This window comes from Vibrio sp. 1F253, from assembly GCF_041439295.1.
In the GTDB taxonomy this organism is placed as follows: Bacteria; Pseudomonadota; Gammaproteobacteria; order Enterobacterales; family Vibrionaceae; genus Vibrio; species Vibrio tasmaniensis_A.
Window position 1 is genome coordinate 57,672 of the sequence record NZ_JBGONU010000003.1, and the last position, 57,671, is coordinate 115,342.

General features: G+C 45.0%; 51 protein-coding genes, 1 tRNA gene and 1 other RNA gene (1 of these 53 only partly in view). 21 read left to right on the forward strand and 32 right to left on the reverse strand.

The genetic code is table 11. From position 1 onward, the window contains the following. Positions 1-2 precede the first annotated feature (2 nt). From ACED28_RS02430 to rsmI, 5 genes are all read right to left on the reverse strand, one after another. The gene (locus ACED28_RS02430; RefSeq protein ID WP_009848951.1) at positions 3-1,760 is read right to left on the reverse strand and encodes a penicillin-binding transpeptidase domain-containing protein; all 1,758 of its coding nucleotides are present in this window, start codon (positions 1,758-1,760) and stop codon (positions 3-5) included. Then, positions 1,757-2,074 (reverse strand): cell division protein FtsL, encoded by a 318-nt coding sequence (gene ftsL / locus ACED28_RS02435; RefSeq protein ID WP_009848950.1) that lies wholly within the window; start codon positions 2,072-2,074, stop codon positions 1,757-1,759. The genes ACED28_RS02430 and ftsL overlap by 4 nt, the downstream gene beginning before the upstream one ends. A 3-nt stretch (positions 2,075-2,077) precedes the next feature. Continuing rightward, on the reverse strand, positions 2,078-3,028 hold the full coding sequence (gene rsmH / locus ACED28_RS02440) for a 16S rRNA (cytosine(1402)-N(4))-methyltransferase RsmH (RefSeq protein ID WP_371709204.1): 951 nt from the start codon (positions 3,026-3,028) through the stop codon (positions 2,078-2,080). A gap of 228 nt (positions 3,029-3,256) precedes the next feature. Beyond that, an RNA gene (gene rnpB, locus ACED28_RS02445) (RNase P RNA component class A) lies at positions 3,257-3,696 on the reverse strand. A 175-nt stretch (positions 3,697-3,871) separates the two neighbouring features. Then, positions 3,872-4,738 (reverse strand): 16S rRNA (cytidine(1402)-2'-O)-methyltransferase, encoded by an 867-nt coding sequence (gene rsmI / locus ACED28_RS02450; protein ID WP_009848948.1) that lies wholly within the window; start codon positions 4,736-4,738, stop codon positions 3,872-3,874. Between the two features lie 61 nt (positions 4,739-4,799). Here rsmI and ACED28_RS02455 point away from each other — a divergent pair, with 61 nt between their 5' ends. The 4 genes from ACED28_RS02455 to ACED28_RS02470 are packed head-to-tail and all read left to right on the forward strand — an operon-like array spanning position 4,800 to position 8,217. Then, positions 4,800-6,617 carry a penicillin-binding protein activator gene (locus ACED28_RS02455; protein WP_371709205.1) on the forward strand — a complete coding sequence of 606 codons (1,818 nt, stop codon included), beginning with the start codon at positions 4,800-4,802 and terminating at the stop codon, positions 6,615-6,617. Continuing rightward, a complete protein-coding gene (locus ACED28_RS02460; RefSeq protein WP_017098301.1) occupies positions 6,604-7,002 on the forward strand; it encodes a YraN family protein in 399 nt (132 codons plus the stop codon). The genes ACED28_RS02455 and ACED28_RS02460 overlap by 14 nt, the downstream gene beginning before the upstream one ends. Positions 7,003-7,004: 2 nt before the next feature. Further along, positions 7,005-7,595: a phosphoheptose isomerase gene (locus ACED28_RS02465; protein WP_004729817.1), complete on the forward strand. Its 591-nt coding sequence runs from the start codon at positions 7,005-7,007 to the stop codon at positions 7,593-7,595. Between the two features lie 16 nt (positions 7,596-7,611). After that, on the forward strand, positions 7,612-8,217 hold the full coding sequence (locus tag ACED28_RS02470; RefSeq protein WP_017098300.1) for a BON domain-containing protein: 606 nt from the start codon (positions 7,612-7,614) through the stop codon (positions 8,215-8,217). 164 nt (positions 8,218-8,381) lie between these two features. Here ACED28_RS02470 and sspB read toward each other — a convergent pair whose 3' ends face one another. The 8 genes from sspB to zapE all read right to left on the reverse strand — a co-directional run bounded on the left by sspB (position 8,382) and on the right by zapE (position 14,721). Further along, complete coding sequence (gene sspB, locus ACED28_RS02475) at positions 8,382-8,876, reverse strand: ClpXP protease specificity-enhancing factor (protein ID WP_012603204.1); 495 nt, start codon at positions 8,874-8,876, stop codon at positions 8,382-8,384. A gap of 6 nt (positions 8,877-8,882) precedes the next feature. Continuing rightward, positions 8,883-9,518, reverse strand: a complete 636-nt coding sequence (sspA, locus tag ACED28_RS02480) for a stringent starvation protein SspA (protein ID WP_009848943.1) — start codon at positions 9,516-9,518, stop codon at positions 8,883-8,885. A 97-nt stretch (positions 9,519-9,615) separates the two neighbouring features. Beyond that, positions 9,616-10,353 (reverse strand): cytochrome c1, encoded by a 738-nt coding sequence (locus ACED28_RS02485; RefSeq protein ID WP_009848942.1) that lies wholly within the window; start codon positions 10,351-10,353, stop codon positions 9,616-9,618. Continuing rightward, complete coding sequence (locus tag ACED28_RS02490) at positions 10,350-11,615, reverse strand: cytochrome bc complex cytochrome b subunit (RefSeq protein ID WP_009848941.1); 1,266 nt, start codon at positions 11,613-11,615, stop codon at positions 10,350-10,352. Before ACED28_RS02490 ends, ACED28_RS02485 begins: the two co-directional genes overlap by 4 nt. Beyond that, the gene (petA, locus tag ACED28_RS02495) at positions 11,615-12,205 is read right to left on the reverse strand and encodes a ubiquinol-cytochrome c reductase iron-sulfur subunit (protein ID WP_010434692.1); all 591 of its coding nucleotides are present in this window, start codon (positions 12,203-12,205) and stop codon (positions 11,615-11,617) included. Before petA ends, ACED28_RS02490 begins: the two co-directional genes overlap by 1 nt. 330 nt (positions 12,206-12,535) lie before the next feature. After that, the gene (gene rpsI / locus ACED28_RS02500) at positions 12,536-12,928 is read right to left on the reverse strand and encodes a 30S ribosomal protein S9 (protein WP_004740758.1); all 393 of its coding nucleotides are present in this window, start codon (positions 12,926-12,928) and stop codon (positions 12,536-12,538) included. 13 nt (positions 12,929-12,941) lie between these two features. Beyond that, complete coding sequence (rplM, locus tag ACED28_RS02505; RefSeq protein WP_010434689.1) at positions 12,942-13,370, reverse strand: 50S ribosomal protein L13; 429 nt, start codon at positions 13,368-13,370, stop codon at positions 12,942-12,944. Between the two features lie 247 nt (positions 13,371-13,617). Beyond that, the gene (gene zapE / locus ACED28_RS02510; protein ID WP_371709206.1) at positions 13,618-14,721 is read right to left on the reverse strand and encodes a cell division protein ZapE; all 1,104 of its coding nucleotides are present in this window, start codon (positions 14,719-14,721) and stop codon (positions 13,618-13,620) included. A 219-nt stretch (positions 14,722-14,940) separates the two neighbouring features. Between zapE and zapG the strand changes: the two genes are divergently transcribed. The 3 genes from zapG to degS all read left to right on the forward strand — a co-directional run bounded on the left by zapG (position 14,941) and on the right by degS (position 18,100). Next, the gene (gene zapG, locus ACED28_RS02515; RefSeq protein WP_371709207.1) at positions 14,941-15,396 is read left to right on the forward strand and encodes a Z-ring associated protein ZapG; all 456 of its coding nucleotides are present in this window, start codon (positions 14,941-14,943) and stop codon (positions 15,394-15,396) included. 126 nt (positions 15,397-15,522) lie between these two features. Continuing rightward, positions 15,523-16,878, forward strand: coding sequence for a DegQ family serine endoprotease (locus ACED28_RS02520; protein ID WP_029225534.1), 1,356 nt, complete (start codon positions 15,523-15,525; stop codon positions 16,876-16,878). 157 nt (positions 16,879-17,035) lie between these two features. Continuing rightward, positions 17,036-18,100: an outer membrane-stress sensor serine endopeptidase DegS gene (gene degS / locus ACED28_RS02525; protein ID WP_029225535.1), complete on the forward strand. Its 1,065-nt coding sequence runs from the start codon at positions 17,036-17,038 to the stop codon at positions 18,098-18,100. Between the two features lie 137 nt (positions 18,101-18,237). On the opposite strand, the gene parC is transcribed toward degS, so the two are convergent. From parC to nudF, 6 genes are all read right to left on the reverse strand, one after another. Continuing rightward, complete coding sequence (parC, locus tag ACED28_RS02530) at positions 18,238-20,496, reverse strand: DNA topoisomerase IV subunit A (RefSeq protein WP_012603199.1); 2,259 nt, start codon at positions 20,494-20,496, stop codon at positions 18,238-18,240. 3 nt (positions 20,497-20,499) lie between these two features. Then, entirely contained in the window at positions 20,500-22,380 is a 1,881-nt protein-coding gene (parE, locus tag ACED28_RS02535) for a DNA topoisomerase IV subunit B (RefSeq protein ID WP_012603198.1), read from the reverse strand. A 239-nt stretch (positions 22,381-22,619) separates the two neighbouring features. Beyond that, positions 22,620-23,225, reverse strand: coding sequence for an esterase YqiA (gene yqiA, locus ACED28_RS02540; protein ID WP_371709208.1), 606 nt, complete (start codon positions 23,223-23,225; stop codon positions 22,620-22,622). Continuing rightward, a complete protein-coding gene (gene cpdA, locus ACED28_RS02545) occupies positions 23,225-24,049 on the reverse strand; it encodes a 3',5'-cyclic-AMP phosphodiesterase (protein WP_009848963.1) in 825 nt (274 codons plus the stop codon). Before cpdA ends, yqiA begins: the two co-directional genes overlap by 1 nt. Positions 24,050-24,108: 59 nt before the next feature. Further along, positions 24,109-24,549, reverse strand: a complete 441-nt coding sequence (locus ACED28_RS02550) for a DUF1249 family protein (RefSeq protein WP_009848962.1) — start codon at positions 24,547-24,549, stop codon at positions 24,109-24,111. A gap of 4 nt (positions 24,550-24,553) precedes the next feature. After that, positions 24,554-25,183, reverse strand: a complete 630-nt coding sequence (gene nudF / locus ACED28_RS02555) for an ADP-ribose diphosphatase (RefSeq protein ID WP_135382924.1) — start codon at positions 25,181-25,183, stop codon at positions 24,554-24,556. A 226-nt stretch (positions 25,184-25,409) separates the two neighbouring features. On the opposite strand from nudF, the gene tolC reads away from it, so the two are divergent. Beyond that, positions 25,410-26,753: an outer membrane channel protein TolC gene (gene tolC / locus ACED28_RS02560; protein WP_371709209.1), complete on the forward strand. Its 1,344-nt coding sequence runs from the start codon at positions 25,410-25,412 to the stop codon at positions 26,751-26,753. 166 nt (positions 26,754-26,919) lie between these two features. Here tolC and hldE read toward each other — a convergent pair whose 3' ends face one another. The 3 genes from hldE to ACED28_RS02575 form a co-directional block, all read right to left on the reverse strand. Next, complete coding sequence (gene hldE, locus ACED28_RS02565) at positions 26,920-28,350, reverse strand: bifunctional D-glycero-beta-D-manno-heptose-7-phosphate kinase/D-glycero-beta-D-manno-heptose 1-phosphate adenylyltransferase HldE (protein ID WP_009848977.1); 1,431 nt, start codon at positions 28,348-28,350, stop codon at positions 26,920-26,922. Between the two features lie 176 nt (positions 28,351-28,526). After that, positions 28,527-31,376: a bifunctional [glutamate--ammonia ligase]-adenylyl-L-tyrosine phosphorylase/[glutamate--ammonia-ligase] adenylyltransferase gene (glnE, locus tag ACED28_RS02570; protein WP_017098292.1), complete on the reverse strand. Its 2,850-nt coding sequence runs from the start codon at positions 31,374-31,376 to the stop codon at positions 28,527-28,529. 253 nt (positions 31,377-31,629) lie between these two features. Beyond that, on the reverse strand, positions 31,630-32,886 hold the full coding sequence (locus tag ACED28_RS02575) for a methyl-accepting chemotaxis protein (RefSeq protein ID WP_017098291.1): 1,257 nt from the start codon (positions 32,884-32,886) through the stop codon (positions 31,630-31,632). A gap of 97 nt (positions 32,887-32,983) precedes the next feature. Here ACED28_RS02575 and ACED28_RS02580 point away from each other — a divergent pair, with 97 nt between their 5' ends. Beyond that, positions 32,984-33,733: a potassium channel family protein gene (locus ACED28_RS02580; protein ID WP_017098290.1), complete on the forward strand. Its 750-nt coding sequence runs from the start codon at positions 32,984-32,986 to the stop codon at positions 33,731-33,733. A gap of 39 nt (positions 33,734-33,772) precedes the next feature. On the opposite strand, the gene ACED28_RS02585 is transcribed toward ACED28_RS02580, so the two are convergent. After that, positions 33,773-35,290 carry an inorganic triphosphatase gene (locus ACED28_RS02585; RefSeq protein ID WP_017100420.1) on the reverse strand — a complete coding sequence of 506 codons (1,518 nt, stop codon included), beginning with the start codon at positions 35,288-35,290 and terminating at the stop codon, positions 33,773-33,775. A gap of 207 nt (positions 35,291-35,497) precedes the next feature. Between ACED28_RS02585 and ACED28_RS02590 the strand changes: the two genes are divergently transcribed. From ACED28_RS02590 to ACED28_RS02600, 3 genes are all read left to right on the forward strand, one after another. Continuing rightward, the gene (locus ACED28_RS02590) at positions 35,498-36,178 is read left to right on the forward strand and encodes a TIGR00153 family protein (protein ID WP_029223984.1); all 681 of its coding nucleotides are present in this window, start codon (positions 35,498-35,500) and stop codon (positions 36,176-36,178) included. A 128-nt stretch (positions 36,179-36,306) separates the two neighbouring features. Then, positions 36,307-37,569 carry an inorganic phosphate transporter gene (locus ACED28_RS02595; protein WP_012603189.1) on the forward strand — a complete coding sequence of 421 codons (1,263 nt, stop codon included), beginning with the start codon at positions 36,307-36,309 and terminating at the stop codon, positions 37,567-37,569. 205 nt (positions 37,570-37,774) lie between these two features. Beyond that, on the forward strand, positions 37,775-38,386 hold the full coding sequence (locus ACED28_RS02600) for a TIGR04211 family SH3 domain-containing protein (RefSeq protein WP_017098289.1): 612 nt from the start codon (positions 37,775-37,777) through the stop codon (positions 38,384-38,386). A 132-nt stretch (positions 38,387-38,518) separates the two neighbouring features. Here ACED28_RS02600 and ACED28_RS02605 read toward each other — a convergent pair whose 3' ends face one another. Both ACED28_RS02605 and ACED28_RS02610 read right to left on the reverse strand, forming a co-directional pair. After that, the gene (locus ACED28_RS02605) at positions 38,519-39,460 is read right to left on the reverse strand and encodes a general secretion pathway protein GspB (protein WP_371709210.1); all 942 of its coding nucleotides are present in this window, start codon (positions 39,458-39,460) and stop codon (positions 38,519-38,521) included. Then, the gene (locus tag ACED28_RS02610) at positions 39,460-41,148 is read right to left on the reverse strand and encodes an AAA family ATPase (protein ID WP_371709211.1); all 1,689 of its coding nucleotides are present in this window, start codon (positions 41,146-41,148) and stop codon (positions 39,460-39,462) included. The genes ACED28_RS02605 and ACED28_RS02610 overlap by 1 nt, the downstream gene beginning before the upstream one ends. A 36-nt stretch (positions 41,149-41,184) precedes the next feature. On the opposite strand from ACED28_RS02610, the gene ACED28_RS02615 reads away from it, so the two are divergent. After that, complete coding sequence (locus tag ACED28_RS02615) at positions 41,185-42,501, forward strand: multifunctional CCA addition/repair protein (protein WP_371709212.1); 1,317 nt, start codon at positions 41,185-41,187, stop codon at positions 42,499-42,501. Between the two features lie 100 nt (positions 42,502-42,601). Here ACED28_RS02615 and ACED28_RS02620 read toward each other — a convergent pair whose 3' ends face one another. Genes ACED28_RS02620 through folB form a run of 3 tightly spaced genes read right to left on the reverse strand, consistent with a single transcriptional unit; the run spans position 42,602 to position 44,260 of the window. After that, positions 42,602-43,405 (reverse strand): undecaprenyl-diphosphate phosphatase, encoded by an 804-nt coding sequence (locus ACED28_RS02620; protein WP_004735967.1) that lies wholly within the window; start codon positions 43,403-43,405, stop codon positions 42,602-42,604. 16 nt (positions 43,406-43,421) lie between these two features. Next, positions 43,422-43,904 carry a 2-amino-4-hydroxy-6-hydroxymethyldihydropteridine diphosphokinase gene (gene folK / locus ACED28_RS02625; protein ID WP_012603184.1) on the reverse strand — a complete coding sequence of 161 codons (483 nt, stop codon included), beginning with the start codon at positions 43,902-43,904 and terminating at the stop codon, positions 43,422-43,424. Then, on the reverse strand, positions 43,901-44,260 hold the full coding sequence (gene folB / locus ACED28_RS02630) for a dihydroneopterin aldolase (protein WP_102579566.1): 360 nt from the start codon (positions 44,258-44,260) through the stop codon (positions 43,901-43,903). Before folB ends, folK begins: the two co-directional genes overlap by 4 nt. A gap of 138 nt (positions 44,261-44,398) precedes the next feature. Here folB and plsY point away from each other — a divergent pair, with 138 nt between their 5' ends. Then, on the forward strand, positions 44,399-44,995 hold the full coding sequence (plsY, locus tag ACED28_RS02635; RefSeq protein ID WP_009847793.1) for a glycerol-3-phosphate 1-O-acyltransferase PlsY: 597 nt from the start codon (positions 44,399-44,401) through the stop codon (positions 44,993-44,995). Between the two features lie 93 nt (positions 44,996-45,088). On the opposite strand, the gene ACED28_RS02640 is transcribed toward plsY, so the two are convergent. Together ACED28_RS02640 and tsaD are read right to left on the reverse strand one after the other, a co-directional pair. Further along, positions 45,089-45,904 (reverse strand): alpha/beta fold hydrolase, encoded by an 816-nt coding sequence (locus ACED28_RS02640; protein ID WP_135384547.1) that lies wholly within the window; start codon positions 45,902-45,904, stop codon positions 45,089-45,091. Positions 45,905-46,028: 124 nt separating this feature from the next. Then, positions 46,029-47,045 carry a tRNA (adenosine(37)-N6)-threonylcarbamoyltransferase complex transferase subunit TsaD gene (tsaD, locus tag ACED28_RS02645; RefSeq protein WP_009847795.1) on the reverse strand — a complete coding sequence of 339 codons (1,017 nt, stop codon included), beginning with the start codon at positions 47,043-47,045 and terminating at the stop codon, positions 46,029-46,031. A gap of 258 nt (positions 47,046-47,303) precedes the next feature. Here tsaD and rpsU point away from each other — a divergent pair, with 258 nt between their 5' ends. The 6 genes from rpsU to ACED28_RS02675 all read left to right on the forward strand — a co-directional run bounded on the left by rpsU (position 47,304) and on the right by ACED28_RS02675 (position 53,510). Further along, the gene (gene rpsU / locus ACED28_RS02650) at positions 47,304-47,519 is read left to right on the forward strand and encodes a 30S ribosomal protein S21 (RefSeq protein WP_004396009.1); all 216 of its coding nucleotides are present in this window, start codon (positions 47,304-47,306) and stop codon (positions 47,517-47,519) included. A 25-nt stretch (positions 47,520-47,544) separates the two neighbouring features. Continuing rightward, positions 47,545-47,988 (forward strand): GatB/YqeY domain-containing protein, encoded by a 444-nt coding sequence (locus ACED28_RS02655; protein WP_009847797.1) that lies wholly within the window; start codon positions 47,545-47,547, stop codon positions 47,986-47,988. A gap of 119 nt (positions 47,989-48,107) precedes the next feature. Beyond that, on the forward strand, positions 48,108-49,859 hold the full coding sequence (gene dnaG, locus ACED28_RS02660) for a DNA primase (RefSeq protein WP_012603181.1): 1,752 nt from the start codon (positions 48,108-48,110) through the stop codon (positions 49,857-49,859). A 99-nt stretch (positions 49,860-49,958) separates the two neighbouring features. Next, positions 49,959-51,803, forward strand: coding sequence for an RNA polymerase sigma factor RpoD (gene rpoD, locus ACED28_RS02665; protein ID WP_371709213.1), 1,845 nt, complete (start codon positions 49,959-49,961; stop codon positions 51,801-51,803). Between the two features lie 163 nt (positions 51,804-51,966). Further along, positions 51,967-52,042: transfer RNA gene (locus tag ACED28_RS02670), tRNA-Ile, on the forward strand. 199 nt (positions 52,043-52,241) lie between these two features. Further along, the gene (locus tag ACED28_RS02675; protein WP_371709214.1) at positions 52,242-53,510 is read left to right on the forward strand and encodes an O-acetylhomoserine aminocarboxypropyltransferase/cysteine synthase family protein; all 1,269 of its coding nucleotides are present in this window, start codon (positions 52,242-52,244) and stop codon (positions 53,508-53,510) included. 105 nt (positions 53,511-53,615) lie between these two features. Here the strand turns inward: ACED28_RS02675 and glmS are convergent, their stop codons facing one another. Both glmS and ACED28_RS02685 read right to left on the reverse strand, forming a co-directional pair. Continuing rightward, a complete protein-coding gene (gene glmS, locus ACED28_RS02680) occupies positions 53,616-55,448 on the reverse strand; it encodes a glutamine--fructose-6-phosphate transaminase (isomerizing) (protein ID WP_371709215.1) in 1,833 nt (610 codons plus the stop codon). Positions 55,449-55,555: 107 nt separating this feature from the next. Next, positions 55,556-56,326 (reverse strand): DeoR/GlpR family DNA-binding transcription regulator, encoded by a 771-nt coding sequence (locus tag ACED28_RS02685; protein ID WP_004736011.1) that lies wholly within the window; start codon positions 56,324-56,326, stop codon positions 55,556-55,558. A gap of 429 nt (positions 56,327-56,755) precedes the next feature. Between ACED28_RS02685 and pykF the strand changes: the two genes are divergently transcribed. After that, positions 56,756-57,671, forward strand: the 5' portion of a protein-coding gene (gene pykF, locus ACED28_RS02690) for a pyruvate kinase PykF (RefSeq protein WP_012603178.1). It continues 497 nt past the right edge of the window; only the first 916 of its 1,413 coding nucleotides appear in the window; it begins with the start codon at positions 56,756-56,758; its stop codon lies beyond the right edge, outside the window.

Genomic DNA, 57,671 nt, shown 5'->3' on the forward strand with positions numbered 1-57,671 from the left:
CTCTATTCTTGAAACTTGTTTTCATCAGCAGGGACATTGAGTATTTGCAGTGCACCCTTCATGATTTCAGAAAAAACGGGGGCAGCAACTGAACCACCATAGTAAAGGTCACCTTGCGGCTCATTGACTACGACAACCAGAGCTACTCTTGGATCGCTGACTGGAGCAAAACCCGACGTTATAGCAATATACTCATCACTATAGCCACCCGCAGCGGCTTTACGAGATGTACCCGTTTTTGCCGCAACTCGATAACCCGGAACAGCGGCTCTGGTTGCAGTTCCGCCCTTTTGAGTCACGCCTTCTAACATTTGCAATACCATCTCTGCATTTTCACGTTTGATGATCTGCTTTGAGAAGTCTTGGTCGTTGCTTTTAATGATATGAATCGGTTCATACATGCCTTTGTTGGCTAACGTTGCGTAAGCATGAGCCAACTGAAGCGGGGTCACAGATAAGCCATAACCAAACGATAGCGTCGCGATTTCGAACTTGGACCAACGGCGACGGTTAGGGAAAATACCACTCGTTTCACCCACAAGATTTAGCCCAGACATTTCGCCTAAACCAACCGAACTGTACATACCAAGTAACGCTTCAAGTGGCATATCAAGCGCCAATTTCGCAACGCCGATGTTACTTGATTTTTTAAGGATCAAGGCTAAATCAGCCTTGCCCACTTTAGAGGTATCACGTACTCGGCTACCTCCAATTTGCATGATGCCATTACCCGTATCAATAATAGATTTCGCATCAGCTGTACCATTTTCTAATGCGGCGAGCACCACAAAAGGTTTCACTGTTGAGCCGGGCTCCATAGCATCGGTCAGCACGCGGTTTCGCATTTTAAAGCTTTGTAAATCAGAGCGGTTGTTCGGGTTGTAAGACGGTGCATTGACCATGGCTAACACAGCGCCCGTTTTCACATCGAGTAATACTGCAGAGCCTGAGGTCGCTTTATGATCGGCCACCGCTTGCTTAATCGCTCGATAGGCTATCGCCTGCAGTCGTTGATCGATGGTGAGTTCTAGTGGTTTGCCTTCTTCGCGTTCTTCTAACGCAATGTTTTCGACAACGCGTCCGTAGCGGTCTTTACGAATCGTTCGCTTGCCTGCTTCGCCCGTAAGCCATTTATCGTAACTGCGTTCAACCCCTTCCAGGCCGTGCCCATCAATTCCGGTCACACCGATAAGGTGTGCACTGACTTCACCAGCAGGGTAGTAACGTCGAGATTCCGCTTTTAGGCCCACACCCACCAGCTTAAGTTCACGGATATACTTAGCCATCGCAGGGCTAACTTGTCTTTGTAGATAAATAAATCGACGGGATTTATTGCTAGAGATCTTATCGATCATCGATTGTCGCTGTAGGCCAAGTACATCGGCTAACGCATACCAACGATCAATCTGGGCCATGCCATTTTTATCGAAAATCGTTTTTGGGTCGGCCCATACAGCTTCAACGGGAACACTCACAGCAAGCGGCTCGCCATTGCGGTCAGAGATAATACCGCGAGCAGAAGGAATAGCCTTAACACGCACTGAGCGAAGATCGCCCTGACGAATTAAGTTATCGGGTTCAATGATTTGGATGTAAGCCACACGGCCAACGAGTGCAGCAAAGGCTAGAAACACGAAAGCAATAACAACGTTGAAACGCCATTTAATAAGAATTGGATCCGAATCCTTTTCGCTCTTCACTCGCTCTTTCGTTGATTCATTAACGGTTTTTGCGGGTGTTTTTTCCTTTTTACCGGTCATTTCAGTGTGATCACAACTTCTTTGTCGGAGTCTGGACGTTTCATGTCTAGCTCTCTTTTTGCCGATGCTTGAACGCGGCTGTGTTCTGCTAGCGCCGTCTCTTCAAGCATTAAATTTCGCCACTCATCATCAAGTTGTTCCCGCTCCACCAATGCCATGTCTTTTTGCGTAATCGCCTGACGTGATACATGTGTCGTAAGAACGACCCCCATCGCACTCGCAAAGATGCAGATAAGAAGCCCCAATGGGACTTTACCCACGGAGATCAAATCAAAAAAGATTATCTTGGCTAAGTTGGGTTTGGAGGTCTTCATTGACTATAGCTTTTCTGCGATTCGTAGTACTGAACTACGCGAACGAGTATTCTCATCCACTTCATCTTTAGAAGGCTTGATTGCTTTACCAATTGGTTTCAGATCGGCACTGCCTAGCGCTTTGATCTGCTCTTCAGTTAGTGGCAGGCCATGTGGTACTTGCGGTCCTTGGCTCTCTTTACGGATAAAGCGCTTCACCATACGGTCTTCAAGCGAGTGGAAACTGATAACAGAGATACGACCTTGAGGAGCTAGAATGCTTGCCACGCCTTTCAGTGCTGTATCGATCTCTTCCAGTTCACTGTTAATGTAGATACGGAATGCTTGGAAAGCACGTGTTGCTGGGTGTTTTTTCTCTTTGAAGCTTTTTGGAGCGACATCAGAGATAAGCTTAGCCAGTTGACCAGTGCGCGTTAGCGGTTCGTTCTCTTCATTCTCTTGATAAGCAATGATGCCTTTCGCGATACGACGAGCGTGTTTGTCTTCACCGAACTCACGAATAACCCATGTGATGTCATCAAGATCAGCTTCAACCAACCACTGAGAAACAGGAATGCCGGTTGTTGGATCCATACGCATATCAAGCGGGCCATCTTTCATAAAGCTAAAGCCACGTTCAGCATCATCCAGCTGTGGTGAAGAGACACCTAAATCCAGCAATACGCCATCCACTTGACCGACTAAGTCATAACGCTCTGCATATTCAGCCATACCTGAGAACGGGCCGTGAATAATCGTAAAACGAGGGTCATCAATCTTTTGTGCTTCGGCAATCGCTTGTGGATCGCGGTCGATACTAAAGAGTCTTCCATTCTCGCCCAGTTTAGACAGGATTGTACGGCTGTGACCACCACGGCCAAAAGTACCATCGATATAGGTACCGTCAGGTTTGATCGCAAGTCCGTCAATAGATTCGTTAAGCAATACTGAAATATGTTTGAATGCTTCTGTCATAGTCTTCTCAGTGAATGGATTGAGCCATTAGTTCGGCAATAATATGTTCTATTAACGTTTTAGTTTACTGATTTCACGCCGTATCTCCACCATATTGTGTATAGGCTTTGGGAATTTTTGACCCAAGCTCATATCAAGATGATGGATTCTAAGGAAATCTAAATAATTAACGTCAATATAAAGCAAAAAACCCATCACTACCGTTAAGTAATGATGGGTTCTTTATATAGGTGGAGTTGACACATACGCCGGGTTCTGTTCCGCTTGCGCGGCGGTAACCATTCGTCTAGGCCTGCAATCGCTCACAGGCTCAAGCAATCTACCCGCCCCCATACGCGAGCAGCGCAATGCGAGGGCCTATTTGATCTTGCTCCGGGTGGAGTTTACCTTGCTACGAACTGTTGCCAGTCGCACGGTGCGCTCTTACCGCACCCTTTCAGCCTTACCTGTGCCTCTTCCGAAGAAATGAGGCCATCGGCGGTCTTCTCTCTGCTGCACTTGTCGTGGGCTCGCGCCCCCCAGACGTTATCTGGCACCCTGCTCTATGGAGCCCGGACGTTCCTCCCCTCTACCAGTCTCCCGAAGGACTTCAACGTCAGTTTCCCGAAGGACCTCAACGTCAGTCTCCCGAAGGACATCAGCAAAGCAGCGATTACCCGTTCAACTCCGAGGGCGGATTGTATAGAGATTTGTGTGCAGTGTCTAGCGAGATCACAAATATGCTGCAAACCATTAAGCAAGTGCACGAATTTCACACAATCCAAGCAAAAAAAAGGAGCGACGGTATTACCATCACTCCTCACAAGCTTTTCAATACAGGTTAGCTACTCTATTAAGAGGTATCTAGTTGTCTAGATGCTCTAGGCCCCATTTGTATAAAGCGTTCTTTTTCAGATTGTAGATTTCTGCCGTCATCGCCGCTGCTTTTTTAAGTGGCAGTTCTTTGGTTAGAATACCCAGCGTGCGAGTCGCTTCGTCTGGCAACTCTGTGCTCGCTTCTTCACGGTGACCGTGAATTAGCAATACCATCTCACCGCGTTTACGGTTTGCGTCTTCTTCAATCCACTCAATAAGTTCACCAAGTGGCAGACCTTGGATGGTTTCGAAGGTTTTGGTTAGCTCACGCGCCAACACAACCTCACGGTCAGGGCCTAAGATCTCTAGCATGTCTTGTAGAGAATCAGTAATACGGTGCGGAGATTCGTAGAAGATACACGTGCGTTCTGCTTTTGCGATCTCTAAGAACTTGTCTTTACGACCTTTGCTCTTTGGCGGTAAGAAACCTTCAAAGCTGAAACGATCAGACGGCAAACCAGACGCACTTAGTGCGGTAATCACAGCACAAGCACCAGGAAGTGGCACAACTCTCACACCCGCTTGACGACATTGTGAGACAAGATGGTAACCTGGATCACTGATTAAAGGAGTACCCGCATCAGAGACTAATGCGATAGACTGACCTTCTAATAACCTTTCGACTAGAACTTGTGCTTTAGTTTGTTCATTATGATCATGTAAAGCGAACGTTCTGGTTGATATATTGAAGTGAGCAAGCAGCTTACCCGTGTGGCGTGTGTCTTCGGCTGCAATAACATCGACACTTGATAAAATTTCAATTGCTCTTTGAGTGATATCTCCCAAATTTCCGATTGGGGTTGGCACAATATAGAGAGTTGGGCTCTCTGTGAGCAAGGTTTTGTTATCTGTCATTTGTTTACCATCACTTCAACGATTAATATAGATACAAATTTATACGGAATTTAAAGAACTCATGGCAACGATGAACCATAAGAGACTCAGTGTACCACGCTTACTCACTCCAATTGCATTAGCAATTACATTGGCGGCTTGTTCTTCAGGTCCTCAAGCACCAACGCGTGTTGATATTACACTAGATCCAGCGCAATCAACTGAAAGTTACATGATGCAGGCGGATAGTAGCAAAGGAAGTCTACAAAACGACTGGTTAATCATGGCGCTTAAGGCTTCTGTGCAAGCTGGAAAAACCGATCAAGCGACTCTGCTGATCAAACGCTTAGCCAAACAAGAGCTGAGTGAAGTTCAACAAGCAGAATGGCAACTAGCTCGCGCTCAACTGCTGGTGAATAACTCGCAACCACAGCAAGCGTACAGCCAACTGAACTTTCAACCTTGGTGGAAGCTTCCGAACGAGCAATGGAAAGATTATCACGAGCTACGCGCCAACATTTCTGAAATACAGAATGAGTATTTCGAAGCGAGCCGTGAGTTAGTCCTTTATTCTGAATACCTGGACTCTAACGACGAAAGCCAACAGCAAACGGCCGACCGTATTTGGCAGAACCTGAATAGCTACTCTCAATACGAGATTCTAGAACTGAAAACATCGCCGACAGAAGATGTGCTTTCAGGTTGGTTGCAACTGGCTATCTACATGAAGACGCTGAATTCGAACCTTCCAAACCTACAGGAAACCCTGTCTGATTGGTTAGCCGAGAATCCTCAGCACCCTGCGGCTACTTATACACCTCAAGCAATCACCGACATATTAGCGTTAGAAATCAGCAAGCCGACCAGCACCGCTTTGTTACTGCCTTTAACAGGTAAGTACGGCAAGCAAGCTCAGCTCGTTCGTGACGGTTTTATCTTTGCGATGATGAATGACAAAGAGCGTGAAGAAGATGCAACGCTGACCGTAATGGATACCAACGTACAAAGTGCCGCTGAAATTAAAGCAACACTGGAAGAAAACAACGTTGATTTCATTGTTGGTCCGCTGATTAAGAGCAACATCACCAAGCTTCAACAAGCGCAGAAAAATCACGAGAACTCGATTCCTGCGTTAGCTCTGAACATTCCAACTCAGCTAGAACCAGATACTAATATTTGTTATCTCGCTTTATCGCCAGAACAAGAAGTCGCTCAGGCTGCGAAACATCTTTTTGCACAAGGCTATAAGTACCCACTTATTCTTGCACCCAAAGGACGTTTAGGTGATCGAGTTGAGCAAGCCTTTAAGGCAGAGTGGAAAAAGTACAGCAGCAACGATGTTGCTATCAGCTTGTTCTCTGATAAACGCCAACTGCAACGTAATGTGAATCAGATTTTTGGTTTACAAGAGAGCCAACAACGTATCGCTCAAATGGATGGGCTACTTAACTTAGACCTAGAAACAGAACCACGCAGTCGTCGTGATATCGATTCTGTCTACATTGTCGCTAAGAACTCAGAGCTAACACTCATCAAGCCCTTCATTGAAGTTGCAATTAACCCTGATGCTAGCCAACCTGCACTGTTTTCAAACTCACGCAGCAACAGCGGTGACAAGCAATATGAAGACCTAACGGGTGTCTTCTACAGCGATATCCCGCTATTGGTCGAGAACAAAAACGAGCTTAACAAAGCGCTTAATGACCTATGGCCTTCACACTCGAACAGCCAAAAGCGTCTACAAGCTCTAGGAATGGATGCATACTATCTAATGGATGCGCTACCACAGATGAAAGCCGTACAAGATTACAGCATTACAGGTGAAACCGGCGTATTAACCATCGACAACAACTGTGTTGTTCAACGTGAAATCAGCTGGGCAGAGCATGGGGCTTTTTAGCCGTAAGTTCCTATCCAAGCCAACAATCACCCACAAACAAGTGGGTGATAAATACGAGACCGTGGCAAAGAATTATTTAGTTCGCCACGGTTTATCGTTAATTGAACAAAACTTCATAGCAAAGTGTGGCGAAATTGATCTTATAATGCGCCATAACAATACGGTTGTGTTTACTGAGGTAAAATACCGCAAGCAAACACGCTACGGACATGCCGCTGAAATGGTGACTGCCAAAAAGTCACAAAAGCTACTCAAAACAGCCAATGTTTGGCTTATGCAGCAAGGCTTGTCGGTACACTCTACAGATTACAGGTTTGATATCATTGCCATCGAAGGGCCGAATGACACTATCGACTGGATTCAAAACGCGATTACCCAAGGATAAACATGCTAGACAGCATCAAAGAAAGTTTTACAGAAAGTATTCAAATCCAAATTGCGGCGGCAGAAGCTCTGCCAGACGCAATCACGCATGCCGCTCAAGCAATGGTTGCAACCCTGCTTAACGGAAACAAGATTCTTTGTTGTGGTAACGGTGGTTCGGCATCGAATGCTCAGCAATTTGTCTCTTGCCTACTTAATCGCTTTGAAACCGAGCGCCCTAGTCTTCCAGCAATGGCTCTCACTGCTGATAACACCACACTAACGGCTGTGGCAAACGACTACCACTATGAAGAGATCTTCTCTAAGCAGGTACGTGCGTTTGGTCAAACTGGTGATATTTTACTGGCTATATCTACTAGTGGTAACAGTAAAAATATCATCAAAGCAATGGAAGCTGCGGTAACACGTGATATGACAATCATCGCCTTTACTGGTAAAGATGGTGGTGAAATGGCTGGCCTGCTTGGTGAGCACGATGTAGAAATTCGTATTCCCTCACACCGTACAGCACGTATCCACGAAGTACACATGGTGACACTACACTGCTTATGTGACCTAATCGATCAAGTACTCTTCCCAGCTCACGAAGAGTGATATACGGAGCATCACGATGAAATCATTAACTTCTATGAAGCTGCTTAAGCTGATTAGTGTTTCGCTACTTACACTGTCGTTATCTGGTTGTGCTGGTCTTTTCATTGCTGGTGCAGCAACTACTGCAAATCTAGTCACCGATACACGAACCACCAAAGAGATTTGGAGCGACAACAATATCGAATTTGAAGTTGCAGCTATGACTAATAAACCGCCATTTCGCGGCAATGTCAGTATCACAGCAAGCTCTTACCGTGGTTCAGTAGTTCTGATGGGGCAAGCAACGACAGATGCTGAACGTCGTGCTTTTGAAAGCCAAGCTAAAGCAGTAACGGGAGTTGAAAGTATACACAACCAGATCCGAGTGAAAGAGCCACTGTCTGTTAGTGCTATCAGCAAAGACAGTTGGATTACCACTAAAGTGAAGTCTGCCCTACTTGCCAAGTCTGAGCTTAACGGTATCAAAGTCAAAGTCATTACTGAAGATTCAGAAGTATTTCTGCTTGGATTAGTTTCTCGAGAACACGCTGATATCGCGACAGAAGTTGCGCGTAATATCTCTGGTGTGAAGCAGGTGATTCGAGCGTTTGAATATGGTGAAGATGACAATTCGGTAAACTAACACCCTCTGAATTTACTTAGCCAACTTAGCTGCTTATTAGCTGGTTGGTTGGCTGGTAAAGCCTAACGAAATGAATCAGATTAATAAAAGTCAGTTAGCACAAAAAGAAAAAGCAGCGATAAATCGCTGCTTTTTTTGTATTTGGAGTTATTTAAAAAATAACGCTATTTGATAACACGAAGGCTTGGGCGACCTTTCGCTGGACGAGATGGCTCAGGTTCTGAGTCAGACTCTTCAGCATCTACGTCTGCTGTTGCAACACTCAAAGATGGGCCTTTTTCTGGTTCTTCAAAAGGACTTTCTTCAATTCCTTCTTCAAACGCTTCCATGTAAGCCTCTTCAGGTTCAAACATGGTACCAGCACCATTCTCACGAGCATAAATTGCTTGTACTGCGTATAGCGGAACGATCACAGAGTGTGGACGACCACTAAAGCGAGCACTAAACGTCACAGCTTCGTTACCCAGTTCAAGTTGTCCAACCGCACGAGGCGCGATGTTCAGAATGATCTGACCATCTTGAACAAACTCGTCTGGAACTCTCACACCCGGCAATGTTGCTTCAACAACCAAGTGTGGAGTCAGTTCGTTATCAACCAGCCATTCATAAAATGCACGAAGCATGTATGGTCGGCGTGGAGTCATATTTGAAATATCCATAAACGCTTAGCGAACGAGTCGCATCTCGCGCTCAGCTTCCGTTAGAGAAGCTAGGAATGAATCACGTTCGAATACGCGGTTCATGTAAATCTTAAGTTCTTTAGAACCAGGACCAATCAGTTCGATACCAAGCTCAGGTAAACGCCATAGTAGCGGAGCTAGGTAACAATCAATTAGGCTAAACTCTTCGCTCATGAAGTATTCATACTCAGCGAAAATAGGAGCAAGAGTCAGTAGGTCGTTGCGCAGTTTCACGCGAGCTGCTTCAGATTCTTCAGCGTTGCCTTTAACGATCTTCTCTGCAACTGAATACCAGTTACGCTCAATTCGGTACATCATTAGACGACTGTTACCACGAGCAACCGGGTATACAGGCATCAATGGTGGATGAGGGAAACGCTCATCTAGGTATTCCATGATGATCTTAGAGTCATATAGAGCAAGCTCACGATCAACAAGAGTAGGTACTGATTTGTACGGGTTCAGTTCAACAAGCTCTGCTGGTAGATTTTTTTCATCAACCAACTCAACTTCAACACTTACGCCTTTTTCAGCAAGAACAATGCGCACCTGATGGCTATACATATCAGAAGCACTTGAGAAAAGAGTCATTACAGAACGTTTATTGGCAGCTACAGCCATGGAGCCCTCCAGTACACTTTAAATAAAAACAATGGAGGCCTAAAGCCTCCATTGAACATTAACATAATTTGGGAATTAGCACGGTATTATAGCACAATTAGTGCACATCACGCCAATACTCTTTCTTCAGCAAAATCACGATGATAGTGAAGATTACTAAGAAGGCCATTACCCACCAACCCATAGCATGACGCTCAAGTTGAACAGGGTCGCCCGAGTAAACCAAAAAGTTAACAAGGTCACGAACTGCTTCGTCATATTCACCAGCACTTAATTCGCCAGAGCCATCCGTTTCAGTACCAACAACAACCTTAACTTCCTCACCATCGACCATGTGAGTATCGTAGATTGGCGTTGGGATACCTTGTAGCTCTTCAAGAACATGCGGCATACCAACACTTGGGAAAACCAGGTTGTTCACACCAAATGGACGAGACGGATCTTCATAGAAAGTACGAAGGTACGTGTATAGCCAATCTGCGCCACGAACACGAGCAACCAATGTTAGATCTGGTGGTGGAGCACCAAACCAACTAGCAGCTTGCTCAGAAGGCATAGCGTTAACCATCAAGCTACCAATTTTCACTTCAGGATCGAAGATCAGGTTTTCCTTCATTAGGTCTAAAGGAATCTCCAAATCATTCGCAACACGTTCATAACGTTGGTACTGCGTTGAGTGACAAGCGAAACAGTAGTTCATGAACATCTTAGCGCCATTTTGTAATGAAGCTTTGTCTGTTAAATCATTGTTTGCTTTGTCTAATGGTACGCCTGCACCCGCTGCCATCGCTAGTGACGGCAACATAGCAAATAAAATTACAATCCACTTTTTCATTTGAATGTCACCCTTTCTGGTAATGGTTTCGTCGCTTCATTTTTACTGTAGAACCACAGCAGAACGAAGAACATGAAGTAACCTAAGCTAAAGATTTGAGCTAATAGCGTGTATGTAGGCGTTGCTGGAAGCGCACCAAGTACACCAAGCGCAATAAAGCTTATTGTGAATTGGATGATGTTAATCAAATGCAATTTGCTACGGTAACGGTAAGAACGCACTTTACAACGGTCGAACCATGGCAGTAGGAATAGCACAACAATTGAAGCGCCCATTGCAACTACACCTAACAGCTTATCTGGAACAGCACGAAGTACAGCGTAGAACGGCGTGAAGTACCAAACTGGAGCAATATGCTCAGGTGTTTTCAGCGGGTTTGCAGCTTCAAAGTTAGGCGGTTCAAGGAAGTACCCCCCCATTTCTGGGTTAAAGAACAGCACGTAACAGAACAAGAATAGGAAACCAGCAACACCAACCATATCTTTTACCGTCCCGTATGGGTGGAAAGGAATAGAGTCAATGATGTCGTATTTCTTAGTGTAATCCTTGTGGAATGGGAACTGAGTTTTGTAGTCGTCGCCCATTGTGCCTTTAGGAAGCTTGGTTTCGATACCGTCTGGGTTGTTCGAACCCACTTCGTGCAGCGCTAGTACGTGAAGTACGATAAGCAGCAGAAGTACAATTGGCAGAGCAATAACGTGCAGTGCGAAGAAACGGTTCAGCGTTGCACCAGAGATGATGTAGTCACCACGGATCCAAAGCGTTAGGTCATCACCTATAACAGGGATCGCACCAAACAGAGAAATGATTACCTGAGCACCCCAGTAAGACATTTGACCCCATGGTAGTAGGTAGCCCATGAAAGCCTCAGCCATAAGCACTAAGAAGATCAACATACCGAAGATCCAAAGCAACTCACGAGGCTTTTGGTAAGAACCGTAGATTAGACCACGGAACATATGCAGGTAGATCACAACGAAGAATGCCGATGCACCTGTTGAGTGCATGTAACGCAGTAGCCAACCGTATTCCACATCACGCATGATGTATTCAACAGAAGCAAATGCGCCCTCACCAGACGGTACATAGTTCATTGTCAGCCAAATACCCGTAAGGATTTGGTTAACCAGTACTAACATTGCTAAAGAACCAAAAAGGTACCAAAAGTTAAAGTTCTTAGGCATTGGGTATTCAGATAAATGCTTCTTGTAAGCATTCATCGCGGGTAGACGTTTCTCTACCCAATCAAGCAATCCTTGCATTACGCGTCTCCCTCGTCCACACCGATCATGATCTTAGTGTCACTCAAATACATATGCTTTGGTACAACAAGGTTCAATGGAGCTGGTACGCCTTGGAATACTCGACCTGCCATATCAAACTTTGAACCATGGCAAGGACAGAAGAAACCAGACTTAACACCCTGAACTTGTTCTGCAAAAGAATCTGGCAGGTAAGTTGGAGAACAACCTAAGTGCGTACAGAAACCAACAGCAACGAAGAATTCCGGCTTAATTGAACGAAACTCGTTCTGCGCGTATTCTGGTTGTTGTTCAGCTTCAGATTGAGGGTCACGAAGTTGACCACCGATCGCTTTTAGATTCTCTAGCACCGATTCAGCACGGCGTACAACCCATACAGGCTTACCTTGCCACTCGACACGAACCATTTGTCCCGGCTCTAACTTACTGACTTCCACTTCCACCGGTGCGCCTGCAGCTTTCGCCTTGGCACTCGGGTTCCATGATTTAATAAAAGGCACGGCTACAGCAGCTGCTCCTAAACCACCAACAACGGCTGTTGTTGCGGTTAAGAAACGCCTGCGACCGTTATTTAAAGGCGCGTTGCTCATCCAAACATTCTCCCATTTGCTCCTTATGGATTGAAATAATTCCGAATAAAGAGCATGGCTAACAAAATATGTATTTAGTTCTATTTATTGACGGCAAATGATAAATAAAACCCTACTTTTTGACAAGATAAAGCTACCTTTTTGTAACAATCATGAGGCAAAGCGCACATTGGGTTACAAAAGCTTTCAAAATATAAGAATTTGGAAATAAAACGAGGGAGGGAAAGCGTTTAGAGGGGGAATAAAAACAAAAAGCCCGGCATATAGCCGAGCTTTGAACCACAATTCCAGTCGAAAAACTGGGAGCGTGTACTTTTTCGTAAAGAAAAATTAACGCTTAGAGAATTGAGGTTTACGACGTGCTTTACGTAGACCAACTTTCTTACGTTCAACGCAACGAGCGTCACGCGTAACATAGCCAGCTGCACGTAGAGCAGGACGTAGAGTTTCATCGTATTCCATAAGAGCACGAGTGATACCGTGGCGGATTGCGCCAGCTTGACCTGAAATACCACCACCAGAAACAGTGATGTAAAGGTCAAGTTTCTCAGTTAGTTCAACTAGCTCAAGAGGTTGTTTAACAACCATACGAGAAGTTGGACGACCGAAGTAAACATCAAGGCTGCGCTTGTTGATTACGATCTCACCAGAGCCTGGTTTGATGAAAACACGAGCTGCTGAGCTTTTGCGACGACCAGTGCCGTAGTATTGATTCTCTGCCATTGTCTTAATCCCCTTAGATGTCTAGTACTTGTGGCTGTTGAGCAACATGGTTGTGCTCAGTACCAGCGTACACTTTAAGCTTACGGTACATCGCGCGGCCTAGTGGACCACGTGGAAGCATACCTTTAACTGCTAGTTCAAGAACCATTTCTGGTTTCTTAGCAATTAGCTTTTCAAAAGTGATAGTTTTAAGACCACCTGGGAACTCAGAGTGACGGTAGTAAACCTTACCCTTAGCTTTGTTACCAGTTACAGCAACTTTCTCAGCGTTAACAACGATGATGTAATCACCAGTGTCTACGTGAGGAGTGTATTCTGCTTTGTGCTTGCCGCGTAGGCGAGAAGCGATTTCACTTGCTAGACGGCCAAGAGTTTTGCCTTCAGCGTCTACAACATACCAGTCGCGTTTTACAGTTTCTGGTTTAGCAACGAAAGTTTTCATGCTAATAATTACCTATTTAAAAAATTTACACTTAAGGAATACTCGCGTATTCCCACTGTCTAAGAGTTACCATTCATCACCCCTTCGAGTGTTGGAAAACTCTTGGCATAACGTGATTTTACTCATCGCTAGAGGCCCGCAGTAACGGTAGGTCGCAGGATTATAGATAAGAGCGAAGAAAAAATCACCTCTTTTTGAACAAAATCACGATTTTTTTAATTCTCTTTCTTATTCGAGATAATCAAAGCTAACTTAAGTGTTCTTTTGCCAAATACTCATGGCTCTGCATTTCAATTAAACGCGACTGACAACGTTTAAACTCAAACTCTAGTTGACCATGGGTGTATAGTTTTTCTAGCTCCACTTCCGCTGAAATAATCAGTTTCACATTGCGCTCATAGAACTCATCAACTAACGCAATAAAGCGTCTAGCAGCGTCATCGGAAGTCACGCCCATTTGCAACACATCAGCCAATAGAACCGTGTGATAAACCCGAGACAACTCAATATAATCGTTCTGGCTACGAGCCGACTGACAAAGCTGAGCAAAAGTACCATGCAGCACACCATCACTCGCTTCGACCACATCTAATTGACGGTGATTAACCTCTATCTGCTTAAGCTTCTCTTTATCTTCACCAACAAGCTGCGCGTAATATGTTTCGAGGTTAATGTTCGCTTGGCTATCCAGTGGGTAATGGTAGATCTCAGCCTGCTCTAAGGTTCTCAGACGATAATCAATTCCGCTATCAACATTAAGAATATGACAGTTGTCTTGAATGAGCTTAATAGCGGGTAAGAAACGCGCTCGCTGTAACCCGTTGCGATACAGATCCGCAGGTGGAATATTAGAGGTCGCAACCAAGATAACGTTTCGAGCGAATAACTCTTGGAACAAGGTTCCTAAGATCATCGCATCCGTGATGTCTGAAACAAAGAATTCATCAAAACAGATAATATCCGCTTCTTCTTTCAACTTATCTGCGACTAGAGGCAACGGGTCGCTAACATTACCTAGTGCCCTTAGCTCATCATGGACTCGATACATAAAGCGGTGAAAGTGAACGCGCATTTTTTTTGTGGTCGGTAAGGCATCGTAGAACGTATCCATTAAATAGGTTTTACCGCGCCCGACGCCGCCCCAAAAATAGAGGCCTTTTGGTGGCAGTGGCAGTTCTGGCTTTTTGCCCATTAACTTCTGGAATCGAGTCAGTTGAGGAATAGGGGCATTCATGTAATCTTGGAATTGATGAAAGAGTTCATCTAAAGATTTAACGGCTTGCTCTTGTGCTAGATCTCTTTGAAATCCATGTTCTTTTATATCTTGTTCGTATTTTTTAATGGGATTCATGACGACATTTCCACAATGAAAGCGATATCAGACAGCAAATAAAAATGAGCCCAAACAGTATGAGACATGTCGCTATGCGGTGAATAATGCAGCATCAAACTGCTAACTAGCGCACACGCATTTCTCTTTATACTGCGGCTTTCTCATAGTACCATGGAGCTGTATCACGTGTAACTAAGCAGTAACAAACATGTTAAAAAACAATAATAAGGAGCTGTTATGCCTTGGATGTATGCCGTTGCCGGTTTACTAGTCGGAGTTATTTTAGGGGTCGCTATTTCTCGTCTCATGACACCTGAATACAAAAAACAAAAGAACGTACAGAAAGAATTAGATAGCGCAAAGTTTGCCCTGGAACAGCAGCGACAAGAGCTAGCTGACCACTTTGCGAAATCAGCAGAAATGTTAGACACCTTAGGTAAGGACTATACAAAGCTTTACCAACACATGGAAAAAACAAGCTCAGAGCTACTCCCTAACCTGCCAGAGCAAGACAACCCATTTGTGAAAACAGCCGCGGTTCATTCGGATAAGCCACAAGATAAGTCTTCAGTTAAAGAGTCGACGCTTGAAGAACAACCGAAAGATTACGCTAATGGCGCAACGGGTTTATTTACCGAGCAGAAGAAAGAAATCATGGATGCTCCCGATGTCGTTACAGCAAAAGCATCGTAAACATTTAACACTTCTGTGAACTTTACAAAGGTTTTTGAGTCATAACTTTCACTCAGGTCATTTGAAACTTCTCATACTTATTAAACGTATAAGAGGGTTAAGACCTTAACTAGAGAGGAGTTTATGATGAAAAAACCTTTGCTTGCTTTATCAGTACTGACTTTAAGCTTAAGTTCAATCATCACCCCCATTCAAGCTACAGCCGCACTTCCATTAAGTGTGGGTAATGAACAATTACCAAGCCTTGCTCCTATGCTTGAACAAGTAACCCCCGCTGTGGTTAGTATTGCCGTAGAAGGCAAACAGGTACAACGTCAGCAAATCCCTGAACAATTTCAATTCTTTTTTGGTCCAGAACAAACACGAGAGCGTCCATTCCGCGGGCTAGGCTCTGGTGTCATCATTGATGCCAAGAAAGGCCATATTGTCACCAATTACCATGTCATCAATGGTGCCGACGATATCAAAGTAAAACTGCATGATGGTCGAGAATACGATGCAGAGCTCATCGGCGGCGACCAGATGTCTGATATCGCGCTATTAAAACTCGAAACAGCCAAAAACCTTACCCAGATAAAAGTCGCAGATTCCGACAAATTGAGAGTCGGCGATTTCAGTGTGGCTATCGGCAACCCATTTGGGCTTGGTCAAACCGTAACATCCGGTATCGTTTCAGCGTTAGGACGTAGCGGTCTCAATCTAGAGAACTTCGAAAACTTCATTCAAACCGATGCCGCGATTAACAGTGGTAACTCTGGAGGTGCGTTAGTGAATCTTAACGGTGAACTGATTGGTATCAACACGGCCATCCTAGGACCTAACGGAGGCAATGTCGGTATCGGCTTTGCCATTCCATCCAATATGATGACAAACCTGACTGAACAGATTCTCGATTTCGGTGAAGTAAAACGTGGCATGCTTGGTGTCCAAGGTGGAGAGGTCACCTCGGAATTGGCTGAAGCGCTTGGTTATGAGTCCAGCAAAGGTGCTTTTGTTAGCCAAATTGTACCCGACAGTGCTGCAGACAAAGCCGGATTGAAAGCGGGCGATGTCATTGTCTCCATTAACGGTAAGCGTATTGACACTTTTAGTGAGTTAAGAGCCAAAGTAGCCACCTTAGGTGCAGGTAAACAGATCGAGTTAGGCGTGGTTCGTGACGGTAAGAATAAGACCTTTGACGTCACGCTTGGTGAATCCACAAATAGTAAGACACAAGCTGAAAAGCTCCATGAAGGACTTGCCGGTGCAGAGCTCACCAACACAACCGACAGCGATTCAGCGACAGGCGTCAAGGTATCAAGTGTCGCTCAAGGTTCGCCAGCAGAAGCTTATCAGCTTCTTAAAGATGACATCATCATCGGGGTAAACCGACAACCAGTTAAGAACCTTGCTGAATTTAGAAAGATTCTTGAAAAACAACCTGGCGTATTGGCACTTAATATCCAGCGAGACGATAGGACTATCTATCTAGTTATTCGATAGCCATACGTCAGCGTAATTACAGGGGGCTCAGTAAGTTTGCTTTAAACTTACTCAGTCTCCCTTTTCTTTAGATCAATCAAAATGCTATGCTTCACTGATAATCAAGTCAGTCATCCATTGACGGATGCTTCATACCTTACTTGTTGAAGAGGGAAACATGCTGTCCTTTCTATTTCGTTCTATTTCCCTTGGACTCGTTTCAGCGGCGCTTATTCTTCTCGCATTCCCGAGTTTAAGGCCGGCGATTGTTGCAGACGTCACGAACCCTCAAGTCGATAATATTGGCTCTCTTCAGATCTCATTTAACCAAGCGGTGCGACGAGCTGCACCCGCTGTGGTCAATATTTATAGTCGTAAATACGCAGAAAGCGATCGCAACAAGCTACTAACTCAAGGATTAGGTTCAGGGGTGATTGTTAGTGAGAAAGGCTACATCATTACCAACTTCCATGTTGTTGCTCAAGCTGACCAAATAGTCGTGGCACTTCAAGACGGACGAGTAGCGGCCGCACAACTTGTCGGCTCAGACAAACGCACCGATATTGCGATACTCCGAGTCAGCGGTGACAACTTACCTGTTATTCCACTGAACCCGAATTACAAAGCAAATGTCGGCGACGTGGTGCTGGCTATCGGTAACCCATACAACCTAGGGCAAACGACAACCTTTGGCATTATCTCTGCAACAGGTCGTTCTTCGATCAGTGCAGATGGTCACCAAGCCTTTATCCAGACTGATGCTGCAATCAATGAAGGTAACTCAGGTGGTGCACTGGTTAACTCACAAGGTGAGCTCGTCGGTATCAACACGGCTTCTTTCCAACAAGCTACCGACATGGAAACCTACGGGATCTCATTTGCAATCCCCTACTCACTTGCTAATAAAATCATGGAGAAGATCATCGCCGATGGTCGTGTCATTCGTGGTTATATTGGTATCGACGGACAAGACATCAATTCGGTGACATCACGCTTGCTCGGTACTAAGAACATCGGTGGTATTGTTGTCTTAGGCATTGACCCGAATGGTCCTGCAGCCGATGCCGGCTTTGAAGCACAAGATATCATTATCAGCATCAACAACACCCAAATTAGCGGACGACAGAGCGTAATGGACATTGTTACTGACCTTCGCCCGGGTACTATCATTGATGTTGGTGTATTGCGCAAAGGTGAAAACAAGACACTCAAGGTCACCATTACCGAAGACACACGCCTGTAGTCTTTATTTAGTTTGATTGCTAATAGCTAGTAACTCAAACCGCCAATTACAGAGACAAAAAGTATAGATACAAAAAACCCAGCTCTTAAGCTGGGTTTTCTTTTATCAATCAAAGCTAATGATAAACTCAATCAAAACTAGGCGTCACTAGGTTCATCGATATCGATGCGAGTCACACGCTGCAAACCTCTTGGGAGCAGACCACCACGACGACCACGCTCACCACGGAAGTTTTCAAGGTCCGCAGGTTTCAAGCCAAGTTTACGTTTGCCCGCGTAAATAGTCAGCGTTGCATTCTCTGGAATAGCCATCAGATGCGATACAAACTCTTCTCGCTCTTTTGCTTTCGCAGAAGGGATGTTGATGATCTTGTTGCCTTTACCTTTGCTCAGCTGAGGTAGGTCTTTAATAGGGAACAACAACATACGGCCTTGGTTAGTAATCGCCAGAATCTGGTTACTGTCCAGATCTGCAATAGGGCTTGGCAACATCACTTCAGAAGCTTGTGGCAAGTTAACTAACGCTTTACCGCTCTTGTTCTTTGACAGCAGATCGCTACCCTTACAAACAAAGCCATAACCTGCATCAGAACCGACTAACCATAATTGTTCATTCTCTCCCATCACCACTTGGCGAATCGAAGTACCAGGGCTGACGTTCAGGCGGCCTGTAATTGGCTCACCTTGGCTACGTGCCGACGGTAATGAATGAGATTCAAGGGAGTAGCTTCGGCCATCACTGCCAAGGAACACCGCTTGTTGGTTACTCTTACCCTTAGCACTCGCTAAGAACTTATCACCAGATTTGTAGTTCAAGCCTTCAGCATCAACTTCATGCCCTTTAGCATGACGAATCCAACCTTTCTCAGACAACACAACCGTGATTGGTTCGCTTGGTACTAAGTCGCGTTCTGTTAGCGCTTTCGCTTCAGCACGCTCAATCAGAGGTGAACGACGATCATCGCCGTATTTATCTGCATCGGCTTGGATTTCTTTCTTGATCAACGTATTCAAGCGACGCTCTGAACCGAGTAGCTTTTCAAGCTTTTCGCGTTCAGCTTCAAGCTCTTCTTGTTCCGCTCGGATTTTAAACTCTTCTAACTTAGCTAAGTTACGAAGTTTAATATCAAGAATCGCATTGGCTTGAATTTCAGAAATGTTGAAACGGCTCATTAATACAGGACATGGTTCGTCTTCTGTACGAATGATTTCAATCACTTCATCGATATTAAGATAAGCAGCAAGCAAACCTTCTAAGATGTGCAAACGTGCTAGTACTTTATCTAAACGGTACTGCAAACGACGGCGAACGGTCGTGCGACGGAACTCAATCCACTCTTTCAGAATTTGAACTAGGCCTTTAACTTGAGGACGATTGTCTAAACCAATCATGTTCAAGTTAACGCGGAAGTTTTTCTCTAGATCCGTCGAAGCGAATAGGTGACTCATCAATTGGTCACAGTCGATACGGTTTGAACGAGGAACGACAACGATGCGCGTTGGGTTCTCGTGATCCGATTCATCACGCAAGTCGTCAACCATTGGCAGCTTCTTAGCGCGCATCTGGTTAGCAATTTGCTCAAGTAACTTCGCACCTGACACTTGATGAGGTAAAGCCGTGATAACAATATCAGAGCCTTCCTTGTGCCAAACCGCGCGCATCTTGATGCTGCCACGTCCAGTACGGTAGATCTTTTCGATGTCCGACTTCGGCGAAATAATCTCAGCCTCTGTCGGGTAATCAGGGCCTTGAATGAAACCCATCACATCTGGAAGTTCAGCTTTCGGCGTATCAATCAAGTGAATCGCTGCGTTCGCCACTTCACGGACATTGTGAGGCGGGATGTCCGTCGCCATACCTACCGCGATACCAGTAATACCGTTAAGTAAGATGTGAGGCAGACGTGCAGGCAACATTTGAGGCTCTTTCATTGTGCCATCAAAGTTTGGTTGCCAATCAACGGTGCCCTGACCTAATTCACCTAGCAGAACCTCAGCAAACTTAGATAATTTCGCTTCGGTATAACGCATCGCCGCGAACGATTTCGGGTCGTCCGGAGCACCCCAGTTACCTTGACCATCTACCAATGGATAGCGGTAGGAGAACGGCTGCGCCATCAGTACCATCGCTTCGTAACAAGCAGAGTCACCGTGTGGGTGATACTTACCTAATACGTCACCAACGGTACGTGCTGATTTTTTGTATTTCGATGCAGCTGATAAGCCCAGCTCAGACATCGCGTAGATAATACGACGCTGTACTGGCTTCAAGCCATCACCGATATACGGCAATGCACGATCCATGATCACGTACATTGAGTAATTTAAGTAGGCATCTTCGGTGAACTTGCGCATTGGCAACTGTTCAACGCCATCATATGTAATTTCGTTAGACATCCATTATACCTCGGCCATATCACCGTTAGTCTGTAGCCATGTACGGCGATCATCTGCACGTTTTTTACCAAGCAGCATGTCCATCATCTCGTTGGTCGCTTCGTTGTCATCAATCGTTAATTGAACAAGACGACGAGTGTTTGGATCCATGGTGGTTTCACGTAACTGAAGTGGGTTCATTTCACCCAGACCTTTGAATCGTTGCACGTTGATCTTAGCTTTCTTCTGCGATAGTCGCTCAAGCACACCATCTTTCTCTGCGTCATCAAGTGCGTAGAACACTTCTTTACCGCAATCGATACGATACAGAGGAGGCATTGCCACATAGATATGACCCGCTTCAACCAATGCATGGAAATGGCGAGTAAATAGTGCACATAGCAGTGTCGCGATATGAAGACCATCCGAGTCCGCATCGGCAAGGATACAGATCTTACCGTAACGCAGGCCTGACAAGTCATCGTTATCAGGATCGATACCCAGAGCAACCGAAATATCATGTACTTCCTGTGAAGCCAATACTTGGTCCGCTGACACTTCCCATGTATTTAGGATCTTACCGCGAAGTGGCATAACCGCTTGGAACTCACGATCTCGTGCTTGTTTAGCTGAACCACCCGCCGAGTCCCCTTCCACGAAGAAGATTTCGGTACGACTTAAATCTTGAACCGAACAGTCGGTTAGCTTACCCGGCAATGCTGGGCCTGAAGCAATCTTCTTACGCACAACCTTTTTGCTTGCGCGCATACGGCGGTGAGCATTCGCAATACAAGCTTCTGCTAACTGTTCTGCCAATTGTGGCTTTTCGTTCAACCACAAGCTAAACGCATCTTTTACCACACCAGAAACAAACGCAGCGGTTTGACGAGAAGACAAGCGCTCTTTTGTTTGACCAGCAAACTGCGGATCTTGCATCTTCACCGAGAGTACGTACGAACAGCGATCGAAAATATCGTCGCCCGTTAGCTTAACCCCACGTGGTAGCAAGTTGCGGAATTCACAGAACTCACGCATTGCATCAAGCAGACCTTGGCGAAGACCGTTTACGTGTGTACCACCTTGTTTAGTCGGTACTAAGTTCACGTAACTTTCGGTGATCATATCACCGCCTTCTGGCTGCCAAATGATCGCCCAGTTTGCCATTTCTGTTTCAGCTACGAATTCGCCAACATACGGTTCTTCAGGAAGTAAGGTGTAACCTTTCACGCCTTCGGCAAGGTAGTCTTTTAGGCCATCTTCATAGAACCATTTATGTTCTTCACCGCCAACCTTGTCGACAAAGGTAATTTCTAAACCTGGGCAAAGAACTGCTTTTGCACGTAGGTTGTTAATTAGACGAAGTGTCGAAAATTTAGAGCTATCGAAATATTTTGGATCTGGCCAAAAATGTACCGTCGTACCTGTATTGCGATGACCACAAGTACCTGTAACAGTAAGATCCGTTACGGCATGACCACCTTCAAGGGCAATTTCATGTACCTGACCGTCACGGCGAACCGTCACTTCAACACGTTTTGACAACGCGTTTACCACCGAGATACCTACCCCGTGCAAACCACCTGAAAACTTGTAGTTATTGTTCGAGAACTTACCGCCAGAGTGGAGCTTAGTTAAAATCAGCTCAACACCTGAGATCCCTTTTTCAGGGTGGATATCAACCGGCATACCACGGCCATCATCCGTCACTTCTAACGATTGGTCAGCATGCAACACGACTTTAATCTTCTTAGCGTGTCCCGCTAGTGCTTCATCAACCGAGTTATCAATGACTTCTTGGGCAAGGTGGTTTGGTCTTTCTGTCTCGGTATACATTCCCGGGCGATGTCGCACGGGGTCGAGACCTTCAAGTACCTCGAGGTCTTTTGCATTATATTGTTCAGTCATAATACGGAGTTTACTCAAAAAGTTTGCGTCAGTTCGCTGGCTCTAGTTTGACTAAAGCGAAATCATTACTATGAACCGTCATAGTAGAGCGAACGAGCGAAGTATTGGGGAATATAGTCTGGAAGCTGAGTAATGATGTCAAGCTAGTTCAAAAACTAAGGCATCAAACTATGATATTTCACCACTGATAGATGAAATAACAGTCAAACAAGAGAAAATTACTTGATTGCTGAAACAGATTAAAGGTTTAGAAAGGTGATGATTTGTTGGGGGTAGCGTTCAAAATTAACAAAGCTATGATCCCCCCCCTCTTCTACTGTCTGTACTGCACCTTGGTACTTATCTACCGCTTGTCGGTAATCCAGAACTTCGTCTTCCGTTTGCTGAAGTAACCAGAAGTCACTCGGCTGAGCGATAGCCGGAACCTCTAACGCCTTCAGTTCATTGATATGTTTTGTTTCCAGAACATATCGCTCTTCTGTATATGGATTTACTTGTTCACCTAAATAGTCAGCAAGAAGCTCATACGGCTTAACGGCTGGGTTCACAACCACAGCTTTAAAGCCATAGTGACTATTCAGCCATGTTGAAAGATAGCCACCCAACGAGCTACCTACCAACGCTATCTGATATTGCTCTTTATATTGCTCCACCAGTTGCTGCAAATAAATGGCCGCTTGCTGAGGAAAACTCGGCAGTTGAGGTGTCATCACCTTGATATCAGGACGATGCTCCGCGCAATAGTCAGTCATCACCGTTGCTTTGTGAGAACGTGATGAACTGTTAAAACCGTGAATATAGAGAAGCAGTGGCGGCTTAGCGGCTTGCTGTTCAGAATCAAACATCAATAACCTGCCGCTTCAAAATCAGGTAAGAATTGTCCATGAGGTAAACGGCGTACTTGCGTACTTACTGATCCATCTTGATGCAATTCAATCTCTCTCCAACCAGGCGACAAAGTATCAACCGCAAAGTCATCTGAGTTAGGTTTGAATTGCACACAAGTCGACGGTGTTGCCATGACTTGTACACCATGATGATCTCGATTCATGTCTTGATGAACGTGACCACACAGTACCGCTTTCACATTGGTGTGCTGTTGAACCACTTCCCAAAATTGATCAGCATCTTTCAGATTATGTTGATCCAGCCATGCACTGCCAACCAATAGTGGATGGTGGTGCAGCAGAACCAAGGTATTACGTTCGGGAAATTCGGTTAGCTTTTGTTCTAGTAGATCAAGCTGTTGATCACTGAGACGTCCGTGAGGCACACCAACCACTTGCGAGTCCAGCATCACCATCTGCCAATTATTACCTAGCAAGACATGCTCAACGCATTGTATTTGTGGTGATGGTAAAACACTGCCCATATTCGGTTTGAAGTCATGATTCCCTGGCAACCAGTAACACGGTTTATCCAAAGGTTGAATTCCTGACTCAAATTTTTGGTACGACTCAGCACTGTGATCTTGAGAAATATCACCGGTTGCTAAAATCGCTTGATAGTCAAAGCCCTGACTAACAATGGCATCGACTACAGCACGAAAGCTATCTTGAGTGTTGATGCTTAATAAGCTGCCATTGCTCGGCGCAAATAAATGCGTGTCCGTTAGCTGTACAAGCTTAATACTGCTCTCATCAAATTTTGAAGTGTGTGATAATTCCAAAATAACAAATCCAGATACGTTACTGTTTAGACTTTAAAAGTGTTTTTAAATAGGCTCAATTAAAAAGAAACTGGAGTTCGGCTGATGCCCGTTTTTAAACAAAACGTTAACCATTCCCCAAGAAATTTGTTCAATTGAAATTTCTCATCCTTTTGCAGAAGTTTTGTGTTGGGATAGTCATATTTTGCTTTGACTCGCGAAAAATCCCCGCTAGCGCACACTTCTGCAACTCGAGCGTCGTGATATAGCCTGACAGACATTTTTGGCAAAGGAAACACTGGCATCGCGTCACTCTGACATATATCTATTAATGTGGTGTATTTTGTGACCTCATTCACTGTCAATTGATACACCATATTAACGGCTTGGTAACAGCGAACGTCACCAACCTCATGCTCAACCGGTAACAGAGCATTAAGTTTGGCATAGTTAGTCTCGTAAACTCGCATCAATTCAGCCAGATCGACATGATACGGTTTTTTGACTGCTATATTTGGCATGACGTTAATCTATCCACTCTGACTGTAATTCTTGGTAGTTTAATTGTAGCCACTGCAGCGCAATGATCGTGGCGCCATTTTCAAACACACCGTCTTTTACTAACTGATAAGCGGCTTCGCGACTCATCACTTGTACTCGAATATCTTCACCTTCGTAATCCAATCCGTGAACCCCTTTTGCTGTCGTGGCGTCAACACAACCAACAAAGACGTCGAGCTTTTCTGAGCAACCGCCGGATGAAGGATAATACGAAGTAATAGGCAATACAGATCCGACGTCGACCCCCGCTTCTTCCATCGCCTCACGACGAGCAACATCTTGTGGTGATTCATCGGTATCAATAATCCCCGCAACAATTTCGTATTGCCACGGGTTCTCATGCTCTAGAGCACCGACACGGATCTGTTCGACGATCACGACTTCGTCACGTATAGGATCATAAGGTAACAAAGCGGCAGCATGTCCACGCTCAAACATCTCACGCTCGATTGGTTGGCTCCAGCCGCCCTCAAACAGTCTATGTTTAAATGTGTACTTAACCATTTTGAAAAAACCACGAAACAGCGTCTCTTTTGAGACTATTTCCACATCTTGCGGAGTAAACTCATGTCGTTGATTGTCATACTGTTGCATTTGATACCTCACTAAGTGATCTTATAGTTTACTCATTGTCCGAGTTAACTACCAAGGATAAGGTTCAACTTTTAGTATAAAACTTATAATTAAAGTTAAGTTTTAAAAAATAAATATTGCACAAGTGGACAGTCAACTGTAAAAAAGTGCAAAGTTTCGAGTAAATTACCACCAAACTGGGTTAAACTCTTTTAAAGAAAATTCCATTAAAGGCAGGAATAGGAAAATGAAAAAACTGCTTCCACTATTTATCAGTGCAGCAATTGGCAGCCTGAGTTCGTCAGCTTTCGCTGATACGCTAGCTGAGGTTTACGACCAAGCAAAACAGAACGATCCACAACTTCTTCGTTCAGCAGCGAAGCGCGATGCCGCTTTTGAAGCAGTAACGTCAAGCCGTAGCTCTTTACTACCGCAAATCAACCTGAACGCGAACTACGATATCAATCGCGGTGAACGCGACAATGACTCAAGTGGTACGTCAAATATTGACAATAATCAATGGGGTGTTGGCGTTGGCTTCACACAAGAGCTGTACAAACGCTCTTCTTGGATCACGCTAGATACAGCAGAGAAAAAAGCTCGCCAAGCCGATTCTTCATACGCAGCAGAGCAACAAGCTCTGATCCTTCGTGTTGCTACCGCTTACTTCGAAGTACTTCGAGCTCAAGATAGCTTAGAGTTTGTTCGTGCAGAAAAAGCCGCAGTTGCTCGTCAACTGGAACAAACTAAGCAGCGCTTTGAAGTTGGCCTTTCAGCAATCACCGATGTACATGATGCGCAAGCTCAGTACGATGGCGTATTAGCAGACGAAGTTTTAGCAGAGAACACTCTGATTAATAACTACGAAGGTCTACGTGAAATCACAGGTCAAGAGCACTCTAATCTAAACATCTTAGATACAGACCGTTTCTCAGCAAGCAAATCTTCTGAATCTGCTGTTGCACTGGTTGAGCAAGCACAAGAGAAAAACTTGAAGCTATTGGCATCACGTATTGATCAAGACATCGCTAAAGACGACATCACACTAGCAAGTTCTGGCCACCTACCAAGTTTAACTTTAGATGGTAGCTACGCGTTTGCAGGTCAAACGAATACAGCGACTACTGCTACAGGGAATGGCGACTACGACCAAGACAATCTAAACGTTGGTTTGAACCTTAAAGTACCTCTATACACAGGTGGTAGTACAACTTCTTTGACTAAACAGGCTGAATACAACTACGTTGCAGCAAGTGAAGATCTTGAAGCAACTTACCGTAGCGTTGTAAAAGATGTTCGTGCATTCAACAACAACATCAGCGCTTCAATTGGTGCGCTACGCGCTTACGAACAGTCTGTTGTTTCTGCTCAGTCGGCTCTAGAAGCTACAGAAGCAGGTTTTGATGTAGGTACTCGTACTATCGTTGACGTACTAGATTCAACTCGTCGTCTATACGATGCCAACAAGAACCTTTCAGATGCTCGTTACAACTACATCCTAAGTGTACTTCAGCTTCGTCAAGCTGTTGGCACGCTAAGCGAACAAGACATTGTTGATGTAAACGCAGGTCTAAAAGTCGCAAGTAAGTAATACTTAAATCCTAGTTAAATACTCTAACCAGAGTATTTAATAAAGTGACTAGATTACCGTTACAAAAATGCCGCTCAATGAGCGGCATTTTTATTATCTATTGAAAGCTAATTCTCAGCTAACACAAAGGTTAAGCCTTGAGACGAGAAAGCTAGAAGACTAAGAGTTAGCCTCGACCACCTTTAATCGCTTTAATGATTTCAGTCGTAGAGCAACCATCTTCAAAGTTAAGTACTTTAACTTCACCGCCAGCCGCAATCACTTCCGCACCACCAGCAATCTCTTCAGGTTTGTAATCACCACCTTTCACAAGAATGCTTGGAAGAACTTCAGAGATCAAACGTTGCGGTGTATCTTCAGAAAACGGAACAACCCAATCAACCGCACCTAAACCAGCCAGTACCGCCATACGACGATCAGTTGGGTTCACAGGACGACCTGGACCTTTTAAGCGTTTCACTGATTCATCCGTATTCACAGCAACGATCAAACGATCACCCAACTCAGCAGCATGGTTCATGTAAGAGACATGTCCCGCATGCAGAATATCAAAGCAGCCATTAGTCATAACGACTTTCTCGCCTTTCGCACGAGCACGTTTCACCGCTTCAACTAGGGCAGCTTCAGAGATCACACCGTAGTCAGTATCTTGGCTACCATGAATCGCTTCCGCTAACTCAATCGTAGACAACGTCGATGTACCTAGCTTGCCGACTACCACGCCAGCTGCAGCGTTTGCTAATGCACACGCTTCATCAAGTGGCTTACCTGCAGCAACTGAAGCTGCTAATACTGAAATAACCGTATCACCAGCACCAGTAACGTCATACACTTCTTTCGCTTGGGTCGGTAAGTGGAATGGTTCTACGCCTTTGCGGAGCAATGTCATGCCATGCTCACTGCGAGTCACTAACAAGGCTTCAAAATCAAACTCTTCGATTAACGCGAGCCCTTTTTCGATCATTTCATCTTCAGACTTAACCTTACCGGCAACCAGCTCAAATTCCGCCATGTTTGGCGTAAGTAATGTCGCACCACGGTAGCGTTCAAAATCTGCACCTTTAGGATCGATAAATACCGGAACGTTCGCTGCGCGCGCTTTTTGAATAAAGCTCTGCACATGCTCCAAAGCACCTTTCGCATAATCAGATAAGATTACCGAGCGTACATTAGGCAGTGCTTGCTCCATGCGAGATAAAACAAGCTCAGGATCCGTGTTCTCAAATTTGTCTTCAAAATCAAGACGGATCAATTGCTGTCCACGGCTCATGACACGCAATTTTGTGATGGTCGGGTAATCGTCCAACTCAACAAAATCACACTTAACCTTTAATGCACCCAAGGTATTTTTCAACACCTCAGCTGGCTCATCTTTTCCAGTTAAACCAACGATATGAGCATGACCACCAAGAGAGGCAATATTCATTGCTACGTTGGCAGCACCACCAGGGCGCTCTTCGTTATTTTCTACTTTAACAACGGGCACAGGTGCTTCTGGTGAAATACGGCCAGTAGGGCCATACCAGTAACGGTCAAGCATTACATCACCGACAACAAGAACGCCTGATTGGCTGTAGTCAGGTAGAATTGGTTTCATTGTGGATCTCCAAAAATCGAATCTGGCTAGAGTCTAGCACACTGATTACAGTGGCTAAACCATAGAAAAATGAGTGAAAGCCTAACTCGATAGATACTCTAGTAGCTAATAAGCAGCTAAGAAGTCGATAAGCGATCACTAAATGATAATGACGTAACCGTTAAGAAATAGTTCCGTTACGCTTCCATCCATTGCTTCCATGCCTGAACAACATGTTCCCTTTCCATTTTAAATTTATCAATCGCCACGTCCGCATCAAGGTTGAGTAGGTTTCGGTGATGGATTTCATCTCTTAATGTTGTATAGGCATTAGTTAATGCCATGCCTTGCTGTTCGTCCATGATCCCTTGTGACAACAGACTTTCAAAGATTCGTACATTGTCACACCAACGAGTCAACTTAGGTTTTTCATTACTGTATCGAAGTACTAAATATTGCGCCAAGAACTCAATATCAGTAATACCGCCCGCATCTTGTTTTAGCATGAATCGATCGGCTTTTTTTCCTCCGAGGTGCCCGCGCATTTTTTCACGCATATCGACAACGGATTTTTTAAGTACAGCTTCATCTCGAGTCAAACACAAAATCTCATGGCGAGTCTTGTTAAATGCCGAAGCCAATAAGTCATCACCATAAATCATACGAGCGCGAGTCAAAGCTTGGTGCTCCCAAGTCCACGCGTCATTATGCTGATACTCATCAAAGGCATCGGTTGGACTCACTAATAGACCAGAGACACCTGAAGGGCGCAAGCGAGTGTCGACCTCGTACAAAATACCAGAAGCAGTTCTGGTCGAGAAAATATGAATAATGCGCTGTGCCAACCTCAGATAAAACTGGCGTCCGTCGATCTCTTTCTTACCATCAGTATAGATGTGTACTGGGCAATCGTGCATGAACACAATATCAAGATCGGAGTTGTAACCCAGCTCCCAGCCACCAACTTTGCCATAACCAACCACCGCAAAACCGCGCCCTTCTCGATCTTTCACATGAGTGGGCTCACCGAACTTAGCCGACACTTGCAGCCATGCTTGATTAATACCCGCCTCAACAATCGCTTCCGCTAAATAGGTAAGGTGATCACTGACCTTCATTACAGGCAAAGCGCCCGCAATATCCGCGGCAGCAATTCTCAGAATACAAGTCTGCTTAAACTGACGCAGACCTTCCATCTGCTGCTCCATATCATCTTCAGGAATACGAGCAAGATAATCACGTAACTCTGTTTTGTAGGACTCTAATGGTACTGGATTATAGAGTTGTTGAGGGTCGATAAGTTCATCTAAAAGAATAGGATAACGACCAAGCTGCTCCGAAATCATCGGGCTCGCTGTACATAAGCGAACGAGTTGAGTGAGGGCAGCGGGGTGCTCATCCAATAGCTCAAGATACGTGGTGCGCGTAACAATTTTTTGCAGCAGGTGCAGCACTCGAGACAAACCAAATTCAGCATCCTTGGCGGTATAGAGCGCTTGAAACACTTTGGGCATTAATCGATTGAGTACTTCACGTCCACGAGGGCCAAGGGTTTTCTTAGCCAAATCAGCTTTGAATTGGATAATGGTTTTCGCCGCTTGCTGCGGGTTAGCAATCGCGATGTCATGCTCTAGAACCTGCTCAATCACATCTTGCTTATGAGCCATATCCCACAACTCACTAAAGTGACTCGCGATTGGGTTAGCATCATCTTCATCAACCCCAATTAGGTCTTCGAATACTGTGTGAACATTCGCCATATGAGCACGGGTCGCATCAATCAAACCGTCCCAATCTGCAAACTGCATGGCGACAGCAAGTTGCAACTGTTCGAAATCGCCATCAGGTAATGTTTGAGTTTGCTTGTCGGCCATCGCTTGTAATAGGTTCTCAAGGCGGCGTAAAAACAGGTATGCCTCACGTAAGTGACCGACCTCTTCTGCTTCTAATAAATGAAGAGATTCAATCGCACTTAACGTCTCCAACAAACCTCGACCACGAAGGCTCGGTTCACGTCCACCACGAATCAGTTGAAAGACTTGAGCAATAAACTCGACTTCACGAATACCACCAGAGCCAAGCTTAATGTTGTTTGATAAGCCGCGACGTCGCACTTCGCTACTGATCATCGACTTCATTCGACGCAAAGATTGAATGGCACTGAAATCAATATAACGACGAAAAACAAACGGACGCAGCATCTGGCGGAGCTCTTGGTATTCAGGGTACATTTCGCTGCCCATCACACGCGCCTTAACCATTGCGTAGCGTTCCCAGTCACGGCCTTGTTCTTGGTAATAGTCTTCAAGAGCAGCATAGCTCATGACCAAAGGGCCGCTCTCCCCGAATGGACGCAAGCGCATGTCGACTCGATAACAGAATCCGTCAAAGGTTTGCTGATCAAGCGCCTTGATAATACGTTGCCCCAAACGCGTGAAGAACTGCGCGTTGGCGATACTTCTTCTTGCTCCTTGGGTTTCACCATTCTCAGGGTAAGTAAAAATTAGATCGATATCGGAAGAGAAATTCAGCTCACCGCCACCTAACTTGCCCATACCTATGATCAACATAGGCTGCGCTTCACCTTGCTCGTTACAAGGTGTGCCCCACTCTTTACAACAAATATCGTACTGCCATTGATAGGTCTCGAAGATCATCGCCTCTGCTAGCATCGACAAATGATTTAAGCTCTGTTCTAGATCCCATGAGCCCATAAAGTCACGCCAAGCAATGTAGGTCATCTCACGATTACGGAATTGACGCAGTACACGTTGACCGCTCATTTCATCAACACAACCTGAAAGTAACTCGGCCAAACGCTTACGATACCCTTCCGCACGCTCTTGGCATCTCAGCACCTCTGGCAAGGTGCTGGATAAAATCGAGTCACGCTGTAAACAATCACCCACAAAACAGCTCAAGCCTAATACACGCTTGAGATCGGCAATCAGCGACTCAGGCCAAATGTTAATGGCGTCACTTTGATGCTCTAATAATTGCTCAAAAGCAGACTGGGAATGAGTGACGAGTAGAGAAGGCAATGGCATGTTTCTTCCTTGTGTAAGCTGCGCACCGAACAATTGGTTTGTCGGTTCGGTTCTTCAATAACGAGTTCTAAAAACTAATGATTAGTTATACCAAAGTTCTGCCAATAAAAAACGCCCACATTAGCAATGTGGGCGTTTTATCAGTGAACTTATCAAGCAAAGCCTTTATCTCTAATAACAAGTCTCCGTGGCCAAACCTCTAGGAATAGACCTTTAGATCTTACAAACTAGAGCTCAGAGCGAAAGCTGGGGATTAAACCTTAAACTGCTTAATCTTACCGTCTAGCTCTTGTGCGTTGCTTTCCATGATCTCAGAAGTCTCGAGAAGCTCACCCACCACCACTACGGAGGCTTCAACAAGCTCACGAACATTGGTCAGGTTGACACTCATCTCTTCCGCGACACTAGTTTGTTGGCCCGCAGCAGTCGCGATCTGGAAGTTCATATCATTAATCTGGTTTACCTGACTTACGATGCCATCAAGCTCAGAACCAGCGTTAGTCACTAGGTCTACGCCTTCAGCGGCTTCAACAACACTCTTTTCCATCAGCTCTACTGCCGAGTTAGCACTGCTTTGTAGATGGCTAATCATATCTTGAATTTCTACTGTCGCTTGCTGAGTACGTTGCGCAAGGTTACGAACCTCATCGGCAACAACCGCAAAACCACGTCCCGCTTCACCTGCACGCGCGGCTTCAATCGCTGCGTTCAAAGCCAATAGATTGGTTTGCTCTGAAATGCCTTGGATAGTACCAACCACACTGCCAATCGAGTCTACGCGCTCTTCTACTTGGTTTACCGCTGCTGCAGAGGCTGCGATGTCCGAAGAAAGCTCACTCATCTTAGAAACAGAACCTTGAACGAACTTCTGACCTGTTAGTGCTTGACCTGATGCTTGCTCAGTAAGAGAAGAAGCACTTTGCGCGTGCTCAGCCACGGTTTGCACAGTAGACGTCATCTCGCTCATTGCTGTCGCTAGTTGGTCGATTTCGTTAAATTCTTCCTGAGCTGAATCTTTGGTTTCGGACATGCTGATGGTCATCACTTCCGTCAGGGCAAACAACTCATCAGAAGAGGCCACCTGAGTTTTGATCATGTCATTCAACTGGACTCGAGTTTTTTCGAGTTCTCGTGCCACATCACCGTATTCATCTTTACAGTCCATTTCAATCGGCACTGATAGGTTCTTATCGGCCATCGTTTTAATGGCGTCATTGAGGTATTGAGTTTGGCGAAGCATAACGCGCGCTGCCGCCAATAGAAGAACCACAAACACAATGATCATCAAGGCTGTTTGCCAAGCCACTTGAACTAGGTAAGTCTCGTAATGCTGCTGTGCAACTTGTGCATTGTTGGTGACTGCAAGTAATGAATCGTAAAACGCACTTGCGTCCCATAGCTGCTTCGAAATAATCAAGATAGTGCTGAAAACCATCAGCATGATCATTTTTGGAACGAGACGGATGTCCGAGATAATCCTTTCCCACGGCTTGAATGACAGTTTAGTCATTGTCAGTTCTCCATTAACTCTTATATATTGATGGCTTCTATATCCGCGAGATGGCTATATCAGTCAAAGTTCGCGATTTATTTTGAGCCTCGTATGAATGTTAAATAGTATCAAAGACACCACTAAGCCGATGAGCTTATTATCACTGATTCTCTCTTTCTTAGCGTTATTTGTGATCTCAGGCTTATTGTTTGCACCGATTGATAAAGAATCGAAACAAGTTCTTATCGGCCTGGACTTTATAATCTGTAGCGTTTTTCTTTTTCAGCTCACTATTGATCTATTCAGATCACAAAATAAGAAAGAATATCTAAAAGTACACTGGATCGATTTCTTGGCAAGCATCCCTATGGTCGAGCCACTTCGATTCGCTCGCATTTTTCAGATCTTGCGCGTGATTCTCGTTCTTCGGTCAGGAAAACGTGTTTTCAGAGAGCTGTTTCGCAATCGAAAAGAAACGACACTCGCCTCGATTATTCTGCTGCTGGTTATTCTCCTGACCATAGGTGCAGGAACAATACTGCTGCTAGAGCACAAGGATCCCAATGCCAACATTACCACTGGCCAAGATGCTTTATGGTGGGCTTTCGTAACGATTAGTACCGTGGGGTACGGCGATCATTATCCAGTGACGAGCTCAGGCAAGTTAGTCGCTTCTCTGGTGATCATTTGTGGTGTGGGTGTTTTTGGTATGATTTCAGGGTTGATTACTTCTTTGATCACCTCTCCAACTCGCCATGACAATCAACGAGCTGAAAACAAAGAGAAGCACCTTGAGAAGATCATTGAGCAACAACAGAAAATTCTCGAACGACTAGAAAAGCTGGAACAACAAACAAAAAAATAGGGCCGAAGCCCTATTTTCAATTTCATGTTGTTATGAAACTCAGTCTTGCCAATACGGCTCAACTTCTACACTTATTTGGCGTGTCTGTTCCATCGCATGCAGAATAGACACCTCTTGACGAGCTAACCAACGCTCTAGCTGAACCTTCTCATCGCCTTCTAACTTCTCAGTCAAAGGCTCTAATGTTTTAAGTGCCAGCAAATCGTCAATACCTTGCACCATATCGGCCCATGGCAAGCGGAAACTGTTTCGTTCATCGTCATCATACAAACTCGCGAAACCAACACCAGAATATAGGTTTCTCATCAAACGATATTGCTGTTCAATATACGCTTGGCTAGTCATCACTCGCTCTGGCGGGAAAGCTTCCATCAAGTCGGCCCATGTGCGATCGAGTTGCTTAACCGAAAACCATTCGATACCACGTGCCATTTGTTCACGTGCTTTTTCGTCTAAGAATGGTTGCCAGCCACGAGACAAGATCCAGCGACTCAGATCTAGCAACAAACCAGTGTAACGAGCAGAGCTCAACAGGGTAAGCAGTTCTTCGCGATCGGGAAGTTGCTCTTGCATCTCTTTAAGTTCAGCGACCAAAAACTTACGCGCATCCAATTTACGCAGTACGTGGCCTTTATCTTCGAGCAAATCTTCGAAGTGGTCATAGCTTTTTAGCCAGTCGAGTTCTTGCTCAAGCCACTTAAGCTCTTGGCGTAAAATAGCACTCGCGCGTCTTGGGACAATGCCACCATAGATGGTGAAGGTTTGACGAATAAAACTCAGCGAGTGACTGATCTCATGTAACGCTTCAATGGATTGGCGCTCGGTGAAGATCTGCTCGTGATAATGCCAATGAGCGAGAGCATGCTCTAAAGATTGAATGAAACACGATTCAACAGTATCACTTTTAGCAGTATCAACTAAGGTCAAAGGAGTGACTTCATCTCCTTGATAACCTTGAGCAAGGCGGTAACCCTTAGCGGCTTTGCTTAGATTACCTAAACGCATGCCACCTTGTTCACAGAATTGACGAGACAGTGTAAACAGAGCATCTGTTTGACCGGACTTAAGTTCCAATTCGACTTCACAAATCGGTTCTTGCAGTTCGCCTGATTCAACAAAACCTTGATCGAATGCGACCTCGACTTGACTGCCATCAGGCATACCAATCAACCACTGCTCACGTGTGAAGTTGGTAGAAAATAGAGGAGTCAACTCAGCTTGCAGCGTTTCGATGTCTTTACCCGCTGGCCAGATGTCCTCTGGATGTAGGGCTAGCTTAGGTTCATTGCTGTCATGTTCTGCATTGTATTCAGGCCTTTGATGCAGGCCTGCAACCACACGACCAGCCGTCTTTACGGTTTGTACAAATACGTCATCAAAGCGTCGAATGCGCAAGCCAGTATCGTGCTTACGTAACCAGTTATCGGGGGTGTCAAAGTAGATGTTACCTAGCTCACGACAACTGTGCTGAAGTACTTTAGTTTCAGCAATTTTATTGCGTAAAGTCTCTGAAAAATCAGGAGAAACAAAAAACTTCAGTTCTATCTCGGTTTCCATAGTTATACCTTTCTGTGAAGATAGGGACAGGATATTGCCAATTTGAAAACTCAGCAAGTCAGAAATATCGCCCTTATGATGATCTAAAACAGTTTTAATGAGACATTGATTAGGTTAACATGCGCGACTTTGTAGCCATCGCTTAACATTTCACCATGAATATGGTGTATGTTGTTTTAAGGTTATTATTTATTAGGTTGGATGACCATGCCAGTAAATACAATTATGGGGTTATTTGCAAAGTCCCCAATTAAACCTTTGCAGCGTCACGTAGTATGCGTGAACGAATGTTGTTCTCACCTAGTTAATTTCTTTGAAGTTTCTTCAAAAGGTGACTGGGAGAAAGCATCAGAAATTCGAGCTCAAATTTCTCACCTTGAGAAAGAAGCTGACGTACTAAAACGTGAAATTCGCCTTAAACTTCCTCGCGGTTTGTTTATGCCAGTTGATCGCACCGATATGTTGGAGCTATTAACTCAACAAGACAAACTAGCAAACCTAGCGAAAGACATTGCTGGCCGTGTATATGGTCGTCAACTTGTCATTCCTGCTCCTATGCAAGAAAACTTCATCGCTTACGTTAAACGTTGTCTAGATGCAGCGAACCAAGCACAAAACGTAATCAATGAACTAGACGAGTTACTTGAAACGGGCTTTAAAGGCCGTGAAGTAACACTCGTTGCTGAAATGATTCATCAATTAGATGTAATTGAAGATGACACGGACGCGATGCAGATCGAACTACGCCAACAACTAATGGCGATTGAAGATGGTCTGAATCCAGTTGATATCATGTTCTTATACAAAATTCTTGAATGGGTTGGTGGTATTGCAGATCAAGCACAGCGTGTAGGCGCTCGTCTTGAAGTAATGCTTTCTCGATCTTAAATCATACGTTAACTATATAACGAAGAGCATTTTTTGAACAAACCACTTATGCGCTGAGTATTTCTCTCGCTGAGCGGTTTTTTGCGTCTAAATTTGTTCCGCTTGTTATCAAACAACTAGGTATTACGATGGATATCCTTGCTAACTACGGCACTGTCCTGATTATTGTTGCAGCAGCTTTCGGTTTCTTGATGGCTATTGGTATTGGTGCAAATGACGTTGCGAACGCAATGGGCACTTCAGTAGGCTCTAAAGCTCTAACCGTTAAACAAGCGATCATTATCGCAATGATCTTTGAATTCGCAGGTGCTTACCTTGCGGGCGGCGAAGTAACAGACACGATCCGTAAAGGTGTTATCGAAACATCTCTGTTTGCAGATCAACCTGACGTACTTGTGTACGGTATGATGTCTGCACTACTCGCTGCTGGTACATGGCTACTTCTAGCTTCATACATGGGCTGGCCAGTATCAACGACTCACTCCATCATCGGTGCAATCATCGGTTTTGCTTGTGTGTCTGTGGGTACTGAAGCTGTAGATTGGAACAGTGTTCAAGGCATTGTGGGAAGTTGGATTGTCACACCATTGATTTCCGGTATCTTCGCCTATCTCATATTTGTCAGTGCCCAGCGACTGATATTTGATACAGAAAACCCGCTATTCAATGCAAAGCGTTTTGTACCGGTATACATGTTCATCACTACAATGGTCATTGCACTTGTAACGATCAAGAAAGGTCTTAAGCACGTAGGCCTTCATCTAACCGGTACTGAAGCATGGTTATGGGCTGCAGGTGTTTCTGCTGTCGTCATGATTGGCGGTTACTTATACATTCAGAAGAAGTTTGCTAACCGCGAAGAAGACCACGGTTTTACTGGCGTAGAAGGTATCTTCAGCGTACTAATGGTTATCACAGCTTGTGCAATGGCATTCGCACACGGTTCAAACGATGTTGCCAACGCGATTGGTCCACTATCAGCGGTTGTTTCAACGGTTGAGCACATGGGCGAAATCTCAGGCAAGAGCACTATCGCATGGTGGATTCTTCCACTAGGTGGTATTGGTATCGTTGTTGGTCTTGCAACAATGGGGCATAAAGTAATGGCAACCGTTGGTACTGGTATTACAGAACTAACTCCTAGCCGTGGCTTTGCAGCTCAACTAGCGACCGCGTGTACGGTTGTACTTGCTTCTGGTACTGGCCTTCCGATTTCAACCACGCAAACATTGGTTGGTGCGGTATTAGGTGTAGGCTTTGCTCGTGGTATCGCAGCTCTAAACTTAGGCGTTGTGCGTAACATCGTAGCTTCTTGGATTGTGACGTTACCTGCAGGTGCTCTACTTGCTGTTGTATTCTTCTACGCAATTCAGGCTATGTTTACTATGTAATAGCCCTGACGCTAGTCAATATTAGCGTCAGAAAACGGTGAGCTTCAGTAAAGATATGTAAATACCATGTCATTATTGACTCAAACGCACAGAAAGGGAGGCTTTGCCTCCCTTCTTTGTTGCACCATATAAAAAAACTAAATATTATTTGCTCATTGAGGCTGACTCATACGCCTACTCAATTTGAATCGTTAAAGGATTTACTGTGAAAAAACTGATTAGCTTAGTTTTGTTCGCAATGCTTGCGGCTCCAGCTGCCTTTGCTCAAGACCGTTATATTGCTGACAAACTATTTACTTATATGCACTCTGGCCCAAACAATACTTTCCGTATCATAGGTAGTATTGATGCCGGCGAGAAAATCACCTACCTGCAAACTAACAAGAGCACGGGTTACACTCAGGTTCAAGATAGCCGAGGACGTAAAGGTTGGGTTGAGAGTAAGTTCGTAAGCACAAAAGAAAGTATGGCGCTGCGCATGCCTAAGCTAGAGAAAGAACTCTCTGAAGTAAAAGGCAAGCTGGCAAATGCTCGCCAAAGTGCTGATAGCGAAAAAGCAGGTCTCGCAAGCTCTCTAGACTCTCGTAACAAGCAGATTGCTGAACTAGAGCAGAACTACAGTGAGATTAGCCAACAGCTAACGAGCTCTCAAACTGAGAACCGTCAACTACGCGCTAAGCTAGATACTCAAAAAGATGACTTACTATTGAAGTACTTCATGTACGGTGGTGGTGTTGCTGGTATTGGTCTACTTCTTGGCCTTGTTCTGCCACACATCATGCCTCGTCGTAGAAAGTCACCAAACGGCTGGGCGTAAGCCTCGCATTTGCTACAGTAGGTTCAGTATCGAATATCAAAAAGGAGCACCGAGGTGCTCCTTTTTATTTGTCTGGATTTATCATTCAAGTCACAGCGCTAACATCAATCACAGTAAGTAATATCGATAGTACTAACCTTTCCACTCATACAAAGCTGGGATTTCTATTTTCTGCTGATTGAATTCAATGATTACCGATTGTGGTTTAATCTCAAGCAACTGAATACCCCGCTCGATCCATTCCCCTTGAGCAACTTCATGTCCATTCACTTTTACCCAACGCTTAGTTTCGCTACTCGAGTACATGTGAGTTTGTAAGTCTAACTTAGGTAATACACCAGACAATCTATTGCCATGTGTTTCTAAACCGATGACCTGAGAATCCCTATTCCCCACAGGTCTAGAATCCATCGGTTCAGGTGAAACCGACTGCTCTCCCATCATTGATTCAAGCTTCAACGCTAAATCGGGTGGCAACTCGGTGAGGTCTAACCCTTTCAGTAAATCACGGTCCGATTGCAGCGTGGCATTATCATTATTCGTTCCAGGTTGAACTGACGGTTCAATAGATAATGGCTCTAAATTCGTTGCGGCTTGATTACTAGTATCTACATTTGCCAATATCGCTTTTGAGTCACTAGCGATATTACCGATGTCGGTGCCCATCTTTGCATGTATCTCTTGACGCGGTAGTGCTTTCAAAAGCTGGCTTACCGGTGCCGAGCGAACAGAGAATAATGCTTCATCGTCTGCATCCACTGACACTGCATCCACACTGGCAATGCCAGAACCGGCAATTTGAGGCTCAAAGTCTGATTGAAGCTTTGATTCAGGCAGAGCTCCGGAGGCAACGGGGCTAGCCGAGCCTTGCTGCTGTTGATTATACGACTGATAAACCAGAACGCCGCCCACCAATAAAGAAGGCACCAAGACAAGGACCAGTCCCATTGTTAACGATAAACCTCGTTTGTTGCTAATCCCTTTAGCAGAACTAGGCACGTGATGGTTTTGGTAACCTTTAAAGCTAGGTTTATTATTAGAAGACTGTTTAAGCTCGTGCATAATACGTGACATTAGCTTTCGCCTCCTTCTAATGACATCAACTTAGGCGAGTCGAGTTGAGCTAATCTCTGCAACCTTGCTAAGGTGCGCTTACCTGCGATGCCATCAACAGACATACCCTGCCAAGTTTGAAACGCTTCGATTTTCATTTTCAATTCATAGTCAAATACATCACTGCCCGATACGTCTTCACCCAAGACTTCTGAAAGCAATAGATCAAGTAAAGCAACCGCCTCACCTTGATAGCCCTCTTTCAGGGTCTCTCTTAGCGGCTGTTTCCAAATCGCGACATAATCACCTTGCCAAATTTGCTTTAAGGTGCGCTTAGGCATCACCAATAGCTTTTCGTTGACTAGGAGCTCAACAGACTCCTCAGACGCGCCATAAAGTACAGCAAACACAGGTTCTTGACCTAATTCCAGATTAAGAACCACGGGAACTCCAAGTTCAATCAAATATTCTAAATTGGCTTGATGTTGCTCACATACAAATACACTTTGTTGTTCACTCAAACATAGCCAATCACGAAGCGAAGATTCATACCCCCAAAGCGTGTATAGGTCCCTAATTGCAAGCGTTTGATTATTCCCTTGCCTTAAGTGATTCTGAACATCTTGTGGTAGTGCAAACTTCGAAGCCTTGAGATCTTGAACCGATATAGATTTATCATCCAATATCGGTGCTTCAGCCACAAATGAGCGTTGAGTATTCGCCGCTACTTCCGTTTTCACTTCACTGGAAGTATCCGCAGGCATCCATGAACTAATATAGGTTGGGGCGAAGTTAAAGGTCGCGATTACAAGGCCGACACTTAATGTGGCAATCCCCGCGTATTGGAGTAATTTTGGGGCTACATGAGTAGCACGAGTTTTCTCGACGTGATACACATCAGCCTGAAAGGCCATGATCTGCTGACAAGCTCGGTTAACCGTTTCATTACTCGGTGATTTATCACCATCATGGAAAGCCAATTGCAGCGCTTTATCACACACCAAGTTAATGAGCCTCGGAATACCATGGGTATATTGGGAGATAAGCTTGATTGAACGATTCGAAAACAACATCTGCTCACCACCAGCCGTTTCCAAACGAAACGCGATGTACTTACCCGTTTCTTCGATATTAAGAGGTAATAAGTGATAGCGACCTGTAATCCGCTGCGCGAGTTGACGTAGCTGTGTGGTTTGTAAGTGTTGCTGTAATTCAGGTTGTCCAACCAACAGCACCTTTAATAGCTTACGACTATCGGTTTCTAAATTGGTCAGAAGGCGTAGCTGCTCCAACACATCAGCTGCAAGGTGTTGGGCTTCATCTATCACCAATAAGGTTTGAATGCCTTCAGCATGGCTATCAAGCAGGAAGTGATGAATTGCCTGACTCAGCTGTTTCAACGACGCTTGTTCAGGGTATTCGACCTCAAACTCATCGCAGATAGCTTCAAGTAAATCTGAATTGGAAAACGTAGGGTTGAGTATAAGGCCAGCTTGAGTCTGATGATCGAGTGATGACAACATCGCTTTGGCGACCGTTGTTTTTCCTGTACCGACCTCACCAGTAAGCATCGCAAAGCCCCCACCTTCGCCTAAACCGGCTTGTAGGTTCTGCATCGCTTCTTGGTGACGCTGACTCAAAAACAAATAGCGAGAATTTGGTACAATCGAAAATGGCATCTCAACGAAGCCAAAATATTCCTTATACATGTGCTGCCCTATAATTACGATTAATGGAAAGTACCATTGCTCGCAGTAAAGTCCAGCAGTGATAAAACATTTCGAGGTGATAAGTTGCAAATATACGATAGCCTACCAAAATACAATGGGCTACAGCGCTATCTAGTCGGTGGAGCGGTACGCGATAAGCTGCTCAATATTGATAGTTATGATAGAGATTGGGTCGTGGTAGGAAGTACCCCTCAGGAGATGGAAAGCCTTGGCTTTACTGCTGTCGGGAAAGATTTCCCTGTATTCTTACATCCAAAAACCAAAGAAGAGCACGCACTGGCTCGCACTGAGAAAAAATCCGGTTCGGGTTATACCGGTTTCGAATGTTACTTTGCACCAGATGTGAGTTTGGAAGAAGATCTCATGCGTCGAGATCTAACGATCAACGCCATCGCTCAAGATGACAAAGGCCAACTTTACGATCCTTACCATGGCCAAAAAGATCTCTCTGATCGTATTCTAAGGCACGTCTCGGATGCCTTTGTTGAAGATCCTCTTCGTGTGCTGCGTGTGGCTCGCTTCGCCGCCAAACTCCATCATCTCAACTTCACGGTTGCATCTGAAACCATGGTGATGATGAGTGAGATAGTGCAATCCGGTGAACTGGCACACCTCACTGCAGAGCGAGTTTGGCAAGAGTGGCATAAATCTCTTAGCACTCCCCACCCTGAAGTGTTCCTTTCTGTATTGAAAGAGTGTGGTGCATTGGCTGTTGTATTGCCTGAGATTGACGCTCTATTTGGCGTCCCTCAACCTGAAAAATGGCACCCTGAGATCGACACGGGCATTCACACGCTAATGGTGGCTCAACAAGCTGCACTACTAAGCCCATCGTTACCAGTACGCTTTGCCGCTCAAGTGCATGACTTAGGTAAAGGCGTCACACCAGAAAGCGAGTGGCCAAGCCACAAAATGCATTGTCATACTGGCTTGAAGATCATCAAGAAGCTGTGTGAAAGAGTCAGAGTGCCTAATGAATTCAGAAACCTCGCGTTGTTAGTGTGCGAGCAGCATTCCAATATCCATCGTGCAGGCGAGCTAAAGCCAACCACCTTCCTCAAGGTTCTCAACAAGTTCGATGTTTGGCGTAAGCCAGATAGACTCGACGATATACTGCTTTGCTGCCAGGCCGATCACGCAGGCCGAAAAGGATTAGAAAATCAGCCGTATCCTCAAAAAGCGCGTTTTGAAGTGGCTTACCAAGCAGCACTTCAAGTCGAAGTTAAAGCGATTATTGCCGATGGTTTTCAAGGTAAAGACATTCGAGAAGAACAAGAGAAGCGCAGAGCTGCCGCGATTGAGATTGCCCTATTAGAACTCGCTGATAATTGATCGTAATAACACTGGTTACCATGCATTAAAAAACCCGCGACTAAGCGGGTTTTTCCGTTTCAATCTGTAGGACGAAACATTTGTCTTCGTAAGTCGAGCGCTACTGCATCATCAAGAAAGCAAATAGACCAAAACCTAAAATCAGGCGGTAGATAACGAACGGCGTCATACCCATACGAGAGATAAGCTTCAAGAAGAAGTGAATACAGATATAAGCACTAATGAAAGAAACCACGATTCCCGTTAGCAAAGTACCAACATGGATTGGATCACCACTGGTCACTAACTTCAGGCCCAAATAACCACCAGCCAGAGTGATGATTGGGATAGACATCAAGAAAGAGAATCGAGCCGCCGCTTCACGTGTGAAACCAAGGTAAAGTGCTGCGGTAATCGTCGCGCCAGAACGAGACGTACCAGGGATGATAGCCATTGCTTGAGCAAGACCAATAAACAGCGCCTTTTTCCAACCCGCTTGGTATTCGTCATCACGCAGGCTTGAGTTCTTATCCACCCACCATAGCAACAGACCAAAGATAATGGTGGTCGTCGCTATCACCCATGCACTGCGCAAGTAAAGCTCAACAATATCTTTCATCAACAAACCAAAGATACACGCAGGAATCGTCGCGAGAATGATCATCCACGCCAGCTTTGCTTCTTTACTGCGATCGCCTTTAAACACTGAACCAAAAAATGCGCTCAACAGAGAGACCACTTCTTTGCGAAAATAGATAACGACAGCTGCCAAAGTACCGACATGGACCGCCACATCAAAAGCCAAGCCTTGATCTTCCCAACCTAAAACAGCCGAAGGAAGGATTAAGTGTGCAGAACTGGAAATAGGTAAAAACTCAGTAAAGCCTTGCACCAACGCCAACATAAACGCTTCAAAATAACTCATTACTTACCCTAAAAAATTATAGTGTTATATCAACGACAGAGAGCGTATCTAATTGCTGCATCTTCTGCCATATTTCACTGACGGTTCTTCCATCTTGCGGGATCACTCTCGCAGGACAAAGATCATAAAGTGGTTGTGTTACAAAAGGATATTTATAGATATCACTGCGTGGTAATTCTGGATCGCTCTCTGATACCACCTCTCCAAACAGCACAATATCAAGATCGAGCTTTCGATCTTGAAGCTTATGGGCATCTTGAGGGCGACCCCATTTAAACTCAATTTCACGCAGGTGCTGTGAAAATTCAGTCAATGAGAGTGATGTATCGATCTCAACCACAAAGTTATAAAACGAGTGGCTTTTAAACCCCACAGGCTCACAGTGATAGATCTTAGAGCATTTAAGGTTAGTTCCTAATGATTGAAGCTCTGTCCATGCCACCCTTGCATGCTTGTCGCGGTCTATGTTCGTGCCAACACCAACATAGGCTATTGTCATGCTTGACCTCTTTCGATGATCACACCCACGGCTTTTGCTTGTGGTACTGCACCAGGCTTCGCTAGACGGATTTTAATCCAAGGCACTGAGAACTGAGTCATAATCAATTCAGCAACTTCTTCTGCCACACGCTCAACCAATAGGAATCGGCCATTCACAATGTGGTCAAGTACGGCAGTGCTGACTGTCGAGTAATCCAAAGCATCGACAACATCATCACTCTTACCTGCTGGGCGATTGTCATGAGCCATTTCAATATCAAGCACAAGTTTTTGTTTAATCTCTTGTTCCCAATCGTAAACACCGATCGTTGTAATTACTTCTAGCTGTTCAATGAAAACTTTATCCAGTGCCATGACTTGTCCTTTTAGAGGTCGGATACCCATACCGGGGAAAAAAACGTATTATTTGCGTAATTCCAGATATGATATCAATTACTCTTAGATTGAGCATTATTTTCCCATCGTTAGGCTTATAACTGTTTAAGGAAAAACATGACCCCATTGGCACTCATCATGATTATTGCTGCCTATTTACTAGGTTCAATCTCTAGTGCGGTCTTGATATGCCGAGTCTTAAGACTTCCTGACCCAAGAACTGTGGGGTCCAATAACCCCGGAGCCACCAATGTGCTTCGCGTGGGTGGCAAAGGCGCCGCTGCGGCCGTTCTGCTTTGTGACATGCTTAAAGGCACCATTCCTGTTTGGCTTGGCTACTACCTCAAGATCGATCCCATCATTTTAGGTGTTGTGGCGATCGCAGCCTGTCTTGGTCATATGTATCCAATATTCTTCCACTTTAAAGGTGGTAAAGGCGTCGCAACCGCACTCGGAGCTATCGCCCCAATTGGATTCGATCTAACAGGCATGATCATGGCGACCTGGTTGGTTGTGGCATTTTTGTTTCGTTATTCTTCTTTAGCTGCACTGGTTACTGTGTTGCTCGCACCTTTCTACGCTTGGTTAGTCAAACCTCAATACACACTGCCTGTGGCCATGTTGTGTTGTTTGATCGTCCTACGCCACCACCAGAATATCCGCCGCCTACTCGATGGCAGCGAACCAAAGCTCGGGCAAAAAAAATCGGCTTAAACTGTCATGTCTAAGCCGAACCATTTTTTAAACTAAGATACGTTTGAACCGACGCTAGTCTAATTCGGTCAATACCATTCGTTCTTTCATTGCTTACAGCAGATGTTTATCTAAAAACGTCTTCAGCATTGTGTTCACAAACTCTGGTTGCTCTAGCGAACTAATGTGACCAGCACCAGGAATCACCACCAACTCACTGCCCGTAATACAATCGTGCATTAGGTATGATTCCAGTGCTGGACGTGGCTTGTCTTCTTGTCCAACAGCGATCAAAACCGGCAGTGCAAAGCTCTCTACTGCTTCAATCATATCGCGACGTCCAAAGACCATTCGACCGATTCGAGCCACTTCTTCAGCGTTCTCACCCTTAAGAGCTGATAATTTCTGAGTAAAGCCTTCCACTAAAGCTGGCGTGTTTGTTTGAGCATCATTTGCAAAGAACAATGGAACAACCGCTTCAACAATCGGTTGAGGAACCATCTTGGTTTGAGTAATGGTGTCTAACATGCTGAAGTATTTAGCATGAGCAACTTCTGGTTCTAGGCCTACGAAAGTGTCCATTAGAACCAAAGACTTGATACGTGCAGGTGCAAGTTCCGCTAACTCGGTTCCCCACATACCACCAACCGATAAACCGACTACGGAGAATTCTTCGATTTCTAAATGATCAAGTAGATCCAAAATGTGTTGAGCGTAATCTTTTAAGTTGCGCATCGAGCTCGGCGCGGCTTGTGATTCACCATGAGACCAAAGCTCTGGAACAATACAGCGATACTGAGTTTTTAATGCATCGATCTGCGGCTTCCACATTGCACTGTCCCAAAGGTAGCTGTGGCCTAATACAACAACAGGGCCTTGACCTTCATCTAGGTACGTCATCGATTGATTGTCTACTGTGAACTTGTTCATTTTCTTCCCTAATCTCTATCAGCAATTATTTATCGACATACAGTCGGTAAGCTAGGATATAAAAACGGCCGCACTCAGCGACCGTTTATCGAAATACTATGGTTTATTTGGCGATTGGTTATGATTAAACAATCGGCTCTAGCTGGTCAATTGGCCAACGCGGTGTGGCATGGACAGATAAATCAGCCGTTTCACCATTCTTCAGGCGCTGCATGCCCGCATAAGCGATCATCGCACCGTTATCTGTACAGAACTCAGTGCGTGGGTAGTACACCTCTCCACCGATTTTCTTGGCTAATGCTTCAAGCTCAACTCGTAGTTGTTTGTTGGCACTCACACCGCCAGCAATCACGATACGTTTCATACCCGTCTCTACCAACGCACGCTTACACTTGATTACCAAGGTCGCACAAACCGCTTCTTGGAACGCATAAGCGATGTCAGCACGAGTTTGGTCATCATTGTCATTAGCACGAATGGTATTTGCCGCGAACGTTTTCAAGCCCGAAAAGCTCATATCTAGACCCGGACGATCGGTCATTGGACGTGGGAACTTAAAACGACCTGGCGTGCCTTTTTCTGCGAGTCGAGATAGCAGTGGACCACCTGGGTAATCTAAGCCCATTAGCTTCGCGGTTTTATCAAACGCTTCACCCGCCGCATCATCAATCGATTCACCAAGAATTCGGTATTCACCAATGCCTTTCACTTCTACCATCATGGTATGACCGCCAGAAACCAGCAGAGCAACAAATGGGAATGGTGGAGGATTATCTTCTAGCATTGGCGCAAGAAGGTGACCTTCCATATGGTGCACTGGCACAGCAGGCACGCCCCACGCATAGGCAATACTGCGACCAATCGTTGCGCCCACAAGCAATGCACCAACCAAACCAGGGCCAGCCGTGTAAGCCACGCCATCAATATCTTTCGACGTTAGGTTCGCTTCTGCCAATGCCGCTTTAATCAGTGGAATGGTTTTTTTTACGTGGTCACGCGACGCTAGCTCAGGTACCACACCACCGTAATCGGCGTGCAGCTTTACTTGGCTGTATAACTGATGAGAAAGCAGCCCTTGCTCATCATCATAAATTGCGATTCCTGTTTCATCACAAGAGGTTTCAATACCAATAATGCGCATAATTTTCTCGGCACGCTTTCGTCTAAAATGGGAAATTAGCGCAATATTACCCTGCCTAAGCTCTTCAAACAAATATTGTACAGACTATAATCGACAAAGTGCTTTACAAAGCCACTGTGATCGGATTAAAATTCCGCACCATTTTTGATCAAGCTGGTTAATGACCAAACGCGAATAGAGAGTTAGCTCGATGGGTAACTTCTCTGATTTGGTACTGAATAACCAGCGATAATGAATAACCCCTGAGGTGAAAGGCATATGCCAATAGTTAAAGTACGTGAAAACGAACCGTTCGACGTTGCACTACGTCGTTTCAAGCGCTCTTGTGAAAAAGCAGGTATCCTTTCTGAAGTGCGTCGTCGTGAGCATTACGAAAAGCCAACTACAGTTCGCAAACGCGCTAAAGCAGCAGCTCAAAAGCGTCACGCTAAAAAGCTAGCTCGCGAAAACGCACGTCGCGTTCGTCTGTACTAATAACTTAATCCATAAGGACTGAGTTATGGCTCTTATTGAACAACTCAAAGAAGAGCAAAAATTAGCGATGAAAGCCAAGGACAAACCGCGCCTTGGCACTATCCGCTTAGCTCTTTCAGCAATTAAGCAACGTGAAGTTGACGAACGGATCACTCTGAACGACGACGACATTATTGCTATATTAGTTAAAATGGTTAAGCAACGTCGCGATTCTGTTGCTCAATATGAATCGGCAAATCGTCAAGATCTTGCTGACGTGGAAAAAGCAGAAATTACGGTACTTGAAGGCTTTATGCCTCAACCGCTAACTGAAGAAGAAGTTATTGCACTACTTGATAGCGCAATTGCAGAAGCTCAACCTGCGGGCATGCAAGACATGGGTAAAGTAATGGCTATCTTGAAACCACAAATTCAAGGGCGTGCAGATATGGGTAAAGTTAGTGGTTTAGTTCGTTCTAAACTCGCTTAATCCCAAATCAAATTGCAACAAGCCGTGCAATCCTTCGGAACGCACGGCTTGTTTGTATCTGTAACCTATTCAAACTATTATTATCCACACTCTCAGTTAGTGCATTTTTCTAAGGTTTTATGGCAGGACACATCCCGCGTAGTTTCATCGATGATCTCCTAGCGCGTCTCGACATTGTCGATATTGTGGACGCACGCGTGAAACTTAAGAAAAAAGGCAAAAACTATGGTGCTTGTTGCCCATTTCACAACGAAAAGACCCCTTCTTTCAGCGTAAGCCAAGAAAAACAGTTTTATCACTGCTTTGGTTGTGGCGTACACGGCAATGCTATCGACTTCATTATGGAGTTCGAACGTCTCGATTTTGTTGAAGCGATTGAAGAGCTGGCCTCATTTTTAGGACTTGATGTTCCTAGAGAACAGCGCAGCGGTGAAATATCTACGGCGCCAAGAGCCAACAGCGAACAAAAACGTAACCTCTACGATTTGATGGGCGGCATCAGTAATTTTTACCGCTCTCAGCTGAAAATTTCAGCTAACAAACCTGCGATTGATTACCTAAAAAATCGCGGTCTTTCTGGTGAAATCGTACAGAAGTTTGGCATTGGCTACGTCGCTGATGAATGGGACTTGGTTCGTAAGAACTTTGGCCAACAAAAAGAAGCCCAAGACATGCTCGTTACTGGCGGCATGTTGATAGAAAACGATAAAGGCAACCGATACGATCGATTCCGTGGACGCGTGATGTTCCCGATTCGTGACCGTCGAGGCCGAGTGATCGGGTTTGGTGGTCGTGTCTTAGAAGACGGCACACCGAAATACCTGAACTCACCAGAAACGCCTATCTTCCATAAAGGCAAAGAGCTTTACGGCCTTTATGAAGTGCTGCAAGCCTACCGTGAACCGCCGCAAATACTTGTGGTTGAAGGTTACATGGATGTCGTGGCATTAGCGCAATATGGTGTTGATTACTCAGTGGCATCACTGGGCACCTCGACAACCGGTGACCACGTTCAAATGTTGTTCCGCCAAACCAGCACAGTGGTTTGTTGTTACGACGGTGACCGAGCAGGTAAAGAAGCGGCGTGGCGCGCACTCGAAAATGCACTTGAATACCTGAAAACAGGTAACACGCTCAAGTTTCTGTTCTTACCAGACGGTGAAGACCCAGACAGCTATATTAGAGAACACGGTCAGGCTGCTTTCGAACAGCTCGTCCACAATGCGACACCGCTTTCTACTTACTTGTTCGATAATCTTATTGAGATACACAAGTTGAACTTGGGAACAACGGAAGGGAAGTCGGCACTGCGAGCACACGCAAGCGCCTTGATTAACAAAATCCCTGACAGTTATTTCCAAGAACTGCTCGAGAAATTATTGGATGAGCGTACTGGTTTTGATAACCAACTGAGACGAGCTCGTGTTCATACTAAGAACCCGACACCTCAACCGCATAAAGAACTGAAACGCACTCCAATGCGAGAAGTTATCGCTTTGCTTATCCAAAATCCGAGCTATGCTGATATGGTACCGGATTTATCAAGTGTCAAAGGCTTACAGTTGCCTGGACTAAGTTTATTCGTCGAAGTACTTGATAAATGCCACGCGCATCCCCATATCAACACAGGCCAATTATTAGAGCATTGGCGACACAATAAACATGAGGCGCTTCTGTCTCGTCTCGCGAGCTGGGAAATCCCCCTCGACGAAGACAATCAAGAAGACATATTTTTAGACTCATTGGACAATATCCTTGCCCAGTGCGTTGAAAAACAAATTGAAAACCTGCAGGCCAAAGCAAGAAGTGTCGGTTTATCAGCCGAAGAAAAAAGGGAGCTACTAGCTTTAATGCTAGATCTAAAAGCGTAACCCTGTTTGATTAGTCAGCATTTAATAAATTTGTTAACATAATTGGTTTGCATTTGAGAATGCAACGTCCTTCACCAGACCTGAAGTTGGATATCATCTATGGATCAAAATCCGCAGTCACAGCTAAAATTACTTGTTATTAAAGGCAAGGAACAAGGCTATCTGACCTACGCCGAAGTAAACGACCACCTACCTGCAGAAATCGTGGATTCTGAACAGGTAGAAGACATCATTCAAATGATCAATGACATGGGTATCAAGGTAGTAGAAACTGCACCTGACGCTGATGATCTAGCACTTAATGATGACGATGCCAATATAGATGAAGATGCAGCTGAAGCTGCTGCTGCTGCGCTTTCAAGCGTAGAAAGCGAGATTGGCCGTACAACTGACCCAGTTCGTATGTACATGCGTGAAATGGGTACAGTTGAACTACTGACTCGTGAAGGCGAAATCGACATTGCGAAGCGTATTGAAGATGGTATCAATACCGTTCAATTATCTGTAGCTGAGTACCCAGGCACTATTCCATACATCTTGGAACAGTTTGACCACGTACTCGCTGAAGAGATTCGTTTAACAGATCTAATCAATGGCTTTGTTGACCCAGACGACGATGGCACAGCTGCGCCAACGGCGACTCACATCGGTTCAGAACTTGCTAAAACTGATCTAGAAGACGAAGACAAAGAAGAAGCAGAAGACGACGAGGAAGAAGAAGAGGAAGATACAGGTATTGATCCTGAGCTTGCTCTTGAGAAGTTCACAGCACTTCGCACTAGCTACCAAAACCGTCAACTAGCAATCAATGAATACGGCCACGAAAGCCCGAAAGCAACGCTTGCAACAACAATGATGCAAGACGTGTTCAAAGAATTCCGTCTGACGCCAAAACAGTTTGATTACCTAGTAAACGAACTGCGTACTTCAATGGATCGCGTACGTACTCAAGAACGCCTAATCATGCGTCAAACGGTTGAGTACGGCAAAATGCCGAAGAAATCTTTCATTGCTCTATTTACTGGTAATGAATCTAGCGAAGCATGGTTGGACGAAGTTCTTGCTTCAGACAAGCCATACGCAGAAAAGATCAAACGTAACGAACACGACATCCGTCGCTCTATCCAAAAGCTGGATATCATCGAACGTGAAACGTCTCTTACTGTTCAAAGCATTAAAGATATCAGCCGTCGTATGTCTATCGGTGAAGCGAAAGCTCGTCGTGCTAAGAAAGAGATGGTTGAAGCGAACTTACGTCTAGTAATCTCGATTGCTAAGAAGTACACAAACCGTGGTCTACAATTCCTGGATCTAATCCAAGAAGGTAACATCGGTCTGATGAAAGCCGTAGATAAGTTTGAATACCGTCGTGGTTACAAGTTCTCTACGTACGCTACGTGGTGGATCCGTCAAGCAATCACTCGTTCGATTGCCGACCAAGCTCGTACTATCCGTATTCCGGTTCACATGATCGAAACGATCAACAAACTAAACCGTATCTCTCGTCAAATGCTACAAGAGATGGGTCGTGAACCGCTTCCGGAAGAGTTGGCTGAGCGCATGCAAATGCCTGAAGACAAGATCCGTAAAGTACTGAAAATCGCTAAAGAGCCTATCTCAATGGAGACACCAATCGGTGACGACGAAGATTCGCATCTAGGTGATTTCATCGAGGATACAACGCTAGAACTGCCTTTAGACTCTGCAACGGCAACAAGCCTGCGCGGTGCAACTAAAGACGTTCTTGCAGGCCTAACTCCTCGTGAAGCGAAAGTACTGCGTATGCGTTTCGGTATCGACATGAATACTGACCACACTCTTGAAGAGGTTGGTAAGCAGTTCGACGTAACTCGTGAACGTATCCGTCAGATCGAAGCAAAAGCACTGCGTAAACTTCGTCACCCAAGCCGCTCAGAAACTCTGCGTAGCTTCCTAGACGAGTAATTACACGCTTTAGTGTGGTTAGCTTTTAAGCATAAAATAAAAAAGGTGAGCGTTGGCTCACCTTTTTTGTGCCTACGTGATTTAAGTGGCTAAGATGTAAGCGGAATTGCCCCTCATAGTGTCTAGACACCATTGATTGGTTCCCCTATAATCTATGCCCTACGGCCCCTTAGCTCAGTGGTTAGAGCGCACGACTCATAATCGTTCGGTCCCCAGTTCAAATCTGGGAGGGGCCACCAAATTAGGAAAGCCAGAACAGTTCACGCTGCTCTGGCTTTTTGCTTTTCTGAAGCTGTACAACTCACAGCTATGTTTCCTACAAATAACCAATCGTCCACACAATTCCAATTCCCTCTATGTGACTAAATATACTTTTCTTTTATAAAAAAATCGGCAATATGAGAGTACGTAAATAATTCAATAGTTCAGGGAAGACTCATGAAAGACGAAACGCTCTCGATTCACTTCGGCTACGACACTGATCCAACAACCAAATCGGTTGCGACCCCTATTTACCAAACCGTTGCTTACGAATTCGATGACGCACAACACGGCGCCGACCTCTTCAATCTTGCGGTTCCCGGTAATATCTACACTCGCATAATGAACCCAACCAATGATGTATTAGAAAAGCGTATGGCGGCCTTAGAGGGTGGTATTGCTGGCTTAGTGGTGAGTGCAGGCAGCGCGGCGATCAACTATGCCATTCAAACGTTGGCACAAATCGGTGACAACATCGTTTCAACGCCTCAGCTTTACGGCGGTACTTACACTCTATTTGCTCACATGCTGCCAAATCAAGGGATAGAAGTTCGCTTTGCCAAAGACGACAAACCAGAAAGCTTAGCGGCACTGATTGATGAAAAAACCAAGGCGGTTTACTGCGAAAGTATCGGCAACCCAGCAGGTAATATCATCGACTTAGAACGTGTTGCCGAACTTGCTCACGCAAAAGGTGTGCCTGTGATTGTCGATAACACGGTAGCAACACCTGTACTGTGTAAACCTATCGATTTTGGTGCTGATATTGTGGTGCACTCGCTAACTAAATACGTTGGTGGTCACGGAACAACACTCGGTGGCGTAATTGTCGATTCAGGAAAATTCCCATGGGCAGAGCATAAAGATCGCTTCCCAGTTTTTAATCAGCCAGAGCCTTCTTACCACGGTGTGGTGTACACCGAGGCTTTTGGTGACGCCGCGTTTATTGGACGTGCTCGAACCGTTCCACTGCGTAATACGGGTGCAGCACTGTCGCCAATGAATGCCTTCATGCTAATGCAAGGTCTAGAAACTTTATCGCTACGCATGGAGCGACATACAGAGAATGCACTGAAAGTAGCTGAGTACCTTCAGCAACATGAGAAAGTGAGTTGGGTGAGCTACGCTGGTTTACCAACGTCTGAGTTCTATCCGCTTGCAGAAAAATACATGCAAGGTAAGCCATCGGCCATTTTATCTTTTGGCTTGAAAGATGGTTATGAAGCAGGTGTTCGTTTCTATGATGCGCTACAAATCTTCAAGCGCTTGGTGAACATCGGTGATGCTAAGTCTCTCGCTTGTCACCCTGCCTCTACAACACACCGCCAATTGAGCGAAGCAGAACAAAAACAAGCGGGTGTATCACCAGAGATGATCCGCCTCTCAGTAGGCATTGAGCATATTGAAGATATCTTAGCTGACCTAGAGCAAGCACTTAGCGCTTAATGACGCTACAGTTAGCTCTAACACTGATCGTTAACTAACAGACACAAAAAAGCCCATCACAGGATGGGCTTCTTATTATCTAATTTTTCTTAGATAAGCTGACAATTACTCAACAGTAACCGCTTTCGCTAGGTTACGAGGTTGGTCAACGTCGGTACCTTTGATTAGCGCGACATGGTAAGACAACAGCTGCATCGGTACTGTGTAGTAGATAGGCGCTGTTACTTCACTTACGTGAGGCATCTTGATGATCTTCATGTTCTCATCGCTTTCAAAGCCCGCATCTTCATCAGCGAATACGTAAAGTAGACCACCACGAGCACGCACTTCTTCAACGTTTGATTTCAGCTTCTCTAACAAGTCGTTGCTTGGTGCAATAACGACTACAGGCATGTCTGCATCGATAAGAGCCAAAGGACCGTGCTTAAGCTCACCAGCAGCGTAGGCTTCTGCGTGAATGTAAGAGATCTCTTTCAATTTAAGAGACGCTTCCATCGCGATAGGATAAAACTCACCACGACCGAGGAACAGTGTGTGGTGCTTATCTGCAAAATCAGGTGCTAGCGCTTCGATCTCTTTATCAAATGCCAATGCTTTTTCAATATCAGCAGGCAGTTGGTGTAGCGCTTGAACGATTTCAGCTTCTTTCTCTTCATTGACACGACCTTGTAGACGACCAATTGACGTTACCATCATCAGCATAGCCGCTAGCTGTGTCGTGAAGGCTTTAGTTGAAGCAACGCCGATCTCAGTTCCTGCGCGAGTCATGAAGGCAAAATCAGATTCACGAACTAGCGAAGAACCCGCAACGTTACAGATAGTCATTGCCGACATGTAACCTTTTTCTTTTGCAAGACGAAGTGCAGCAAGCGTATCCGCCGTTTCACCAGACTGAGACAGAGTCACCAATAGGCTGTTCGGGCGAACAACGAAATCACGGTAACGGAATTCAGAGGCAATCTCTACGTCACAGCTTACGCCTGCTAGAGACTCAAACCAGTAACGAGCTGCCATGCCTGAGTTGTAAGACGTACCACATGCGATGATCTGCACGTGTTCTACCTTGCTTAGGATCTCTTCCGCTTTAACACCGATTGCATTAGTGATTACAGAAGTGTCAGAGATACGACCTTCCATTGTGTTGATCAGCGCTGTTGGCTGCTCAAAAATCTCTTTCTGCATGAAGTGACGGTATTGACCTTTATCACCAGCATCGTGTTCTGCGTTTGATTCAACGATTTCACGCTCTACACGCTCGCCCGCTACATCAAATACTGTTACATCACGACGAGTCACCTCAGCAACATCACCCTCTTCTAAGTACATGAAGCGACGAGTTACGCTTAATAGCGCTAGTTGGTCAGAAGCAAGGAAGTTCTCGCCCACACCAAAACCGATAACGATTGGGCTACCAGAACGAGCAACAACGATACGGCTAGGATCTTTACGATCAACCGCCACTGTGCCGTATGCACCGTCTAATTGTTTTGCTGTTTTTTGCAGAGCTTCAACCAAAGAAGCTGACGTGCGAAGTTCCCACTCAACAAGATGAGCGATAACTTCAGTATCCGTTTGTGAAGTAAACACATAACCACGCTCTTGAAGAAGAGCACGCAGTGCTTCGTGGTTTTCGATAATACCATTGTGTACAACAGCAATATCACCAGACATGTGTGGGTGTGCGTTTGCTTCAGAAGGCTCACCGTGTGTCGCCCAACGTGTATGAGCGATACCAGTACCGCCAATAACATGTTGTTGATCGACTGCGTCTGCTAGCTCTTGTACTTTACCAAGGCGGCGTACACGAGTTAGGTTAGATTCGCTATCAACTACAGCGACACCCGCTGAATCGTAGCCTCGGTATTCTAGGCGGCGAAGGCCTTCTACTAAAATTTCGGCTACATCACGCTGTGCTACTGCACCAACAATTCCACACATAGTTTCACTCCATCAATTTCGTTTTATTCCTATTGGCAGCAAGCAAAGGCCAGATCTTTATCAAGATCAATTATAGGAAGGTAAATGCATAATACTTAAATTTGTTTTTACGCTGGATCAGTCAAGATCACACGAACATCATGTGATTCGATACTTGCTTTGGATTCTTCGCCTAAGTCTGTATCGGTAATTAAGATGTCAATGTGCTCCCATGCCAGCTCTAAGTTCGGGATCTTTCGTCCCACCTTTTCCGACTCAACCATCACGATCACTTCTCGTGACACTTCAGCCATTACTTTACTTAGACCAACCAATTCATTGAACGTGGTTGTGCCTCTATCAAGGTCGATACCATCAGCCCCAATAAATAGTTGATCAAAATCGTAAGCACGAAGTACTGACTCTGCGACTTTGCCTTGGAAAGAATCCGAATGGGTATCCCAAGTGCCGCCGGTCATTAGCAGTGTTGGTTCGCTTTCCAACTCATTAAGTGCATTAGCAACGTGCAATGAGTTGGTCATCACAACCAAACCACGCTTGCTATTGAGCTGCTGAATTAGCGCCCCTGTCGTGCTACCGCTATCGATCACAATGCGATTATGGTCGCGAATTAAATCTGCCGCGGCTTTCGCTAATGAAATCTTTCGAGTCGAAACTTGTGGACCCAGCTCTTCGTTCACAACCTCTTTCGGTAATGAAATCGCACCACCATAACGGCGCAAAAGCTGACCGTTTTTCTCTAAAGACGCCAAGTCCTTTCTAATCGTGACCTCTGAGGTTTCGAACTTAGCGGATAATTCATCAACACTAACCTCCCCTTTTTCATTCACTAGGTTAGAAATTGCATGTCTTCTGAGCTGAGTATTTCGTTTCGACATTTAAAAAAGGCCATTAAGTTTCGATGTGAAACACATTATAGTTACAACGAAACTATTTAGTCCATTTATTTTGATCCAAAAAATTAATAAATAGCGATAAAACCTTGTCCTAAGACAATTGTTAAGCAGTGATATTGAACTCATTAGGTGGTAGAATCCGCACCCGAAAAGAAAAAAAATTACAAAACTGACTGTTATTTCTTTGCAACTTACCGCCTATATAGTGGGGTAAGTCACAGAAAACCGATATTGAATCAAAATCTTTTGGTCATAAAATGACTAAAATTGATGAAAGACTTACAACTCTGAAGGACATATTGGAAGTCCCGCGCTTTTACACAACAGGCACAAAATGTTGATGTAGCGGACCAATCTTCAGAACTTTAATAAATTTCAAATTGTAACAATACTTACCGGAGAGTACCTTCCATGAAAAAGACCAAAATCGTATGTACGATTGGCCCTAAAACTGAATCTGTAGAGAAGCTAACTGAACTAGTAGATGCTGGCATGAACGTTATGCGTCTTAACTTCTCTCACGGTGATTTCGCAGAGCACGGCACTCGTATCGCGAACTTCCGTAAAGTAATGGAAAATAATGGTGAGCAACTTGCGATCCTTCTAGATACTAAAGGTCCAGAAATCCGTACTATCAAACTTGAAGATGGTAATGACGTAGATCTAGTAGCTGGTCAAGAGTTCACTTTCACAACTGACGCAACAGTTGTTGGTAACAAAGACGTAGTAGCAGTAACTTACCTAGGTTTCGCTAAGGACCTAACAGCAGGTAACACTATCCTTGTTGATGATGGCCTAATCGAAATGGAAGTTATCGCAACAACAGAAACTGAAGTTAAGTGTAAAGTTCTTAACAACGGTGCTCTAGGCGAAAACAAAGGTGTTAACCTGCCTGGCGTTTCTGTTCAACTTCCAGCTCTTTCTGAGAAAGACAAAGCTGACCTTAAGTTTGGTTGCGAGCAAGGCGTTGATTTCGTAGCTGCTTCTTTCATTCGTAAAGAAGAAGACGTTAAAGAAATCCGTGAGCTTCTAAACGCTAACGGCGGCGAGAACATCCACATCATTTCTAAGATTGAAAACCAAGAAGGTGTAGATAACTTCGATTCAATCCTTGAAGCTTCTGACGGCATCATGGTTGCTCGTGGTGACCTAGGTGTTGAAATCCCAGCTGAAGAAGTAATCTTCGCTCAGAAGATGATGATCGAGAAGTGTAACCGCGCACGTAAGATGGTTATCACTGCAACTCAAATGCTTGACTCTATGATCAGCAACCCACGTCCAACTCGTGCAGAAGCGGGTGACGTTGCGAACGCAATCATGGATGGTA

Bases quoted from the DNA above. Each gene is read 5' to 3' on its own strand.
- ACED28_RS02620 (WP_004735967.1), bottom strand. From the start codon at position 43,405: ATGAGTTATTTTGAAGCGTTTATGTTGGCGTTGGTGCAAGGCTTTACT.
- degS (WP_029225535.1), top strand. From the start codon at position 17,036: ATGCTGTCCTTTCTATTTCGTTCTATTTCCCTTGGACTCGTTTCAGCG.
- ACED28_RS02520 (WP_029225534.1), top strand. From the start codon at position 15,523: ATGAAAAAACCTTTGCTTGCTTTATCAGTACTGACTTTAAGCTTAAGT.
- ACED28_RS02605 (WP_371709210.1), bottom strand. From the start codon at position 39,460: ATGTCACGTATTATGCACGAGCTTAAACAGTCTTCTAATAATAAACCT.
- sspA (WP_009848943.1), bottom strand. From the start codon at position 9,518: ATGGCTGTAGCTGCCAATAAACGTTCTGTAATGACTCTTTTCTCAAGT.
- petA (WP_010434692.1), bottom strand. From the start codon at position 12,205: ATGAGCAACGCGCCTTTAAATAACGGTCGCAGGCGTTTCTTAACCGCA.
- plsY (WP_009847793.1), top strand. From the start codon at position 44,399: ATGACCCCATTGGCACTCATCATGATTATTGCTGCCTATTTACTAGGT.
- rplM (WP_010434689.1), bottom strand. From the start codon at position 13,370: ATGAAAACTTTCGTTGCTAAACCAGAAACTGTAAAACGCGACTGGTAT.
- ACED28_RS02465 (WP_004729817.1), top strand. From the start codon at position 7,005: ATGCTAGACAGCATCAAAGAAAGTTTTACAGAAAGTATTCAAATCCAA.
- ACED28_RS02590 (WP_029223984.1), top strand. From the start codon at position 35,498: ATGCCAGTAAATACAATTATGGGGTTATTTGCAAAGTCCCCAATTAAA.
- ACED28_RS02470 (WP_017098300.1), top strand. From the start codon at position 7,612: ATGAAATCATTAACTTCTATGAAGCTGCTTAAGCTGATTAGTGTTTCG.
- glnE (WP_017098292.1), bottom strand. From the start codon at position 31,376: ATGCCATTGCCTTCTCTACTCGTCACTCATTCCCAGTCTGCTTTTGAG.
- ftsL (WP_009848950.1), bottom strand. From the start codon at position 2,074: ATGAAGACCTCCAAACCCAACTTAGCCAAGATAATCTTTTTTGATTTG.
- tsaD (WP_009847795.1), bottom strand. From the start codon at position 47,045: ATGCGCATTATTGGTATTGAAACCTCTTGTGATGAAACAGGAATCGCA.
- rsmI (WP_009848948.1), bottom strand. From the start codon at position 4,738: ATGACAGATAACAAAACCTTGCTCACAGAGAGCCCAACTCTCTATATT.
- ACED28_RS02460 (WP_017098301.1), top strand. From the start codon at position 6,604: ATGGGGCTTTTTAGCCGTAAGTTCCTATCCAAGCCAACAATCACCCAC.
- ACED28_RS02430 (WP_009848951.1), bottom strand. From the start codon at position 1,760: ATGACCGGTAAAAAGGAAAAAACACCCGCAAAAACCGTTAATGAATCA.
- ACED28_RS02455 (WP_371709205.1), top strand. From the start codon at position 4,800: ATGGCAACGATGAACCATAAGAGACTCAGTGTACCACGCTTACTCACT.
- rpoD (WP_371709213.1), top strand. From the start codon at position 49,959: ATGGATCAAAATCCGCAGTCACAGCTAAAATTACTTGTTATTAAAGGC.
- ACED28_RS02485 (WP_009848942.1), bottom strand. From the start codon at position 10,353: ATGAAAAAGTGGATTGTAATTTTATTTGCTATGTTGCCGTCACTAGCG.
- dnaG (WP_012603181.1), top strand. From the start codon at position 48,108: ATGGCAGGACACATCCCGCGTAGTTTCATCGATGATCTCCTAGCGCGT.
- zapE (WP_371709206.1), bottom strand. From the start codon at position 14,721: ATGAATCCCATTAAAAAATACGAACAAGATATAAAAGAACATGGATTT.
- ACED28_RS02595 (WP_012603189.1), top strand. From the start codon at position 36,307: ATGGATATCCTTGCTAACTACGGCACTGTCCTGATTATTGTTGCAGCA.
- parC (WP_012603199.1), bottom strand. From the start codon at position 20,496: ATGTCTAACGAAATTACATATGATGGCGTTGAACAGTTGCCAATGCGC.
- ACED28_RS02490 (WP_009848941.1), bottom strand. From the start codon at position 11,615: ATGCAAGGATTGCTTGATTGGGTAGAGAAACGTCTACCCGCGATGAAT.
- rsmH (WP_371709204.1), bottom strand. From the start codon at position 3,028: ATGACAGAAGCATTCAAACATATTTCAGTATTGCTTAACGAATCTATT.
- glmS (WP_371709215.1), bottom strand. From the start codon at position 55,448: ATGTGTGGAATTGTTGGTGCAGTAGCACAGCGTGATGTAGCCGAAATT.
- ACED28_RS02640 (WP_135384547.1), bottom strand. From the start codon at position 45,904: ATGAACAAGTTCACAGTAGACAATCAATCGATGACGTACCTAGATGAA.
- ACED28_RS02610 (WP_371709211.1), bottom strand. From the start codon at position 41,148: ATGTATAAGGAATATTTTGGCTTCGTTGAGATGCCATTTTCGATTGTA.
- ACED28_RS02575 (WP_017098291.1), bottom strand. From the start codon at position 32,886: ATGACTAAACTGTCATTCAAGCCGTGGGAAAGGATTATCTCGGACATC.
- ACED28_RS02580 (WP_017098290.1), top strand. From the start codon at position 32,984: ATGTTAAATAGTATCAAAGACACCACTAAGCCGATGAGCTTATTATCA.
- ACED28_RS02550 (WP_009848962.1), bottom strand. From the start codon at position 24,549: ATGCCAAATATAGCAGTCAAAAAACCGTATCATGTCGATCTGGCTGAA.
- nudF (WP_135382924.1), bottom strand. From the start codon at position 25,183: ATGCAACAGTATGACAATCAACGACATGAGTTTACTCCGCAAGATGTG.
- folB (WP_102579566.1), bottom strand. From the start codon at position 44,260: ATGGCACTGGATAAAGTTTTCATTGAACAGCTAGAAGTAATTACAACG.
- ACED28_RS02585 (WP_017100420.1), bottom strand. From the start codon at position 35,290: ATGGAAACCGAGATAGAACTGAAGTTTTTTGTTTCTCCTGATTTTTCA.
- rpsI (WP_004740758.1), bottom strand. From the start codon at position 12,928: ATGGCAGAGAATCAATACTACGGCACTGGTCGTCGCAAAAGCTCAGCA.
- parE (WP_012603198.1), bottom strand. From the start codon at position 22,380: ATGACTGAACAATATAATGCAAAAGACCTCGAGGTACTTGAAGGTCTC.
- ACED28_RS02655 (WP_009847797.1), top strand. From the start codon at position 47,545: ATGGCTCTTATTGAACAACTCAAAGAAGAGCAAAAATTAGCGATGAAA.
- tolC (WP_371709209.1), top strand. From the start codon at position 25,410: ATGAAAAAACTGCTTCCACTATTTATCAGTGCAGCAATTGGCAGCCTG.
- folK (WP_012603184.1), bottom strand. From the start codon at position 43,904: ATGACAATAGCCTATGTTGGTGTTGGCACGAACATAGACCGCGACAAG.
- yqiA (WP_371709208.1), bottom strand. From the start codon at position 23,225: ATGTTTGATTCTGAACAGCAAGCCGCTAAGCCGCCACTGCTTCTCTAT.
- ACED28_RS02675 (WP_371709214.1), top strand. From the start codon at position 52,242: ATGAAAGACGAAACGCTCTCGATTCACTTCGGCTACGACACTGATCCA.
- rpsU (WP_004396009.1), top strand. From the start codon at position 47,304: ATGCCAATAGTTAAAGTACGTGAAAACGAACCGTTCGACGTTGCACTA.
- zapG (WP_371709207.1), top strand. From the start codon at position 14,941: ATGCCTTGGATGTATGCCGTTGCCGGTTTACTAGTCGGAGTTATTTTA.
- hldE (WP_009848977.1), bottom strand. From the start codon at position 28,350: ATGAAACCAATTCTACCTGACTACAGCCAATCAGGCGTTCTTGTTGTC.
- ACED28_RS02685 (WP_004736011.1), bottom strand. From the start codon at position 56,326: ATGTCGAAACGAAATACTCAGCTCAGAAGACATGCAATTTCTAACCTA.
- sspB (WP_012603204.1), bottom strand. From the start codon at position 8,876: ATGGATATTTCAAATATGACTCCACGCCGACCATACATGCTTCGTGCA.